General features: G+C 70.8%; 45 protein-coding genes. 19 read left to right on the forward strand and 26 right to left on the reverse strand.

The window, feature by feature from the left end:
- Positions 1 to 312 precede the first annotated feature (312 nt).
- Positions 313 to 1,971 (forward strand): phospho-sugar mutase, encoded by a 1,659-nt coding sequence (locus ACWEKM_RS02750; protein WP_451619339.1) that lies wholly within the window; start codon positions 313 to 315, stop codon positions 1,969 to 1,971.
- A 145-nt stretch (positions 1,972 to 2,116) separates the two neighbouring features.
- Positions 2,117 to 3,310: a hypothetical protein gene (locus tag ACWEKM_RS02755; protein ID WP_451619340.1), complete on the forward strand. Its 1,194-nt coding sequence runs from the start codon at positions 2,117 to 2,119 to the stop codon at positions 3,308 to 3,310.
- 211 nt (positions 3,311 to 3,521) lie between these two features.
- Here ACWEKM_RS02755 and ACWEKM_RS02760 read toward each other — a convergent pair whose 3' ends face one another.
- From ACWEKM_RS02760 to pstC, 9 genes are all read right to left on the reverse strand, one after another.
- On the reverse strand, positions 3,522 to 4,304 hold the full coding sequence (locus ACWEKM_RS02760; RefSeq protein WP_451619341.1) for a hypothetical protein: 783 nt from the start codon (positions 4,302 to 4,304) through the stop codon (positions 3,522 to 3,524).
- Positions 4,301 to 5,194 (reverse strand): phosphate ABC transporter ATP-binding protein, encoded by an 894-nt coding sequence (locus tag ACWEKM_RS02765; protein ID WP_451619342.1) that lies wholly within the window; start codon positions 5,192 to 5,194, stop codon positions 4,301 to 4,303. Before ACWEKM_RS02765 ends, ACWEKM_RS02760 begins: the two co-directional genes overlap by 4 nt.
- Positions 5,195 to 5,230: 36 nt before the next feature.
- A complete protein-coding gene (locus ACWEKM_RS02770) occupies positions 5,231 to 6,193 on the reverse strand; it encodes a sortase (protein ID WP_451619343.1) in 963 nt (320 codons plus the stop codon).
- Between the two features lie 132 nt (positions 6,194 to 6,325).
- Complete coding sequence (locus tag ACWEKM_RS02775; protein WP_451619344.1) at positions 6,326 to 8,035, reverse strand: Ig-like domain-containing protein; 1,710 nt, start codon at positions 8,033 to 8,035, stop codon at positions 6,326 to 6,328.
- Between the two features lie 106 nt (positions 8,036 to 8,141).
- On the reverse strand, positions 8,142 to 9,065 hold the full coding sequence (locus ACWEKM_RS02780; RefSeq protein ID WP_451619345.1) for a substrate-binding domain-containing protein: 924 nt from the start codon (positions 9,063 to 9,065) through the stop codon (positions 8,142 to 8,144).
- 247 nt (positions 9,066 to 9,312) lie between these two features.
- Positions 9,313 to 11,790 carry a hypothetical protein gene (locus ACWEKM_RS02785; protein ID WP_451619346.1) on the reverse strand — a complete coding sequence of 826 codons (2,478 nt, stop codon included), beginning with the start codon at positions 11,788 to 11,790 and terminating at the stop codon, positions 9,313 to 9,315.
- Complete coding sequence (pstS, locus tag ACWEKM_RS02790; RefSeq protein ID WP_451619347.1) at positions 11,790 to 13,511, reverse strand: phosphate ABC transporter substrate-binding protein PstS; 1,722 nt, start codon at positions 13,509 to 13,511, stop codon at positions 11,790 to 11,792. The genes ACWEKM_RS02785 and pstS overlap by 1 nt, the downstream gene beginning before the upstream one ends.
- Positions 13,508 to 14,770, reverse strand: a complete 1,263-nt coding sequence (gene pstA, locus ACWEKM_RS02795; protein WP_451619348.1) for a phosphate ABC transporter permease PstA — start codon at positions 14,768 to 14,770, stop codon at positions 13,508 to 13,510. The genes pstS and pstA overlap by 4 nt, the downstream gene beginning before the upstream one ends.
- Before the next feature lie 77 nt (positions 14,771 to 14,847).
- Positions 14,848 to 15,870, reverse strand: coding sequence for a phosphate ABC transporter permease subunit PstC (gene pstC, locus ACWEKM_RS02800; protein ID WP_451619349.1), 1,023 nt, complete (start codon positions 15,868 to 15,870; stop codon positions 14,848 to 14,850).
- A 364-nt stretch (positions 15,871 to 16,234) separates the two neighbouring features.
- Here pstC and ACWEKM_RS02805 point away from each other — a divergent pair, with 364 nt between their 5' ends.
- Together ACWEKM_RS02805 and ACWEKM_RS02810 are read left to right on the forward strand one after the other, a co-directional pair.
- Positions 16,235 to 16,366 (forward strand): hypothetical protein, encoded by a 132-nt coding sequence (locus ACWEKM_RS02805; RefSeq protein WP_451619350.1) that lies wholly within the window; start codon positions 16,235 to 16,237, stop codon positions 16,364 to 16,366.
- A complete protein-coding gene (locus tag ACWEKM_RS02810) occupies positions 16,363 to 16,539 on the forward strand; it encodes a hypothetical protein (protein WP_451619351.1) in 177 nt (58 codons plus the stop codon). The genes ACWEKM_RS02805 and ACWEKM_RS02810 overlap by 4 nt, the downstream gene beginning before the upstream one ends.
- Positions 16,540 to 16,546: 7 nt before the next feature.
- Here the strand turns inward: ACWEKM_RS02810 and ACWEKM_RS02815 are convergent, their stop codons facing one another.
- On the reverse strand, positions 16,547 to 17,260 hold the full coding sequence (locus tag ACWEKM_RS02815) for an SDR family oxidoreductase (protein ID WP_451619352.1): 714 nt from the start codon (positions 17,258 to 17,260) through the stop codon (positions 16,547 to 16,549).
- Positions 17,261 to 17,332: 72 nt separating this feature from the next.
- On the opposite strand from ACWEKM_RS02815, the gene ACWEKM_RS02820 reads away from it, so the two are divergent.
- Positions 17,333 to 18,145, forward strand: coding sequence for a helix-turn-helix transcriptional regulator (locus ACWEKM_RS02820; RefSeq protein ID WP_451619353.1), 813 nt, complete (start codon positions 17,333 to 17,335; stop codon positions 18,143 to 18,145).
- 346 nt (positions 18,146 to 18,491) lie between these two features.
- Here ACWEKM_RS02820 and ACWEKM_RS02825 read toward each other — a convergent pair whose 3' ends face one another.
- Positions 18,492 to 19,079, reverse strand: coding sequence for a TetR/AcrR family transcriptional regulator (locus tag ACWEKM_RS02825; protein ID WP_451619354.1), 588 nt, complete (start codon positions 19,077 to 19,079; stop codon positions 18,492 to 18,494).
- Positions 19,080 to 19,208: 129 nt separating this feature from the next.
- On the opposite strand from ACWEKM_RS02825, the gene ACWEKM_RS02830 reads away from it, so the two are divergent.
- Positions 19,209 to 20,348, forward strand: coding sequence for an FAD-dependent oxidoreductase (locus ACWEKM_RS02830; RefSeq protein ID WP_451619355.1), 1,140 nt, complete (start codon positions 19,209 to 19,211; stop codon positions 20,346 to 20,348).
- Positions 20,349 to 20,802: 454 nt separating this feature from the next.
- Here the strand turns inward: ACWEKM_RS02830 and ACWEKM_RS02835 are convergent, their stop codons facing one another.
- Together ACWEKM_RS02835 and ACWEKM_RS02840 are read right to left on the reverse strand one after the other, a co-directional pair.
- Positions 20,803 to 21,195, reverse strand: coding sequence for a hypothetical protein (locus tag ACWEKM_RS02835; protein ID WP_451619356.1), 393 nt, complete (start codon positions 21,193 to 21,195; stop codon positions 20,803 to 20,805).
- 332 nt (positions 21,196 to 21,527) lie between these two features.
- On the reverse strand, positions 21,528 to 22,229 hold the full coding sequence (locus ACWEKM_RS02840) for a PH domain-containing protein (RefSeq protein ID WP_451619357.1): 702 nt from the start codon (positions 22,227 to 22,229) through the stop codon (positions 21,528 to 21,530).
- A 169-nt stretch (positions 22,230 to 22,398) separates the two neighbouring features.
- Between ACWEKM_RS02840 and deoC the strand changes: the two genes are divergently transcribed.
- From deoC to ACWEKM_RS02855, 3 genes are read left to right on the forward strand one after another with little or no spacing between them, the layout of a single operon-like run.
- Positions 22,399 to 23,358 carry a deoxyribose-phosphate aldolase gene (gene deoC / locus ACWEKM_RS02845; RefSeq protein WP_451619464.1) on the forward strand — a complete coding sequence of 320 codons (960 nt, stop codon included), beginning with the start codon at positions 22,399 to 22,401 and terminating at the stop codon, positions 23,356 to 23,358.
- A gap of 3 nt (positions 23,359 to 23,361) precedes the next feature.
- The gene (locus ACWEKM_RS02850; protein ID WP_451619358.1) at positions 23,362 to 24,792 is read left to right on the forward strand and encodes an aldehyde dehydrogenase family protein; all 1,431 of its coding nucleotides are present in this window, start codon (positions 23,362 to 23,364) and stop codon (positions 24,790 to 24,792) included.
- Positions 24,785 to 25,702: an aldehyde dehydrogenase family protein gene (locus ACWEKM_RS02855; protein ID WP_451619359.1), complete on the forward strand. Its 918-nt coding sequence runs from the start codon at positions 24,785 to 24,787 to the stop codon at positions 25,700 to 25,702. Before ACWEKM_RS02850 ends, ACWEKM_RS02855 begins: the two co-directional genes overlap by 8 nt.
- A gap of 212 nt (positions 25,703 to 25,914) precedes the next feature.
- On the opposite strand, the gene ACWEKM_RS02860 is transcribed toward ACWEKM_RS02855, so the two are convergent.
- Complete coding sequence (locus ACWEKM_RS02860; protein ID WP_451619360.1) at positions 25,915 to 26,253, reverse strand: hypothetical protein; 339 nt, start codon at positions 26,251 to 26,253, stop codon at positions 25,915 to 25,917.
- Between the two features lie 217 nt (positions 26,254 to 26,470).
- On the opposite strand from ACWEKM_RS02860, the gene ACWEKM_RS02865 reads away from it, so the two are divergent.
- Positions 26,471 to 27,319: a helix-turn-helix domain-containing protein gene (locus ACWEKM_RS02865; protein WP_451619361.1), complete on the forward strand. Its 849-nt coding sequence runs from the start codon at positions 26,471 to 26,473 to the stop codon at positions 27,317 to 27,319.
- Entirely contained in the window at positions 27,298 to 27,507 is a 210-nt protein-coding gene (locus tag ACWEKM_RS02870) for a DUF397 domain-containing protein (RefSeq protein WP_451619362.1), read from the forward strand. The genes ACWEKM_RS02865 and ACWEKM_RS02870 overlap by 22 nt, the downstream gene beginning before the upstream one ends.
- A gap of 180 nt (positions 27,508 to 27,687) precedes the next feature.
- Here the strand turns inward: ACWEKM_RS02870 and ACWEKM_RS02875 are convergent, their stop codons facing one another.
- From ACWEKM_RS02875 to ACWEKM_RS02910, 8 genes are all read right to left on the reverse strand, one after another.
- Positions 27,688 to 28,215 (reverse strand): GNAT family N-acetyltransferase, encoded by a 528-nt coding sequence (locus ACWEKM_RS02875; RefSeq protein WP_451619363.1) that lies wholly within the window; start codon positions 28,213 to 28,215, stop codon positions 27,688 to 27,690.
- On the reverse strand, positions 28,212 to 29,099 hold the full coding sequence (locus ACWEKM_RS02880) for a protein kinase domain-containing protein (protein ID WP_451619364.1): 888 nt from the start codon (positions 29,097 to 29,099) through the stop codon (positions 28,212 to 28,214). The genes ACWEKM_RS02875 and ACWEKM_RS02880 overlap by 4 nt, the downstream gene beginning before the upstream one ends.
- Positions 29,069 to 29,686 (reverse strand): hypothetical protein, encoded by a 618-nt coding sequence (locus tag ACWEKM_RS02885; RefSeq protein ID WP_451619365.1) that lies wholly within the window; start codon positions 29,684 to 29,686, stop codon positions 29,069 to 29,071. Before ACWEKM_RS02885 ends, ACWEKM_RS02880 begins: the two co-directional genes overlap by 31 nt.
- A gap of 5 nt (positions 29,687 to 29,691) precedes the next feature.
- A complete protein-coding gene (locus ACWEKM_RS02890; RefSeq protein WP_451619366.1) occupies positions 29,692 to 30,111 on the reverse strand; it encodes a hypothetical protein in 420 nt (139 codons plus the stop codon).
- 507 nt (positions 30,112 to 30,618) lie between these two features.
- Positions 30,619 to 31,836, reverse strand: coding sequence for a helix-turn-helix domain-containing protein (locus ACWEKM_RS02895; protein WP_451619367.1), 1,218 nt, complete (start codon positions 31,834 to 31,836; stop codon positions 30,619 to 30,621).
- 475 nt (positions 31,837 to 32,311) lie between these two features.
- On the reverse strand, positions 32,312 to 32,452 hold the full coding sequence (locus ACWEKM_RS02900; RefSeq protein ID WP_451619368.1) for a hypothetical protein: 141 nt from the start codon (positions 32,450 to 32,452) through the stop codon (positions 32,312 to 32,314).
- Between the two features lie 146 nt (positions 32,453 to 32,598).
- Positions 32,599 to 34,074 carry an ATP-binding protein gene (locus tag ACWEKM_RS02905; RefSeq protein WP_451619369.1) on the reverse strand — a complete coding sequence of 492 codons (1,476 nt, stop codon included), beginning with the start codon at positions 34,072 to 34,074 and terminating at the stop codon, positions 32,599 to 32,601.
- On the reverse strand, positions 34,061 to 34,741 hold the full coding sequence (locus ACWEKM_RS02910; RefSeq protein WP_451619370.1) for a response regulator transcription factor: 681 nt from the start codon (positions 34,739 to 34,741) through the stop codon (positions 34,061 to 34,063). The genes ACWEKM_RS02905 and ACWEKM_RS02910 overlap by 14 nt, the downstream gene beginning before the upstream one ends.
- A 128-nt stretch (positions 34,742 to 34,869) precedes the next feature.
- Between ACWEKM_RS02910 and ACWEKM_RS02915 the strand changes: the two genes are divergently transcribed.
- Positions 34,870 to 36,399: a glycosyltransferase family 39 protein gene (locus ACWEKM_RS02915; RefSeq protein WP_451619371.1), complete on the forward strand. Its 1,530-nt coding sequence runs from the start codon at positions 34,870 to 34,872 to the stop codon at positions 36,397 to 36,399.
- Positions 36,400 to 36,797: 398 nt separating this feature from the next.
- Here ACWEKM_RS02915 and ACWEKM_RS02920 read toward each other — a convergent pair whose 3' ends face one another.
- Positions 36,798 to 37,199, reverse strand: coding sequence for a hypothetical protein (locus tag ACWEKM_RS02920; RefSeq protein ID WP_451619372.1), 402 nt, complete (start codon positions 37,197 to 37,199; stop codon positions 36,798 to 36,800).
- 128 nt (positions 37,200 to 37,327) lie between these two features.
- Here ACWEKM_RS02920 and ACWEKM_RS02925 point away from each other — a divergent pair, with 128 nt between their 5' ends.
- Entirely contained in the window at positions 37,328 to 38,029 is a 702-nt protein-coding gene (locus ACWEKM_RS02925; RefSeq protein ID WP_451619373.1) for a uridine kinase family protein, read from the forward strand.
- Positions 38,030 to 38,238: 209 nt separating this feature from the next.
- Here the strand turns inward: ACWEKM_RS02925 and ACWEKM_RS02930 are convergent, their stop codons facing one another.
- A complete protein-coding gene (locus ACWEKM_RS02930) occupies positions 38,239 to 38,997 on the reverse strand; it encodes a SigE family RNA polymerase sigma factor (protein ID WP_451619374.1) in 759 nt (252 codons plus the stop codon).
- 226 nt (positions 38,998 to 39,223) lie between these two features.
- On the opposite strand from ACWEKM_RS02930, the gene afsQ1 reads away from it, so the two are divergent.
- The 5 genes from afsQ1 (at position 39,224) to ACWEKM_RS02955 (ending at position 43,538) form a co-directional block, all read left to right on the forward strand.
- Entirely contained in the window at positions 39,224 to 39,901 is a 678-nt protein-coding gene (gene afsQ1, locus ACWEKM_RS02935; protein WP_451619375.1) for a two-component system response regulator AfsQ1, read from the forward strand.
- On the forward strand, positions 39,898 to 41,541 hold the full coding sequence (locus tag ACWEKM_RS02940) for an ATP-binding protein (RefSeq protein WP_451619376.1): 1,644 nt from the start codon (positions 39,898 to 39,900) through the stop codon (positions 41,539 to 41,541). The genes afsQ1 and ACWEKM_RS02940 overlap by 4 nt, the downstream gene beginning before the upstream one ends.
- Positions 41,541 to 42,152 carry a hypothetical protein gene (locus ACWEKM_RS02945; protein WP_451619377.1) on the forward strand — a complete coding sequence of 204 codons (612 nt, stop codon included), beginning with the start codon at positions 41,541 to 41,543 and terminating at the stop codon, positions 42,150 to 42,152. The genes ACWEKM_RS02940 and ACWEKM_RS02945 overlap by 1 nt, the downstream gene beginning before the upstream one ends.
- 471 nt (positions 42,153 to 42,623) lie before the next feature.
- Entirely contained in the window at positions 42,624 to 43,175 is a 552-nt protein-coding gene (locus tag ACWEKM_RS02950) for a VanZ family protein (RefSeq protein ID WP_451619378.1), read from the forward strand.
- 159 nt (positions 43,176 to 43,334) lie between these two features.
- A complete protein-coding gene (locus tag ACWEKM_RS02955; RefSeq protein ID WP_451619379.1) occupies positions 43,335 to 43,538 on the forward strand; it encodes a PspC domain-containing protein in 204 nt (67 codons plus the stop codon).
- Positions 43,539 to 43,669: 131 nt separating this feature from the next.
- On the opposite strand, the gene ACWEKM_RS02960 is transcribed toward ACWEKM_RS02955, so the two are convergent.
- Positions 43,670 to 44,023: an ATP-binding protein gene (locus tag ACWEKM_RS02960; RefSeq protein ID WP_451619380.1), complete on the reverse strand. Its 354-nt coding sequence runs from the start codon at positions 44,021 to 44,023 to the stop codon at positions 43,670 to 43,672.
- A gap of 136 nt (positions 44,024 to 44,159) precedes the next feature.
- Positions 44,160 to 45,356 carry an adenosine deaminase gene (locus tag ACWEKM_RS02965; RefSeq protein WP_451619381.1) on the reverse strand — a complete coding sequence of 399 codons (1,197 nt, stop codon included), beginning with the start codon at positions 45,354 to 45,356 and terminating at the stop codon, positions 44,160 to 44,162.
- Between the two features lie 113 nt (positions 45,357 to 45,469).
- Between ACWEKM_RS02965 and ACWEKM_RS02970 the strand changes: the two genes are divergently transcribed.
- Complete coding sequence (locus tag ACWEKM_RS02970; RefSeq protein WP_451619382.1) at positions 45,470 to 46,234, forward strand: alpha/beta hydrolase family protein; 765 nt, start codon at positions 45,470 to 45,472, stop codon at positions 46,232 to 46,234.
- The last annotated feature ends 192 nt before the right edge of the window (positions 46,235 to 46,426 follow it).

A 46,426-nucleotide genomic window follows, 5' to 3' on the forward strand; every position in this document is an offset into this window, starting at 1 on the left:
AGCCACAGTGGGCTGGCGCCCGCGGGGGCGCTCCGCTGGGAGGGGCGTGACGTGCCGTCGGTTGGCTGCGGCTTCGTCGTGGCTGGTCGCGCAGTTCCCCGCGCCCCTTTGGGTGCTGCGGAGCCACAGTGGGCTGGCGCCCGTCGGACCGCTCCGCGGAGAGGGCCGTGATGTGCCGTCGTTCGGCTGCTGCGGCGTCGTGGCTGGTCGCGCAGTTCCCCGCGCCCCTTTGGGGCGCTGCCGAGCCAGGGCGGGCTTCACTCGACCCGCCAGAGCACCAAAAGCACCGAAGACGACGGAGGTTGACCGATCGTGCACGATGAACTTCTCGCGCGGGCCCGGGCGTGGCTGGCTGAGGACCCCGATCCGGATACCCGTGGGGAACTCGCCGATCTCATCGACGCCGGGGACCGTGCGGAACTCGCCGCTCGTTTCAGCGGCACCCTCCAGTTCGGCACCGCGGGACTGCGCGGTGAACTGGGCGCCGGCCCGCAGCGGATGAACCGCGCGGTCGTCATCCGCGCCGCCGCCGGTCTCGCCGCGTTCCTCAAGAAGCACGGGCGGGCCGACGGGCTCGTCGTCATCGGCTACGACGCCCGGCACAAGTCCGCCGATTTCGCCCGGGACACCGCGGCCGTGATGACCGGCGCCGGGCTGCGCGCGGCCGTGCTGCCGCGCCCCCTGCCCACCCCGGTCCTCGCCTTCGCGGTCCGGCATCTGGGGGCCGTGGCCGGGGTCGAGGTCACCGCCAGTCACAACCCGCCCCGCGACAACGGCTACAAGGTCTATCTGGGCTGGGGGTATCCCGGGACGGAGTCCGGGGCAGGCGCGCAGATCGTGCCGCCCGCCGACGAAGAGATCGCCGCCGAGATCGACGCGATCGTCTCCCTGGACGACGTGCCGCGTCCGGACGGGGGCTGGGAGATCCTCGACGACTCCGTGCTGGACGCCTATCTCGCCCGTACCGACGCCGTGCTCGCCGACGGCTCGCCGCGCACCGCGCGCACCGTCTACACGGCCCTGCACGGTGTCGGCAAGGACGTCCTGCTCGCCGCCTTCGCCCGCGCCGGGTTCCCGGCCCCCGTCCTCGTCGCCGAACAGGCGGAGCCCGACCCGGACTTCCCGACCGTCGCCTTCCCCAACCCGGAGGAGCCCGGCGCGATGGACCTGGCCTTCGCGCGGGCCCGCGCGAGCGAGCCGGACCTGGTCATCGCCAACGACCCGGACGCCGACCGGCTCGCCGTCGCGGTCCGGGACGGCGGGGCATGGCGCATGCTGCGCGGCGACGAGGTCGGCGCGCTGCTCGCCGCGCACCTGGTCCGGCGCGGCGCCACCGGCACCTTCGCCGAGTCCGTCGTGTCCTCCGCGCTGCTCGGCCGGATCGCCGACCGGGCCGGGCTGCCGTACGCGCAGACGCTCACCGGGTTCAAGTGGATCGCCCGCGTGGACGGTCTGCGCTACGGCTACGAGGAGGCCCTCGGCTACTGCGTCGACCCGCAGGGCGTGCGGGACAAGGACGGCATCACCGCCGCCCTGCTCGTCACGGAGCTGGCCTCCGAACTGAAGGAGCGGGGCCGGACCCTGCCGGACCTCCTGGACGACCTGGCCGTGGAGCACGGGCTGCACGCCACCGACCAGCTCTCGGTGCGGGTGCGGGACCTGTCGGTCATCGCGGACGCCATGCGACGGCTGCGCGAACACCCGCCCGCCGAACTGGCCGGCCTCGCCGTCACCCGGGCCGAGGACCTGGCCCACGGCTCGGACCGGCTGCCGCCCACCGACGGGCTGCGCTACACCCTGGACGGCGCCCGGGTCGTGGTCCGGCCCAGCGGCACGGAGCCCAAGCTGAAGTGCTACCTGGAGGCCGTCGTCCCGGTCGCCGGGCACGCCGGGCTGCCGGCCGCCCGGGAGCGCGCGGCCGGTCTGCTGGCCGCCCTCAAGCGGGACCTGGCCGCGGCCGCCGGTATCTGAGCCGGTCGCCTTCGAGGTGCGCCCGGGACGAACGGGTGCACCCCAAAGGGTGATTTCGCGGCCACGGCTGACGCACCGGCCGCACTCCGCCGCACTCTGCGGGAACGGTGAACCGGTACCGCCCGCCGAGTACTGGAGCCGCCGCGTGTCCTCGACCGCCCCCGACACCGCCCCCAGCGGACACATCCCGGGCACCCGGCGGCCCCCCGTCCCGGCCGGTGTCCCGTCCCGCGCGCTGCTGCGCGGGCTGCGGCACGCGGCGCCCGCGCTGGCCGCCTTCCTCGCCGTGCACATCGCGGGGCTGCTGTTCCTGGCCGTGTGGGCGCACCGGCGCGGGCACGGGGTCTGGGCGATGCTGGCGACGGAGTGGGACTCCCGCTGGTACCTGGGGATCGCCGACCACGGGTACGCGCATGAGCTGGGCGTCTCCTTCGACCACAACAACCTGGCGTTCTTCCCGCTCTACCCGCTGCTCGTGCGGGCCGTCGCCGTCATCACCCCGGGCAGCCGGGCCAGCACCGGTCTGGGGATCGCCGTGCTGGCCTCGCTGGTCGCGGCCTGGGGGGTGTTCGCCGTCGGTGAGCGGCTGGCCGGGCGGCAGGTGGGAATCCTGCTCACCACGCTGTGGGCGGCGCTGCCGGTCGGTCTCGTGCAGTGGATGGGGTACACCGAGTCGCTGTTCACGGTCTTCGCCGCCTGGACCCTGTACGCGGTGCTGGACGAGCGCTGGCTGTGGGCCGGTGCGGGGGCGTGTCTGGCCGGGCTGACCCGGCCCACCGGAGTCGCGGTGGCGGCGGCCGTCTCCGTCACCGCCCTGCTGTCGCTGCGCCACCGCTTCTCGGGCCGGGCCCTGGCCGCCGCGCTGCTCGCCCCGGTCGGCTGGTGTGCGTACCTCGGCTGGGTGGGGCTGCGGCTGGGCCGCTGGGACGGCTACTTCGCCGTGCAGCGGATGTGGCACAACGAGCTGGACGGCGGCCATGAGACCCTGCGCCGACTGCGCGAGCTGTTCGGGCAGGAGTCGCGGCCCGAGTTGTTCCTGGTCGTGGTCAGCCTGACGATGCTGGTCTCGGTGGCGCTGTTCGCGCTGTCGGTGGGGGACCGGCAGCCGCTGCCGCTGCTGGTGTTCACCGGAGTGCTGCTGGTGATCGTCCTGTGCAGCGGCGGCGTCTACTTCCCGCGCGCCCGTTTCCTGCTGCCCGGCTTCCCGCTGCTGCTGCCGCTGGCGGTGCAGCTGTCCCGGGCCTCCCGCCGGTACCGGACACTGGTGCTGGCGGCGGCGGTGGCGGGCTCGGCGTACTGCGGCGCGTACATGCTCCTGGTGTGGCCGAGCGCGCCCTGACGTGCCGTCGTCTGTGCCATCTGCATAGTCTGCCGTGGTTCACCGGGAGTTGGGCTCTCGCATCCCTCCCGGCCGTCCGGCCCGCCGCGCCGGGCCGCACCATGGAGGCGGTGCCCGGACGCCACTTCCGTCCCCCCGGAGGCGCTCGGCACCGTGATGTGCCCCGCCCACCCCCCGGTCGCGGGCACGGCCGGGGCCGGGCACCGGGATCTCAGAGGCGTACGAGGTAGCTGAAACCGGTGTCCGGCCCCACGCACGACTGAAGGGTCAGGTCGCCCCAGTACAGGCCCGCGGCGGGCGCGCCCCGGCCGGGGGTGAGGTAGGAGGCGTACACCTCGTAGGTCCGGGTCCCGTGGACGGTGCCGAGCGTGACCCGGGTGCCCTTCGGCAGGGTGGCGAAGCGGTCGAAGCCGTTGCAGTAGTCGTGGCCGACGATCACCACGGTGCTCATCTCGTACCCGTTCTCCCGCCCGATCTCCGGGCCGGACCACTGCACGGCGTTCCGGCACGCGTCCACCTCGGCCTGGCCGCCGCGCATGACGTACGAGGTCCAGTCGCCGATCCGCAGGACGGCGCGGCCCGGTGCCGGGGTGGGACCGGCGGCGGCGCGCTTCGGGGCGACGGACGGCGACGGCGTCCGGGAGGGCGGCCGGGAGAGGTCGGGCCCCTTGGTCCGGCCGGTGGCGGACGGGACCGGCGCCGCGGGCGCACTGGAGCGGGACGGGTGCGGCGCGCGCGGGCGCGTGGTGCCGGTGGGGCGCACGGAGGCGGCGGACGGCGCGGGAGGGGTGCTCGGCGCGGTCGCCGGGCGCGCGCTCCGCCCGCCGTCGGCGACGGACGGCGAGGGGCTCGGGGCCTGCGCCCGCGCGACCGGCACCCCGGACGGGGCGCCGCCCTGGGCACAGGCCGCGAGCGGGACCGCGGCGAGCAGCCCGGCCAGCACCGACAGGACGGGCCGCCTGGTACGGGACGGACGGCGGCGCGGGCCCGTCACCCGAACCGCCCGTTCACATAGTCGGCGGTGCGCTCGTCGCGCGGGGCGTTGAACATCGCGTCGGTGTCCCCGTGCTCGACGATCACGCCGGGCGTGCCGTGCGAGGCGAGGAAGAAGGCACAGGTGTCCGAGACGCGGGCGGCCTGCTGCATGTTGTGGGTGACGATGACGATGGTGACCTCGGACTTGAGTTCCCCGATGGTCTCCTCGATCCGCCGCGTCGAGGTCGGGTCGAGGGCCGAGCACGGCTCGTCCATCAGCAGCACCCGCGGGCGGACCGCCAGTGACCGGGCGATGCACAGGCGCTGCTGCTGGCCGCCGGAGAGCGCGCCGCCGGGCTGGCGCAGCCGGTCCTTGACCTCCGCCCACAGGCCCGCCTTGGTGAGGCACTCCGCCACCAGGTCGTCCTTGCCGCCGCGGGTGGCCTTGATGGCGTTGAGCTTCAGGCCGGCCAGGACATTGTCGTAGATCGACATGGCCGGGAAGGGGTTGGGCTTCTGGAAGACCATGCCGATCTGCCGGCGGGCGTGGGTGATGCGCCGGCCGCGGTCGTAGACGTCCTCCTCGTCGAGCAGCACGCGGCCGGCCAGCGTGGCCGTGCCGATCAGCTCGTGCATGCGGTTGAGGATGCGCAGGAAGGTCGACTTGCCGCAGCCGGAGGGGCCGATGAGCGCGGTGACCTCGCGGGCGGGCATGGTGAGCGAGACCCGGTCGAGGACCTTGTGGTCGCCGAACCAGGCGGAGACGGAGTCGGCGCGCAGGGTGGCGGGGCCGCCGGTGGAGAGGGCGACGGCGGAAGGGGCGGCGGTGGCACGGCCGCCTGCTTCGGACGGTGCGACGGGCGGTTGGACGATGGTGTCGACGAGGTCGGAGTTCTCGGTGGTGGACATGTCCCTTGTGTCAACTTCCGTGCGAGGACCGGTGGTTCAGAGCAGGTTCGGCAGGAGTGCCGTGATGGCCCGGGAGTCCGCGAGACCCAGGGCGAGCAGCAGCGGGCTCGCGCAGATCCAGGTCTGCCAGCGGCCCCAGACCCGGAAGGAGACCACCGCGAGCAGCGAGGCGAGCAGCAGTCCCTGCGACCACAGGAAGACGGCGAGCCAGGCGCCGGAGTCGGTGCCGAGCGCCTGCTCGGACCCGGCGATCCAGCCCGACCGCAGGTCGCGCGGCGGGCTGGGCTGCACCGGCGTGATCAGCTTGGCGTCGACCCGGATCACACCGCTCGGCGTGTACGGCGCGCCGGTCGCGGTGATGAGGGTGAGCCGGCCCTGCCCCCCGGTGATCGGGGCGGGCAGTTCGTCGCCGGCCCGGCGGACGCCCGTGACCTCGTAGACCGCCTTGCCCTGGCCGGTGGTGAGGTCGACGCGGCTGCCGACGGGCAGCCGGTGCAGATCGACGAAGGGGCTGCCGTACGCCCACTGGCGGGCCATGACGACCGCCGTGCCGGCCTGTCCTGGCAGCGGGGTGTCCCGGCGGTGGCCCGGTCCTGACATCAGCACCTCGGAGGTGGTGCCCTCGGCGACGACCTCCTTGATGTCGAGGGCGGGGATCCGTAGCAGTGCCACCGGCGCACCCGGCTTCAGCAGCTTGCCCTCGTAGTCGCGCTGGCCCACGGGGGCGATGCCCAGGGCGAGTTCGCGGCGCAGTTCGTCGTAGGCGGTCTGCTGGTCGCGGGCGTGCTGGAGGTGGCCGACGATCGTCAGATTCGCGGCGAAGCCGAGGAGCACGGCGGCGAGAACGCACAGGGCCGCCCCGGCGAGTGCGAGCCCGGGGCGGGCGGGGGGCCGCGGGGTCTGCTGCCGCGGCTGTGTGGTCGGCGGGGGTGGTGGTGGGACGGGCGGGCCGTCGGTGGGCGCCGACGCGTCGGCCGGGGGCGGGGCGAGCGTGGTCACGGGGTGCGCTCCTCGAAGCGGGACGGTTTCTCTCGTACGGCGCGTCTCTTACGAGAGAACTCGTACGGCGGGTACGGCGGTCGGGCGGGCCCGGGGGCGCGTCGGTGTTCGCCCCCGGACCGCCCGGCCGGATCAGCGGTGCTGCGGGGTGTCGCCACCGAAGGTCAGCAGACCCTTGCGGCGCATGTGCAGCACCAGCGCCGAACCGGCGGAGAGCAGCGCGAGGGAGGCCAGGCCGATCGCGCCGACCTGGGCGCCGGTGGACGCCATGGAGCCGCCACCGCCACCGGAGCCGCCGGCGCCACCGCCGGACGAGCCGCCCGTGTCCGAACCGCCGCTGCCGGCGCCGCCGGTGTCCGTACCGCCGCTGTCCGTACCGCCGCTTTCCGAGGCGGACGCGCTGGGCTCGGGGGACTCACCGGAGTCGGCACCGGTCGTGAACGCGAAGTCGACGCTGTGCCCGTCGGTCTTGCTCTCGACGAGCGTCAGCGTGTGGTCGCCGTCCGCGATGTCCTTCGGCACGGTGAACTCGTACTTGTCGACGGTCCCGGCGGCGTTCGCCTTGGTGTCCTCGAAGGTCTCCTCGCTGTCGGCGAGGGTCACCTCGACCGTGGCGTCCGCGGTGTACCCACGAGCGGTGATCTTCACGGTCTGACCGGGTTCGAGGCGGGGGTCGGCGTCGAGGGCCTTGCCGTCCTCGTCGGTCACGTCGAGGTCGGGGTCCTGGGCGGGCGGGCTGGAGGTGTCCTCGTCGGTGCTGACAAAGGTGAAGGTCGCCCGCTTGTTGTTCGAACCGTCCTCGGCGAAGTACAGGTCCGTGTCACCGGGGATCGTGCGGTCGGGAACCGTGAACGCGTAGTCGACGACCGCGCCGTCGGCGTTCGCGGTCGCGTCCGGGAACGCCGCCTGGGACGACTGCTGGGTCACCTTGACTGTGGAGCCCGGTGTGAAGCCCTGCACCGTGATCTTCGCGCGCGAACCGATGGCGAGGGTGGGCTTGTCCTTGAGGGCGGTGCCGTCGGCGTCCTTGGCGGCGACGAGATAGTCGAGGTTCACGGAACCGCTGCCCGTCCCGTCGCTGTAGGCGTCCGGGTCGGCGGAGGTGAACACGGCCTGGATGGTGTGCGGGCCGCCGACGGCCGGCGCCTTGACGGTGAGTTCGGCCTTGCCGTCGGTCACCTGCGCCGTACCGAGCGAGGTGTCACCCTCCTTGAACTCCACCGAGCCCGTTGCGCCTTGCGGTGTCACCGTGGCGGTGAGCTTGAGGTCCCCCTTGACGGGGATGCCGCTCACCGCGGGCACGTCGACGGACGTGGTCTGCTGCTGGAGCAGGCTCCAGGTGTCGCCCGCGACCCGGACCTTGGCGACGAAGCGGGCCGAGCTGGAGATTCCGGACCTGCACAGCAGGGCCAGCGTGTACGTGCCGTCCAGTGGCCCCGAGGTGACGTACTTGCGCAGCGCCGTCTCCAGGCTCACCGGTGTGGCGGGCGACTTGAGGGGGACGGTGAAGGAGCCCGCGCCGTTCGGGATCGGCTCGGTCGCCGTGGCGACGCTGGTCCCGGCGCTGGCGTTCGCCGGGTTGAGAACGAAGAGGAACGGCGAGTTCGGGCTCTGCCCCTCGGCCGGATCCGGGCAGCCCGTGCTCGATGTCGCGGATGTCGCCAGGAGGCCGTCCGACGTCTTCCCGGTGGCGGGGCTGAGCGTGAACGTGCCGATGGGGGTGGGCGGCGCGGCGCTGGCCCGGCTCGCGAAGGCGACGATCCCGGCGAAGGCCGCGCACAGCAGCGCGAAGCAGGTGAGCAGCGCCACCGGCGATCTGAGGTGCGCAAGTCGATGGTTCATATGGTCGTCCCCCCACGGGGTTTCGGTTGCGAATGGATCCGGGGATACGCCGCCGGGCCGGGCACCCACTGGGTGCCCGGCCGTTGTGCGGGTTACTGCGGGGCGGTCAGTTCTCGCCCTTGGTGGAGGTGTCACCGCAGTTCGACACGGTGCCGAAGCCGTAGTCGGTGATGGTGGTGGTGTCCTGGCAGACCTTGGAGCCGGCACCCACGAAGGTGGCGGCGATGGTGGCGTTGGTCAGCTTCGCGGTCGGAACCACGTTGTAGACGGTGCGGCTGTACTGGCCGCCGTCGATCGTGCCCAGGACGGTGTTGCCGTGGATGTCGTCGATCAGACCGCCGGTCTGGGAGACGTACTTGGCGACGGAGTACGGGGCGATGTGCTCGGTGGAGGTGAGCGCCTCACCGTTGTTCTCCTGCATCTGGCCGACGCAGGAACCCAGGGTCGGGTTGCCGATCTGGGCCAGGAAGAAGCTGCGGGTGCCCGAACCGCTCTGCGGGATCAGCGGCTTGACCGGGTTGCCGTTGAGCGTGGTCTGGGTGCACTCGTAGATGGCCTTCAGCTGGGCCGTGGTGACGTTCAGACCGGTGGTGCCGTTCAGCGGGCTGTCCGCGCGGACCGCCACCGTCAGCTTGTCCGACGCGAACGGGATCCAGGTCAGGTCCGTGCCGGCGGTCTGCACACCACGAGAGGAGCGGGCGAAGTCCAGGCAGCCGGTCTTGTTGTCGATGTCGTTGTTCAGCGCGGTGATACCGGCCGACGAGCCGTTCGGACGGTTGATCACACAGCCGTTCGCGCGGGTCTTGATGGTCGTCGAGCCGGTCGCGTTGTACGACGCGATCGTCGCGCCGCCGTCGACCGAGTCACCCAGGCCGTTGACGACGTCCTCGGTGGTGTCGGAACCGACACCGGCGAGGACACGGTAGTCACCCGCGGCCGGGTCGGCCGAGGCGGCGGGGGCCATGACGCTCAGACCCAGAGCGGCGGCACCGACGACGGCACCGAGGAAGGCACGGGACTTGACGTTCACTTCTGTTCTCCTCCGTGGAAACGGATTGCGAGCATTGGGCGGTCAAGCAGAATCCGGATTTTCTTGCCACCGGCCCGTCGGCCGGCGAACAAAAACTTTCCATGGATCCGCACCGGTAACCACCAATTCCAGTCGCTCATAAGGTTACGAGACCATTTCCTAGGTGAATCCAAGGGAATTCACCGAACGGTGTGCGAATTCCCCGGGGCCGATTGCGCCCCGGGGAATCCCGGCTGCCGCCGGATCGTCAGCCGCTGCCGGCCGCCTTTCGGATCGAGAGCCGCAGCATCACCGGGCCCGCGAGGGCCGCCACCCCGCCCGCGACCAGGACGCCGAGCAGCACCCAGCGGATCAGCCCGAGCACCTCCGAGGGCGTGAGTCCGCCGGAGGTGGCCACGTTCTGCTTGGCCGGGTCGGTCTCGGTCGGGGCGACGGAGGGCCGGGCGGAGTCGGACCCGCCGGAGTCGGCGGCCCCTCCCGCCGTCCCTGCACCGGTGCCGCCGTCCGCGCCGCCACCCGAGGTGCCACCGCCGCCCGACGTGCCCGCGCCACCCGAGGTGCCGCCGCCGGCGTCGCTATGGCCGTCCCCTCCCGTGGAGCTGCCGCCGGAGGTCCCGTCCGCATCCGGCAGGCCCTGCTCCAGCCGGTCGGCGGCCTGCTCCGCCTGCCGCCGCAGCGCGGTGGGCATCGGGGCGTAGCCGCCCGGCAGCCGGCCCCGCTCCGTGCCCTGGACCTGGCCCTTGCCGGCCGCGTACCGGATCAGCTCCGCGTAGTCCTGCCGCGCGTCCTTGGCCTGGTCCAGCGGGGCCGCCGCGTACACCACGGCGGTCAGCGGATAGGCACCGTCCTTCATCCTGCTCGGATCGGACGCCTTGACGCCCCGCACGTCCGAGTCGGGCATCTCGGTGACCGCCTTGAGCAGGGACGTGGCGGTCGGTTCGACGTAGTCCCCGTCGGCGTTCGGCAGGGCGGCGGTGTTCAGCTGGTAACGCGTGGCGGACGCGTTGTCCACGACGCCGAACTGACGCTGGTTGACCGGGGTCGGACGCTCGACGGTCGCCCATTTCGGGATGTTCACGTTGGCCGTGCACTCATAGGCGCTGCCGACGTCACCGCGGCGGATCCGCACCGCCGAGTCGTGCATGTCGTTCGCGTAGGGAAGCACTTCCAGGCCGGTGCGGCTCATCGTGAGCCCGGCGGCGCCACCGGAGCACGCGACGGTCGTGGGGGTGAGGTCCGCCTTGGGGAAGTAGTCCAGGGTGTCCGAGATCACCCCGTCCTTGCGGTATTCGGGGTTGACCGTCATCCCCCAGGGGTCCTTTTCCCCTTCGATGAACTTCTTCGCGTCCGGGTCCGCCAGGATGTACTGCCACAGCAGGCGAGAGGAGTCGGTGTTGTCCGAGGTGACGATCAGGCCGATCGGGGAGTTGAAGTCGTTCCCCGCGAAATCGGGGTTGAGTTTCCGGAATTCCGGGTCACCGCCGATGTATCTCGGATTTCCGGACAGATATTCGGGGATGGGTTCCTGCGAGGAGACCAGGGTGCTGGCGTAGGACTGGGTGAGCGCCTTCGCCAGCAGTCTCTGGTTGAGCTTGAGGTCGTTGAGCGGCGTGTAGTTGAAGGCGCCCTTCTCGTACATCCAGGCGAAGCCGATCGTCACGCCGCTGACCGCGACGGGGGCGTGCACCACCTCGGTGCCCCCCTCGACCGGCCTGACGGGATCCAGCGTCATGGCGAGGCCCGCCGAGGCGTCCCCGCCCGTGACGATCTGCCGGGCGACCGGCTCACCGGACTGGGTGTAGGTGAACCGGTGGTTCCCGGTCCTGCACAGCTGGCTCTGCCAGGAGGCGACCGCGTCGGTGGCCAGCTCGGACCCCATGATCAGGTGCTCCGGCTTGTCCGGGTCACAGGTGTCGGTGACCGGCTGGAAGTCGAGGCGGAAGACGATCCGCTGGTCCCAGTTCGACTGGCTGAGCGCCGAGGTGAGGATCGCCGTGTCGGGGTCCGAGGTGCCGTCCGGCTCGTGCTCGCCCCGGGGGATCACGACCAGCCAGCAGGGCCGGATGTCGCCCGACGGCGCCTTGCGCGCCCCGCAGCCCAGATACTCCGACTCGAGCGCGGACTTCGCCTCGAAGACCGCCTCTCCCTCGCCCTTGCCGTCATCGGGCAGCCAGGACAGGGAGTTGGTGTCGCCGGAGCTGAAGTAGGTGTTGTCGATCGCCGCGGTGGTCGCGGGTCCCGTCGCGGGCCGGAAGGGGACGAAGGTCTGGCCGTACGGGTCCGTCTCGAAGCCGTCCGTCTCCCGCGGGTCGGTTTTGGGCGAGACCACGCGGCCGGTCCCCGGCGGGATCCTGGCCTCGTTCCCGAACTCGCACTGCGTCCGGTCCGGCCCCTTCTGGGCATCGTCGCCCCAGCACTGCATGATCTGCAGGAAGTTGAACAGACCCCGTGCCGGGGCGGGCTTCCCGCCCGTCCAGGACACCTTGACGCCCTGCCAGGTCAGGCCCTTCGTCTGATGCACCGTGACCTTGAGACCGGAGAAGTCGTCGTGCTTCCCCTTCGTCCCGCTCTTGGTCACCGCCGAACTCTCGGCCGTGGCCGCCTGCGCCTGCTCCGCGCCCCTGGGCAGCGGCAGCACCGCCAGGACCAGGGCGGTCAGCAGGCAGCCCACGCCCGCGGTCACCCGGCGCCGGCCGGGAGACATCCGTAGCGTCAACCGTCTCATCACAGCTCTCCCTTACGGCGCGAACGTGCCGCCAGCACACGCGCGGTGAGCGGCGGTCCGACGACCACCGCGACGAGCAGTACGGCCGACAGGGCCATCAGGGCTCCGCGCATCCCGAGGGCGTTGTCGGAGGCGAGGCTCACGGGGTTGGCGGCGACGGACGTGTCGCCGGTGCCGGTCCCGTCGCCGCTGACCACCTGACCGGTGTCGGGGTCGATGGCGCCGCCCCCCGAGGAGCCGCCGGACGCCGAGCCCCCGGTGCCGTCGGACTTGCCGTCCCCGCCCTTGCCCGTGCCACCGCCGCTGCCACCACCGCCGCTGCCGCTGCCGCCCGAGGCGGAGGAACCGCCCGAGGACGAGCCGCCGGACGACCCGGAGCCGCCCGAGCCGTTACCGCCCTGTGCGCCCGGCTTCACCGGCGTGTCGGTGTGCGCGGCGCCGGCAGTGCCGTCGGTGCACTGCGTCTGCCCCTTCTTGTCGCAGGACTTGGGATAGGGGGCGTTCTTGAGCAGGGTGTTGACGCCGCCCGAGAAGGTGGGGTTGCGGCAGTCGTTGATGTCGATGGAGCCGGTGGGCGCGCCGGGGACCTTGCGGAGCTGGTCGAAGCCCGCCTGGACGAGGTTCTTCGGCAGCGGCGAATAGCCCAGGTCGTCCGCCTGCTGCTGGCCGTCGCACAGGAAGTAACGGCCGAACGTGCCGAGCGAGTTGCCCTTGGCCTTGGTGAAGCCCCCCTCCTCCCCGGTCGGGAGGACCATGTAGCTGTAGCTGGAGAGCGGGTAGGTGCGCGGGTCGTTGTGGTTGTAGACGCCGTCGAGGATCTGCGTCAGGTAGTTGACGGAATGCTTGTTCTCGTTGATCTGCGCCTTGGTCAGGGCCACCGCCACGCTCGCGGCGGTCGGCTCGACGTAGTAGCCGGCCCTGTTGAGCACCTTGGCCACGGGGAATCCGGTGTTCTTGGCGTAGGAGTACTCGACATAGGTGATCGCGCCCTCGCCGGAGGGCTGGCGGACATGCCCGGAGACGCCGAGCGAACCGGACTTGGAGATCATCGCGGAGCCGCTGAGCAGCGGGTAGTTGGAGGTCATGCCGCAGTTGCCGCCGCCGCGGCCGGTGCGGGAGCAGTAGTCGTTCCAGAGGGACCCGTACTGCTGCGACATCCACATGGTGAACTGGGCGCTGGTACCGGAGCCGTCGGAGCGGACGACGGGGACGATGGCGCGGGCCGGCAGGGTCAGGCCCGGGTTGTCCGCGGCGATCGCGGCGTCGTTCCAGCGGGTGATTTTGCCCGTGAAGATCTTCGTGAGGACCTCGCCGGACAGCCGCAGGTTCGTGACCATCTTGCCGTTGATCTTGAGGTTGTACATGAACGCCGTACCGCCGGCCACGATCGGCATATAGGCGTAGCCGCGGCTCGGCGGCTGGTCGGTGATGCCCTGCTCCTTGAGGCCGTAGGGGATCTCGGAGACCGCGAAGTCGACGGTGTTGTTCTTGAACTGCTCACGCCCCTGCGAGGAGCCGTTGGCCGTGAAGTTGACCGTCATGCCGTAGTTGGCCTTGACGTTGCGGATCCACTGCTGGACGGCGTTGGAGCTCCAGGTCGAACCGGAGCCGGTGATCTTCGCGTAGGAGGCCGCGGCGGCGGGTGGTGTCTGGACGGCCAGCAGGGCGCACAGCAATGACAGCACGGTGGCCGCCAGACGGAAACGAGTGGCGGGTTTCACGACGAACTCCCGGATTCGGTACGGACGATGGGGTGCGGGGTGAACACGGGGGCCGCCGGCCGCTCGGCGAAACGACGCGCGTCACGCCGCGACGCGAGCACCCGACGGTGTTCTTGACGCTTCGTCAGCTGTCCGGGACCCCGGCCGCCGATGATCCGGGCGACGATGAACAGCAGCAGCACCAGCGCCATGAGCAGAGCCGCCGTACCGAAGCCGCGCGAGACCATCGTCGGCTCGGGCGACTTGACGAACTCGAAGGTGGCCAGCGGCAGGGAGACCATCGGGCCGTGCAGCGGATCGAGGTTGAGTTCGCTGGTGAAGCCCGCGGTCAGCAGCACCGGGGAGGTCTCGCCGATGCCGCGCGCGGTGCCGAGGATCACGGAGGTGGTCAGCCCGGAGCGGCAGGTCGGCAGGACCACGTGCCAGACCGTGCGCCAGCGGCTGGTCCCCATCGCGTAGCTGGCCTCGCGCAGGGTGCCGGGCACCAGCCGGATGACGACGTCGGCGGCCCGGATGATGATCGGCAGCATCATCACCGAGAGGGCGAGGGCGGCGGCGAGACCGGACTGGTTCATGCCCAGGCCGAGGATCGCGGTCGCGTAGATGAACAGGCCGGCGACGATCGACGGCAGCGCCGTCATCGCCTCGACGATGGTGCGCACGAACCGGGCGAAGGGACCGGGCACCTCGTTGAGGAACACCGCGCAGACCAGTCCGGCCGGCACGGTGATCACCAGCGAGATCAGGATCATGATCAGGGTGCCGGCCGCGGCGTGCAGCGCCCCGCCCACGCTGAGCGGCTCCAGCGGTCCGGCCAGCTTCATGTCCTCGGTGAAGAAGTTCAGGTGCACCAGCGCCTTGCGGCCCTCCACGAGCGCGTAGCACACGACGAACGCGAGGATCACCACGAGCAGCAGGCCCATCGACCGCACCACGGCCGCCGCGATCCGGTCCACGACGGCGGGGCCGTCCTCGTCGAAGGAGACCAGCAGGGCGTAGATCAGGAGGAAGAGTCCGTACGCCACGACGACGAAGCCGACGGCGCCGTTGAACGGCAGCAGCCAGCCGAACAGCAGCCAGGTCAGCGACAGCGCGGCGGCTGCGGCGCCGACCATCGCATAGGTGTCGGTGGCGCGCAGCTGCGTCAGAGCGCGACGGCGCTCCCCGCCGGGTTCGGCGCTGCGGGGCGGACCCGGCAGCGCGGTGCGGGGGCGGCCGGTCACCTGACGCGCGCCGGGCGCTTCAGGGGCAACGGTCATGGTCGCTCATTCCTGTGTGGCGTAAGGGACTGCGGGCGCGCCGTGGGGGGTTGGCGGTGCGGGAGCGGAGGCGTTCGTCAGGCGTCGCTCGCCGCGCCCGAGCGGGAGCGGGCGACGATGGACGAGGCGGCGAAGTTGACGATCAGGGTCATGATGAACAGAGCGAAACCGGCCGCCATCAGCGCGGACATACCGAACTCGCTCGCCTCGCCGTAGCGCAGGGCGATCAGCGAGGAGACCGAGCTGGTGCCGGACTGGAGGATGTGCCACTGGATGTCGAACGTCAGCGAGATGATCATGAAGATGGCGATGGTCTCGCCGAGCGCGCGGCCGAGCCCGAGCATCGTGCCGCCGATCATGCCGCCGCGCCCGAAGGGCAGCACCACGCTGCGGATCATGCCCCAGCGGGTCGCGCCGAGCGCGTAGGCGCCCTCACGTTCACCGGCGGGCGCCTGGGAGAAGACCTCGCGCATGATCGAGCAGATGATCGGCGCGATCATCATGCCGACGACCAGCCCCGCGATGAACGTCGAGGACGTGTAGATGCTCGCGGGCGCCAGTGGATCGTCCGGATCGGCCCCCCGCACATCGAAGACGGGGATCCAGCCGAAGTACGCGGAGATCCAGCGGGCCGTCGGCAGGACCTTGTCCTGGAGGAAGAACACCCCCCACAGGCCGTAGACGACGGACGGCACGGCGGCCATCAGGTCGACGACGCTGATCAGCGTCTGACGCAGCCGCGGTCGGGCGTACTCGGAGATGTACAGCGCCGCGCCGGTGGCCAGCGGTACGGCCACCACAACGGCGATGGTCGCGATCAGTACGGTGCCGACGAGCACGGCCGCGATGCCGAACCGCCCGGCGTCGGGCGCCCATTCCGCGGTGGTCAGGAACGACCAGCCGGCCTTGTCCAGCGCCAGCCACGCACGGTAGAGCAGAAAGCCGCCCACGAGCAGCATGACGGCCAGCACGAAGCCACCGCCGGAGCGCAGCACCACGCGGAAGATCCGGTCGGGCAGGCCGGGGTCGGCGTACAGGCGTCTCGGTACGTCATCCGCCCCGCCGGACGCGGGCAGGGGCTGTCTCTTCAACAGGGGCACGTCCCCGACGCTGCGGTCGCACCGTTGACATGCGCATCCCGAGAGGTTAACTACGGGGACCGTACGGGCAACATCCATCACCACCGACCACGCACACCACCCCCTCAACGGGCGCCCGAACAGGTCGGGTTGAGAGCCCGAGAGCAGGGCGCCTGCGCAGCACGGGCCCCGGGACCGCACCGCAACACACGGGAGACGCGAGCCCCGTCATGCTCTTCGCGGTCCTCCAAGAGGACCGCTGGCCTCCGGGCCCACCATGACCTTCCCGCCCGTCGAGGGGATGACCTGGGGGTGGTGTCACCGGGCCCGGAAGGTGCCGTCGGAGACGCTGACGAGAGGTCTGGCCGCCCGAGGATTGCGCTGAGTGACCGCTGCGGGGCGCAGTGCGGCGCTCACCCAGCATTCCAGGCCGTCGAACGCCTTCGGGCTCGACCGCGCCTCCAGGTCCCAGGGCATCGAAGTAGCCCTCCTGTTGCACCAGGAGAACGTCAGGTGAACCTCGTGCGAGGAGACCACCTCGGTTACTGCCTGCCTGGAGCATGCGGCATCTCGGACAACGGCGACGACCAACCCGTCGCCGAGATCGGGAAAGCACACGTGGACAGGCGCCAGTTCACCCGCAGTGCCGCCTATTCCCTCGCAGCCCTCTCCGACGCCGCCCGTGACTGATGACCAATCACCAGGGCACGGGGGTTCCGTCCCAGGAGAAGAAGCCACCGGTGGGGCCGTCGTCCGGCAGCAGGGCCAGGCGGAGGGCACCCTGCGCTGCCTCGGCCGGGTCGCCACCGGCAGCGGCGGCCCGGGGGTTGAGGTCGGTGGCCCGAATGCCGGGGGCGAGAGCGTTGACCTTGAAGCCGTCCTCGGCCAGCCTCTGGGCGTAGAAGACGGTGAGGGCGTTGAGGGCGGCCTTGGACGACCGGTAGGCGGCGCCACCGCTTCCCGGGGTGAATTGGGGGTTGGGGTTTGTGCTCCAGGTCAGCGACGCGGTGCCACTGGAGATGTTGACGATGCGCGGGTGCGGGGACCGGCCCAGGGCGGGCAGGAAGGCATTGGTCACCGCCACCACCCCGAACACGTTGGTCTCGTACGTGCGCCGGTATTCCTCGACGAGGGTGTCGGCCGGCGAGGCGAGTGACGGTGAGATGCCGGCGTTGTTGACCAGCACGTCCAGGCGTTTCACCTGAGCCGCGGCTTGTGCGATGCCGTCGGGATCCGTCACGTCGAGGACCAGCAGCCGGGCGTCGGCACCGATCTCCTCGACGGCCCGCTGTCCGCGCCCGAGGTCGCGGGCGCCCACGTACACGGTGAGGCCCTCGGCCGCGAGCAGCCGGGCGATGTGCTTGCCGATGCCCTTGTTGGCACCGGTGACCAGAGCTGTGCGATCGTTCATGGAAACCAAGGTCCCCTGGCGCTGCGCGCCCTGCCAGGGACAGTCTGTACCAGGCAAGCGGCAGGAGGTGGCATGGCGCGGCACGAGCTGGCCCGCTTCCTGCGGGAGCGTCGGGCGGGCCTCCGTCCACACGAGGCCGGGCTGACGACGGGCACCGCCCGCCGTACGCCGGGCCTGCGCCGCGAGGAGGTGGCGGAGCTCGCCCACATGTCGGTCGACTACTACACGCGACTGGAGCAGGCCCGGGGACCGCGGCCATCAGCCCGGATCCTGGACGCGCTGGCCCAGGCGCTGCGGCTCACGTCGGCCGAGCGCAGCCACCTGTTCCGCCTGGCGGGATCGAACGCGCCGCCCGGCCGCAACGCCGTGCGGCGGGTACGTCCGCACGTGGTTCGGATGCTGGAGCGGCTGCCGGAGACCGCTGCCATCGTCACTGACGCGGCGTACGGCGTCGTTGCCTGGAACCCCCTGGCCCAGGCACTGCTCGGCGGCGACCTCGCACGCGGGACGACGAACCTGGCCCGGCGCCGCTTCCTGGGCCAGGGAAGGATGTACGAGAGCTCAAGCGCTGAGGAGTTCGGGCACATCGTGGTGGCGCGGCTTCGCCGGGCCGCCGACCGCTACCCTCACGACCCGCAGGTGACCGCCCTGCTGGCCGAACTACACGCCAGCAGCGAGGAGTTCAGGCAGATCTGGCAGACGCGTCCGGTCCACGCTCCCGGACACCGCACCAAGACCCTGCACCACCCGGAAGCCGGCACGCTGCGATTGAACTGCGACGTCCTGCTCGTGCCTGAGGATGACCAGGAAGTCGTCCTGATCACGGCCGACCCCGGATCACCTGCCGTGCGGGCCCTGCACAGGCTGGCCAGGCAGGCAACCTGAACAAGGGAGTGCCTCGTCCGACGGTCTCTTCGGACGGAGCCGGCCCACCGGGTTGCTGTCAGTGAGGCTGCTGTGCATCCGGTCGCAGACACGCCACTGGTTCGGGTCCCGCGCCGGGGTCTCTCGTACGGTGGCAACATGCCTGCTGCCGATCCGCCCCCCGTCGCCGGCATCGGATGCCGACGGTCGCGCCGCACGCGAGGCAGCGGCGTTTCTGGTGATGCGTCAGAGGCTGGGTCTGATGCCTGCGGCCGCCCCAGCAGGCTGACTCCAGTCCTTCGCCGGGGGAAAGCCCTCCCCAACAGGGCCGTGACACTACCTACTTGGCACCCGTGATCCAGCCGAGTCAGCAACCGGACGTCGGCGGCTGCCAGCCGTTGGTGAGGATGTCGAAGACTTCCTCGACGGCTGCTCTGCGGTCCTTCTGCCGTTGGGCCAGGCCAGGGATCTCCAGGACGAAGCGGGCCAGGGTCGTGCAGGCGAGGTTGTCGTGATCCACGCCGTACTCTTCGGCAATGGCCGCGCCGAGAGTGTCGGCATGTCGGGTCCACATGCGTTCGGCGTAGGCGCGTAGCGCCGGGGTGGTGTTGACCAGGCGGGTGAACTCCGCTCCCTGAGGGTGTGCGGCGATCGGCAGCCAGGTGGCGAGTACGTGCTCGCGCAGGGCAGCGAGAACGCTCCGACCTGCGGGCCGTTCTCGCACTGCCGCAGTCAGGCGCGCGTCTGTGCTCTCTTCCCGGTCGAACACGAGGGCTTCTTTGCCGGTGAAGTGCTTGAAGACCGTGGCGGTCGACACATCCGCGGTTTCGGCGATCTCTTTGATGCTCACGTGGTCGTAGCCGCGCTCCAGGAAGAGTCGGAGTGCGGCGTCGGCGATCGCCTGCCGGGTGGCGGCCTTCTTGCGCTCGCGGCGGCTGACAACGGGCTCGGTCATGCCGTGAGCCTATCCGAAAGTGCCACCCGGAGAAGAGTTGTCACATTCTACTTTTCTATCTACTCTACTTTTTGAGACCGCAGAGCAGGCGCATTCCTGCAGCCCCATCCCACAGCAAAGGACGAACCCATGACTTCTCCGAACCCCGCTCACGCCCGGATCAGCATCATCGGAGCCGGACCCGGCGGGCTGACCTGCGCCCGCATCCTTCAGCAGCACGGCATCGCGGTCACCGTCTACGACCGCGACGCCAGCCCCGACGCACGCAACCAGGGCGGCACCCTGGACCTGCACGCCGACAACGGTCAGATCGCCCTGCGTGAAGCCGGCCTGCTCGACGAGTTCTTCAAGCTGGCCCGCCCCGAAGGGCAGGAGATGCGCCAGATGGACCCGACAGGCGTGATCACCTCCCACCAGATCCCCGAGCCCGACGAGCTGTTCAAGCCGGAGATCGACCGCGGCCTGCTGCGCGACCTCCTGCTCGGCTCTCTCCAACCCGGCACGGTCCGCTGGGGCCACGGCCTCGACCGCGTCGGCGGACCCGCCCAGGGGCCGCGCCTGCTGCACTTCGCCGACGGCACCACCGCCGAGACCGACCTGGTCATCGGGGCCGACGGCGCCTTCTCCCGCGTGCGCGCGGCCGTCTCGCCGGCCGTCCCCGAATACAGCGGGATCAGCTTCCTGGAGGCGTGGTTCTCCGACGTCGAAGCCCGTCACCCCGACATCGCCGAACTGGTCGGCCAGGGCGGCGCGCACGCCGCCGACGGCGAGCGCGGAATGTTCGCCCAGCGCAACGGCAACGACCACATCCGCGTCTACCTGATCCAGCGCGTCCCGGCCGACTGGATCACCGCGAGCGGCCTGACGCCCAAGGACACCGACGCCATCCGCGCCCGGCTCCTGGAGCGCTACGTTCACTGGGCACCCCGCATGAAACAGCTGATCACCGACAACGACGGCCCCTACGTGGACCGCCCGATCTTCGCCCTGCCCGTGCCGCACACCTGGGAGCACGAGCCGACCGTGACCCTGCTCGGCGACGCCGCCCACCTCATGCCGCCGCTGGGCGTCGGCGTCAACCTCGCCATGCTCGACGCGAGCGACCTCGCTCTGGCCCTGGCGAACGCGGCGACTGTCGACGACGCCCTCCACGCCTACGAGAAGACCATGCTCCCCCGCTCGGTCGAGAACGCCCAGGCCCTCGAAGGCGGCGCCGAGCACCTGTTGGCAACCGAGTTCCCCGACTTCGGCGACGACCCCCAGCACTGAGCACCCGCCACAAGCTACTCGCGGACGCCCCGACCAACATGTTCGGGCTCCCGCCGGTCCCACGCCCAGGCAAGGCCGGTTGAGCGCAGGAGCAACACGCCGACACGACACCGCACCCCGGAACCGCACCGCAACGCACGGGAGACACGAGCCCCACCGGCGGCCCGACACTCCACCCGACGGCGCGGCGCCTGGCCGGCGGCCCGACAGTTCAGCGGACGGCCAGCCGAACCGTGCCCCGGCGGCCACGCCCTCAACTGGCCCCCGCACAGGGCGGGTTGAGCCCAGGAGCAACGCGCCGACGCGATATCGCACCCCGGGACCGCACCGCATCGCAACGCAACGCACAGGAAGCGCAAGCCTCGTCGGCGGCCCGGCGCCCCACCCGGCGGCGTGACAGTTCAGCGGGGCGGACGCCCGGACCAAGTCCCGGCGTCCTGACCCCGCAGAGGCGCTACTCGCCCCACAACTCCGGCCCCGCGGAGGCCAGTTCGGCCAGCAGTGCGCGGAAACGGTCGTAGGAGGCGCGGCAGGTGGCGTGCCGTTCATAGGTGCGCGCCGAACCGGCGAGATGGCGACCCGACTGGTCCCACACCGCCCACACCCAGCCACCGCCGTCGGAGCTGTGCTGCACCCCACCGCCCATGTCGGCGTGGCGCGTACACAGCCGGTGTAACGCCGCGCGACATCGGGCGTGGCTGTCGTGCCAGGTGAGCGAGACCGCTACCGACCGCCCGTTGGGCGCCACCAGGCGCCAACCGAACCGTCCCTGGCCGTCGATGTCGACCTGGCATCTGATTCCCGCCACCGCGACGGCGGGTCTCGCCGTCTCGCCGGACCGCTCCATGTCCCCACCCCCGTCGCCCTTAGAAAAGTAAAACCCGCAGGTACGACGTAATGGGCGACGGTTGCAATCTACTGAGGCGAGCGCGCGGGCGCCCGGACAAAACTGACTGCCAGGGCCACGCTTCATCCGGATGTATCCCCTTGGCAACCTCTAGGAAAGACACATGGAAAGCGCTCACCCCGATGTGACAACGTTGCCGCGCGAACACTCGCAAAGGGCGTGAAAGGCGCGTACACGGCACGTACGGTGCGTACGACACGTCCCGCTCGTACGGCTCGTACGGCTCGTACGGCGCAAGGGATCGCGGCCGAGGACGCGGCGACCGGCTCCGGTCAGCCCACCGCGAGCAGGATCGCCAGCAGCACCGCCCCGGCCACCGCCGGCGCCGCGATCTCGTACGCCCAGCGAACCGTGATCTCGCCCTGGGCGCTCGGCTCCTGCCCCCTTCGCTCCAGCGTCGCACGCAGGTCGTCCATGAACTGGTCGGCCTCCGCCCGCGCCGGACCGGACGGCTCGCCGCCGCCGCGCAGACCGCCCCCGCGCAGACCGCCGCCGCCCCTCGTACTCGCCCCGCCGGACCGGCCGCCGCCGTCGCGCGCCGCCGCCTCGTCCCGCGCCTGCCGCCGGGCGGCCCTCTTGCGCTCGCGCAGCGAGACCGGGACGGCCCACAGCTGGTACTTGGCGCCGGAGTTGGCGACCACCTCGTTCGAGTAACCGGAGCGCAGGGCGGCGATCTCGCCCCAGGGCAGGGTGATCACCCGGAACGGGTTGCGCACCCGCAGCCGGTCCTCGCCCACATACACGGCCGGGCGCAGGGTGAAGGCGACCACCAGCGGCACGACGAGGATCAGCGCGGCAAGGGCCACCCACGGGGTCCGGCCGTCCCCGCTGAACAGCGCGTCGAAGCCGAGCCACAGGATGATGGCGAGCATCACCACCCCGCCGGCGATCGCCGCGGGCGACCGGTGGACCCGGTCCTTCACGGTGGGCTCCGGAGGCTGCGGCTCGGAAGACTGGTGGTCCGGGGTCGTCATGGTCCCGATTCTGCCCGACACCGTCGGCGCCGCTCCCCCTCGGCCCCGGCACGGGGAACAGGGCACGGGGGGCGGGGGACGGGGCCGAGCGTCGGCAGCCGCCCGGCGATCGGGGCGGTTTCGGGGGGTGTACAGCCGCTACGCGCGTAGATATGCTCGTCTGGTGACCATGCCCACCTCTGCTCCCCCAGCGCAGGCCCTCGCCGACGTGACCGCGTCCGACAGCGCGCTGCGCCGCTTCCTGCACGGGCTGCCCGGCGTCGACGCGGTCGGCCTGGAGGCGCGCGCCGCCTCGCTCGGCACCCGTTCCATCAAGACCACCGCGAAGGCGTACGCCATCGACCTCGCCATCTCGATGGTCGACCTGACGACGCTGGAAGGCGCGGACACGCCGGGCAAGGTCCGGGCGCTCAGCGCCAAGGCGGTCCACCCGGACCCGACGGACCGCACCACCCCGACGACCGCGGCCGTCTGCGTCTACCCCGACATGGTGGCCGTCGCCAAGGAGGCCGTCGCCGGGTCCGATGTCAAGGTCGCCTCGGTCGCCACCGCCTTCCCGGCCGGCCGTGCCGCGCTCGACGTCAAGCTGGCCGACGTGCGCGAGGCCGTCGCCGCGGGCGCCGACGAGATCGACATGGTCATCGACCGCGGCGCCTTCCTCGCCGGGAAGTATCTGAAGGTGTACGACGAGATCGTCGCGGTGAAGGAAGCCTGTAGCGCGAGCGCCCGCCTGAAGGTCATCTTCGAGACGGGCGAGCTGTCGACGTACGACAACATCCGGCGGGCGAGCTGGCTCGGCATGCTGGCCGGGGCCGACTTCATCAAGACGTCGACGGGCAAGGTGGCGGTGAACGCGACCCCGGCCAACACCCTGCTGATGCTGGAGGCGGTGCGCGACTTCCGCGCCCTGACCGGCGTCCAGGTCGGGGTGAAGCCCGCCGGCGGCATCCGCACGAGCAAGGACGCGGTCAAGTTCCTCGTCCTGGTCAACGAGACCGCCGGTGCGGACTGGTTGGACAACCACTGGTTCCGCTTCGGCGCGTCCTCGCTCCTGAACGATCTGCTGATGCAGCGTCAGAAGCTGGCCACCGGCCGTTACTCCGGCCCCGACTACGTAACGGTGGACTGACCCATGGCATTCGACTACGCACCCGCGCCCGAGTCGCGCGCGATCGTCGACATCGCCCCGTCGTACGGCCTCTTCATCGACGGGGAGTTCGTCGAGAGCGCGGGCGGGGATCTCGTCAAGACGGTCTCTCCGGCCACCGAGGAAGTGCTCTCCGAGTACACCCAGGCCACCGCCGAGGACGTCGACCGGGCGGTGCAGGCCGCCCGCACGGCGTTCGAGAAGTGGTCGGCGCTGCCCGGTGCGGAGCGCGCCAAGTACCTCTTCCGTATCGCCCGCATCATCCAGGAGCGCAGCCGCGAGCTGGCGGTCCTGGAGACGCTGGACAACGGCAAGCCGATCAAGGAGACCCGCGACGCGGACCTCCCCCTGGTCGCCGCGCACTTCTTCTACTACGCGGGCTGGGCGGACAAGCTGGACCACGCCGGTCTCGGCCCGTCGCCGAAGCCGCTGGGCGTGGCCGGCCAGGTCATCCCCTGGAACTTCCCGCTGCTCATGCTGGCGTGGAAGATCGCCCCGGCGCTCGCCACCGGCAACACGGTGGTCCTCAAGCCCGCCGAGACGACCCCGCTGTCCGCGCTGTTCTTCGCGGACATCTGCCGGCAGGCGGGCCTGCCCCGGGGTGTCGTGAACATCGTGACCGGCGACGGCCGGACCGGCGCCGCCCTCGTCGCGCACCCCGACGTCGACAAGGTGGCCTTCACCGGCTCCACGTCCGTGGGCAAGGAGATCGCCCGCACGGTCGCGGGCACCCGTAAGAAGCTCACCCTCGAACTCGGCGGCAAGGGCGCGAACATCGTCTTCGACGACGCCCCCCTCGACCAGGCGGTCGAGGGCATCGTGACCGGCATCTTCTTCAACCAGGGCCAGGTCTGCTGCGCGGGCTCCCGGCTGCTGGTGCAGGAGTCGATCCACGACGAGTTGCTGGAGTCCCTCAAGCGCCGACTGTCGACGCTGCGCCTCGGCGACCCGCTCGACAAGAACACCGACATCGGGGCGATCAACTCCGCCGAGCAGCTGGCCCGGATCACCGCGCTGGCCGAGCGGGGCACGGCGGAGGGCGCCGAACGCTGGTCCCCGGCCTGCGAACTCCCGTCCTCGGGCTACTGGTTCGCCCCGACGCTCTTCACGAACGTCACCCAGGCGCACACCGTCGCCCGCGAGGAGATCTTCGGCCCGGTGCTGTCGGTCCTCACCTTCCGCACTCCAGAGGAAGCCGTCGCCAAGGCCAACAACACGCCGTACGGCCTGTCGGCGGGCATCTGGTCGGAGAAGGGTTCACGCATCCTGGCGGTCGCGAACCGGCTCCGGGCCGGTGTCGTGTGGTCCAACACGTTCAACAAGTTCGACCCGACCTCGCCGTTCGGCGGCTACAAGGAGTCGGGCTACGGCCGCGAGGGCGGCCGCCACGGCCTGGAGGCGTACCTCGATGTCTGACCACGTGTCCGTCAACGACTCCGCCGCGCGGCGGCTCAGCGTCTTCAAGACCTACAAGCTGTACGTGGGCGGCAAGTTCCCGCGTTCCGAGAGCGGCCGGGTGTACGAGGTGACCGACTCGAAGGGCAAGTGGCTGGCGAACGCTCCCCTCTCCTCCCGCAAGGACGCGCGGGACGCGGTGGTCGCCGCCCGCAAGGCGTTCGGCGGCTGGTCGGGCGCGACGGCATACAACCGGGGCCAGGTCCTCTACCGCGTCGCGGAGATGCTGGAGGGCCGCCGGGAGCAGTTCGTGCGCGAGGTCGCCGACGCCGAGGGCCTGTCGAAGGCCAAGGCGGCCGCCGTGGTGGACGCGACCGTCGACCGCTGGGTCTGGTACGCGGGCTGGACCGACAAGATCGCCCAGGTGGTGGGCGGCGGCAACCCGGTCGCGGGCCCGTTCTTCAACCTCTCCTCTCCCGAGCCGACCGGCGTGGTCGCCGTGCTGGCCCCGCAGGAGTCGTCCTTCCTGGGCCTGGTGTCGGTGCTCGCCCCGGTGATCACGACCGGTAACACGGCGGTGGTGGTGGCTTCCGGGAGGTCCCCCCTCCCGGCCCTCTCCCTGGCCGAGGTACTGGCCACCTCGGACGTGCCCGGCGGTGTCGTCAACGTGCTCTCCGGCCGTACGGCGGAGATCGCGGCGCCGCTGGCCGCGCACCAGGACGTCAACGCGATCGACCTCGCGGGTGCCGACGAGGCGCTGGCGAAGGAGCTGGAGATCGCGGCGGCGGACAATCTGAAGCGGGTCCTTCGCCCACAGCCTGTGGACGACTGGTCGGCGACGCCGGGCACCGAGCGCATGACGGCGTTCCTGGAGACGAAGACGGTGTGGCACCCGACGGGGGCACTGGGCACGTCGGGTTCTGCGTACTGAGCCACCGAGCACAAGCCGCGCCTCTTCCCTGCCCGGAGGAGACGCGGCTCTCCACCCTTACGGCGGCTCGAAGTTGGCCACGACGACCAGTCGTCCGGCGCCTGCTCCCGCAGATGGCGCGGCACCATGCGCTCGGCCTCGTCGGCCGACTCCCCGATCAGGATGATCCGCGCCAGGGGTGATGTGACGGTGACGTGACGGTCACTCGATGCTCAAAGGACCTCCCCCCTGCTGCGGGAGTTCGCCCTGGCCACCCGCGCCCACAGCAGGGCCTCCGCCTGCTCGCGGACGTTCAGCGGTTGCACATCGCCGGGGGCCGCTGTCCACTCCGTGCCACCGCGCTCCGGGCGCAGCCACACGAACCCGTCCTGGTGGTCCATGACGATGCCGCGCCTCTCCTGGCGCCTGTCGTAGGCGGGTTGACCGACCGGGAGCCGGGTCTCCGCAAGCCCGGCCGCCCACCCGGCGCTGCCCGCGGCGCGCGCCGCCGCGCCCGTCGTCGTACGTCCTCCGGAGGTCAAGGGTGCCTCCGGTCCGTTCTCGCTGTTCACACCCTCAGCGTCATGGCCGGACAACACCGTTGAACAGGATGACGGTGTTCCGAGCCGAGTTATGGAACGGCTTCCACCTGCCCTCTTTCACCGTTCGCACTCACACTGTCACCGACCGCGACTAGCGTGGACGAGGTGACGGCATCCCCTCGGGGACACGGAGCGGCATGGCCGCACGGCACATCACTTCACGTCCACACGGCAAGGGAGCCCCACGATGACCCAGCCCGCCCGCGAACTCGACCCCGCCAGCTCCGCCCGCGACCTGTACGGGGTGGAGCTTCGCCGCCAACGCCAGCTCGCCGGGCTCTCGTTCGACCGGCTGTCGGACATCGTCAACTACAGCAAGACACACCTACACGGGGTGGAGACGGGGGAACGGCTTCCGCTGCCGCCGATCTCCGAGAAGCTGGATGTGGCCTTTGGGACCGGGGAGTTGTTCCAGGGATTGTGGGGCGCGGTGAAGCGGGAGTACACGCCTCGGCGGTTCGATCACTGCCTGGAGCTGGAGGCGAGGGCGGCGCGGATTCAGGAGTTCAGCGCGAGTTTTATCCCTGGGCTGCTCCAGAGCCCTGCGTACATGCGTGCGTTGTTCGTCAAGGGTGATCCTGGGTTGAGTCCCAAGGAAATTGACGGCTTGGTGGCAGCCCGTCTGGGGCGCCAAGAAGTCCTGCGAGGCGATTGTCCACCTGACGTCTGGTGGATTCTCGGCGAAGCGACCCTGCGGCAAGCCGTGGGCGGCTCTGGAGTAATGCGCGAGCAACTCGCGGCGTTGGTACCGCTGGTGGAAACCCGCCACACGACGATCCAGGTCGTCCCGTTCGAGGCGGGCGCGTGCACCCTGATGAACGGCACACTCATCCTGCTCACGCTCCCGGACAACTCAACCACCGTGTACCAGGAAGGCCCCAGGAACGGCGAGATCTTCGACGACCGAGAGACCGTCGCGCAACGCGTGCGAGAGTACGATTTGATGAAGGCCAGCGCTCTCCCACCCACGGAGTCCGCGGCGCTGATCGAAGCGACGATGGAGACGTACGAGCCATGCGAGTCACCCCGGATCTGAGCACCGCCCGCTGGCGCAAGTCCTCCTACAGCGGGAACCAGCAGGGGGACGCTTGCGTCGAGATCTGCGACGACTTCGCCTGCACGATCCCCGTCCGCGACAGCAAGGACACGACCAGCCCCGTCCTGATGCTGGACGCAGCCGCCTGGCAACCGTTCGTCAGCAGCATCAAGGAAGGTTCCCTGTAAGACGGTTACACGGAACGGGCCCTGGCGCTGTTCCAGGACCCGTTCCGGAACAGGGAATCTGGCGGGCCGCTCAGCCTGTCACGGCTTGTCGAGGATGTCGGCGCCGGTGCCCGCAAGCGGGTTGGGCTTTGAGTCCGGCGATCGATCCGGTGACGTAGCGGACCGAGTCGGTATGGGCCGTCAGTCGCCGTCGGCGGGGTCACCGCCCACGAGTCCTGGCGCGGAGGAGCGCTGGATCTCATAGACCGGGTAGGCCACTGGCGCGCCGTCCGCCCGGCCCTGGAAGTCGGTGGTGCGGGTGAACCCGGCCTTGGCCAGCACGCGGCCAGAGGCGGGATTGTCGGGGTGATACTTGGCGCTCAGCCGGTCCAGATGGGTGGCAGTGAACGCGTACGCGATGACCTGTTGGACGGCGGCGGTGCCGTACCCGTGCCCCCAACTGTCTTCCCGCAAGATGTAGCTCAAGGTGGCGTGCCCAGCGCCACGATCGCGGAACTTGATCATCCCGACCAGGTCATCACCGGCGGTGACGCCGAAGCACCACCGTTCACGGGGGCTCAGCCGGGCTTGGGCGATGGCGGTGGTGACGTAGGTGGTGGCCTCGCCGATGGTCATGGGGTGCCCGCAGGTGAAGGTGACGGAAGCACCGCTGTAGATCCTCTGCACGGCCGAGACATCGCCGGGGGCCAGGTCCCGCAGCGTGATCACTGGGTCTCCTCAATGATGGCGACCAGGTCGGCGGCGGTCGGTCGGTCGTCAGCGACCGGCGCCATGCACGCGGTGATGATCTCCTCGAAGAAGGGGAAGGACCACGGCCGGGCGTCATCGAACAGGAGGCGTTTTCCGTCGGCGATGGCGCGGAGTTTGTCCGTCCGCGGGCTGTCGTCGGCGTAGGGGACGGGGCGTTGTCCGGTCCAGCACCAGAACAGGGATGCGCCCAGCCCCCAGATGTCGGCCGGTGGTCTGGCCTGAATGTGGGTGTCGGCGGGGGTGGTCAGGATGGCGTCGGCGATCTCGGGGGCAGTGGCGTGAGTCAAGGCGCCCCGGTACGGCAGGCGACGCGTCATCTCGGGCCCGCACGATAGGGCGAAGTCGAAGATGGCGGTGCGGCCGTCGGGGGTCACGAGGGTGTTGGTGGGCTGCACGTCGGCGTGGGCCCAACCGGCGGCGTGCAGTCGTTCAAGTTGCTCCGCCCAGGTTCGGGCGATGCCCAGGAGCCACGGCCGTGCCGAGGGCCGGTCGCCCTCGGGGCCGCGGGCCAAGGCCATGGCGTTCCACAGGGGGGTTCCGTCGATCCAGCGGACCGCCAGCCACCGGCCGCCCTCCCATGTGCCGGCATCGACCCGGTACCCGGGGCTGAGCGCGCCCGCGTCGGTGAGGGCGAGTAGATGTCGGTCCTCTTGAGCCATCTCCGCGGCCTTGTCGCGTCCGGGGCCGGCCTCGGGGTTGTTGGCCTTCAATGCCGCAGAACCCCGGGTGCCGATGACCTTCCATGCGCGGGAGCCTCGCCGGTCACTGAGCAGATCGCAGGTGACCGGACCCAAAAGGTGCTCCAGAGCTGCTACTGCCTCGACGGGAGGTGCTGCGCCCATAGTCTGATGTCCTTCCAGTCGTGCCCGATATGGCTGAACACGTCACGGCCGTCGTCCCTCGCGCACGCCACGGCATCCGCCAGGTTCGGGGTGCGTTGCAGGAACCGCCTGTCGCGGGCCCGGACAGCGGCCCGTACCGGGAGGTACGAAACCGGTGGTGGCGGGATACTGCGGCCCCTGTGATCGGTGCGCTCCTCCCCCGCAGCGAACTTGCCGATCATCAGACCCACCGGTCCATAGAGGTGTTTTAGGGCCCAGTGCGGCCATTGCAACGCTTCCCGTCCGGCGCCCAGGATGGCGACGTTTTCGCATACGAACGTGCCCTGGGCACGCGGCGCCAACGGCCGGACCCATTCGGCGGCTTGCACGGCGGCGTGGAATACCTCGGCCTCCACGTCCAGGGGGCCGCCGACGGCTTCGTAGAGAGTCCAGCCGGTCAGGCCACGATCGAGGGACGGGGCGAGGTAGGAACAGTGGGCGGTCACGGCCAGCACGTAGGCGGCGATGTCCGGCCTGGGGGTGGTGGTGCGGGGGGCGACGAGGCGGAGCGCCCCGGCACTGGGCCGGAACGCTCCGCCAACCGGCATGGCGGTCAAAGGGTTGCTGCCGCTGTGTGCCGCGCGGGGGCGGCCTCGTCACCGCCGTCGCCGGGGACCGGCGAGCAGTCCCATTCGGCGACCACGGTCCCAGTCTCGCGGTAGTGGGCCAACCTCTCGTGGTCCAGGCGCCCGTGCTGGTCGGTGAACCAGACTTCGGGCAGCGGCCCGAAGAACTCCTCATACACACGGACCCAGGAGATTTCACCGGCTCCCGCGTTCGGCGCGTGCCCGATCTGACGCCCGGCGTGCTCGGCGCAGAACGCCTGGTAGTCCGGCGAGTTGAGAAGACGGTGCCATTCGCCGTCGATGGCCGGAGAGAACATCTCCGGGACACTACGTCCGGCGTCGAACTGCCGGGCGGTGACTGTCAGGAACCGGCCGAGTTCGACCTGTTCCACGGTTTTGGTGCTCATCATGCGCTCCTCTTGTTGACTCAAGTGGCACCCGGCGACCGGGCGGCGCTGTCCTCTTCCCCACCGGGCCTTCGGGGTTCAGGGGCGGCCGTGTGAGCCGCGGGGGCAGATCGCGTCGAGCAGCACCTCAACGGCCTCGGCTTCCACCTGTCCCGGCTCCAACTTGAGGACGCTGGGCTCAGTGTGACCGTCCCGGTGATGCACCGTTACCGCAAACGTCGCGCGGTCCTCGCAGTGGTCGTACGAGACGCCTCTCCGATCCAACGTGGCGTGACCGTTCACGGCTGTCTCCGTCCGGTGGCCAATCGGAGTACAAGCCCGTCCTCACGCGGATCGGTGAAGGATGGGCCAGCCAGCCGCCGCCGGCATCCAGCAAGGAGGTGCTGTCGCGAGCCGGGAGTGCTGCGGCAACTGACAGTCACAGGATGCTCACTGCAAAAGAAGGAAGTACCCCATGCCGGGGTACTTCCTGACTGCCAATCAGCTTGACAACGGCTCGCCACCACGTCAGGCCACGGCTTGGCCCATCCAGGTGGCGAGCGTTCGTACGTCCTGGCCAACACGGCGGTACTGCAGGGCGAGGAGTCGTACCGCCTCGCGGGCCATGGGGTGATATTGGGTCTGTTGAGGCGCCACTTGACGGGCATCCTGCAACGCTGTCAGTGCCTTGTCCCGATCACCGACGGCAAGGAAGGCGCGGGCGGCGTCGATGTGGTGATGTCCGCGCCGGGTGCGCGGTAGCGACGGGGGCAGGCGCAGAGCGACTGCTCTCTTTGCAGCCTCATCGACGTTCTTGAGTTCCACCTGCGCAGCGATGTCGTGTACGGCGACGTTCGCCGGGCCAAAGGTGAGGTGGTAGTGCACCCGGTCTGTTTGGTCGGGGATCTGCTCGGCGAGCCGGGAAGCCTCGGTGAGGTGGTGTTCGGTTGCCTGCTCGTCTCGGGCGCGCGAAGCGAGCGTGGCCTCACGCAGGCGCAAGCTGCCCAGCAGCGTCACCACCGACGACGAGGATGCACCCGCCACTTCGGTGAGTTGGTCGCGAGCGTGGGCCAGCAGCCGGAGCCCGGCGCCGTACTCACGGGCAGCTTGGAAGCCTCCGGCACGCGACCACTGAGCAAGCGCAACCGTCAACGGGTCGCCAGCGAGGTCCGCTGCCCAGCGCTGCCGGTCATCCAGCTGACCCGCAAGGTCTGCATATCCGAGCCGGTAGGCGAGGCAGTGCGCCATGTAGTAAACGGAAGCCAACATCTTCGCAGCCTGACGCTTCCTAGCGCCTTCCAGCAGATGCACCGCGGCCGTCAGTTCTTCAAGCAGTTCGGGCAGTGCCAGGCCGAGACGGGTGTACCGGGCCGCAGCACGATGCCGGGTCGCCTCATCAAGGTCACCGGCAATCTCTCCCAGAGGGCGCGGTGTGGTTCGCCACTCCGGAGGAAGATCGAATGCACGCACCACGGTCCGTATGGCGGCGATGGGGGCGTGTACCTTCTCGTCCGATCGTTGCTGCCCGCGGTAGGGCTGGCCTGTCAGCTCTTCGACGCTCACAGCGAGTGTTCGGGCTGCGGTAGCGAGAAAACCGTGAGTGGGTAGGCGCTCGCCCCGCTCGACTTTGCGGATGTTCCCTAGAGAGAGGTGGGAGTGCTCGGCGAACTCACGCTGGGTGTAGCCGGCGAGGTTCCTGTAAGAGGCGATCCTCGCCCCGATGCTCTCTTCGGCATGATTGGGCACATTGGACTCCGTTTCGGCTTCACCACTCGAAACGGTACTCCGCAGGCTTGGGCCTGGGGTACGGGTGCGGCCCGCTTCCGCGGTATTCGGAGGCGGGCCGTCTGGCTTACGGGCTGCCCATGTTCCTCGCCGATCCGGCGCGGAGCATGGACGGTCACCCCTGTAATGCCGCGCTCTCCGTCGGGCACGCTCCCTACGAGGCGGCGCTCACGCTCGGCATCCGCCCGACGGACCCCGTACCCCTTCGGGCCTCAGCGGCCCAGCGGTCCGAGGAGTTGCCCGGCCACGGGCAGGCTGCCCAGGGACTGCGCCTGCGCCACCGGCCCCGTCAGCGCCTTCGAGGTCAGCGGCTTGAAGTCGGCGATCTGGGTGCCGATGCCGTTGTCGAGGGGGTCGGCGCCGGTGCCCGCGAGCGGGCTGGGCTTGAGTCCGGCGATCGGTCCGGTGGCGTAGCGGACCGAGTCGGTGAGGGCCGTCAGTCACCGTCGGCGGGATCACCGCCGACGAGTCCGGGCGCGGGGGCGCGCTGGATCTCAGGGACCGGGTAGGCCACTGGATCGGCATCCGCCCGGCCCTGGAAGTCGGTGGTGCGGGTGAACCCGGCCTTGGCCAGCACGCGGCCAGAGGCGGGATGTCAGGGTGATGCTTGGCGCTCAGCCGGTCCAGATGGGTGGCAGTAAACGCGTACGCGATGACCTGTCGGACGGCAGCGGTGTCATCTGGTGGTCTTCCGGTTCCGAAGGGCTGCCGCGGTGAAGCGCGTCATTTCTCGGCCGGGGTGGGGGCTTGAGGAAGACGTAGCCGGAAGCATGCTCCGAGGGTCCGGGGGGTGAGGGTGAGGGTGCCTCGGTGGCGGTGGGCCAGGTCGCGGGCGATGGCGAGGCCCAGGCCGGTGCCGCCGTGGTCACGGGAGCGGGCGTCGTCGAGCCGGACGAAGCGTTCGAAGATGCGCTCGGCGTCCTCGGTGGGCACGCCCGGTCCGTCGTCGTGCACCGTGAGGACGACCCAGTCGTCCTGGTTCCGGACGGTGATCTGGATGCGGTGTGCGGCGTGGCGGGCGGCGTTGTCGACGAGGTTGCGCAGCAGCCGTTCGTACTCGTCGGGGTTTCCGTGTACGTGTGCGGGGGCGGTGCTGTCGCAGGTGAGGGTCAACGGCCGTTCGGTGAGGGGGTATTGCTCGGTCAGCCGGGAGGCGAGGGCTGTCAGGTCGACAATTTCGGGGCCGGCTGTGGGGGTGCGGGTGTCGAGGCGGGCTAGGAGCAGCAGGTCTTCGGCGAGGGCCTGGAGGCGGCGGGTCTGTCGTGCGGCGGTGGTGGCCGCGGCGGGCCAGTCGGTGCGTTCCGGGTAGGCGAGTGCGACTTCCAGGCTGGCCAGCAGTGTGGTGAGGGGGCTGCGCAGTTCGTGGGCGGCGTCCGCGACGAAGCGGCGCTGCTGGGCGGCGGCGTTGTCGAGGCGTTGGAGGGTGGTGTTGATGGTGGTGGCCAGGGCAGTGATCTCGTGTCCCGTGGCGGGGACGGTGACGCGTTCGCGGGGGTCGTTCGCGGTGACCGAGGCGGTGAGGACGCGGATGGCTTCGACCGGCCGCAGCGCGATGCGGACGGCGAAGTAGGCGACGGCGGCGATCAGTACGAGGCTGACGAGCCCCGCCCGCAGCAGCAGACGGTCGGTGGTCTTGGTGATTGCCTCGGCCGTGTGCGGGAGCACCACCACATAGACCCGCAGCTTGGCGTCGGCGGCGACGCCCAGAGCGGCGACTTTGTCGCTGCTCAGTTCATCGGCGCTGATATCGGCGGACATGACCATGTAGGTCCCGCCGGCCATATCGAATCTGTCCCCGGGGTTGTCGTCGCGGCGCACCGGTATGCGGAGGGGAAGGGTCGTCAAGAGCGCGGACTCCTTGGCCTCCGATGGGGCGGGCAGCACATGGCGGGTGCCGGGATCAAAGTCCTCCATGCCTCCGCCGTAGGCGACAGCGGAGCGCCGGCCGCTCGCGACGACCTCGTACGGCACGGCGCTTCTGCGAACGGGAACCACACCCTCGTTCAGCTGATCGACGAGAGCCCAGAGCTGTTCCTGGGCTTGTTCTGCGGCGATCTGCGTGCTCTGGCGGTAGACGTCGCGGTGTACCCACCAGCCGATACCGACCAGGATGACGGCGGCGGCCGAGGCGGCGGCCAGGGCCGCGCGGGCTCGTACCGAACGCGGCCACCAGCGGCGTCGCGGCTCAGTCGCGTTCACGGTCGTCCACCAGCCGGTAGCCGGTACCCCGTACGGTCTGCAGGGACTGCCGGTCAAACGCGGCGTCCACCTTCTTGCGGAGGGCGCTGACGCGCGCCTCCACCAGGTTGGGGTCCCATGCCTCGTCGGGCCACGCGTGATACAGCAGATCCGCTTTGGAGACCGCCTGGCCCGCCCGGCGGGCCAGCAGCTCCAGCACGGCGAACTCCCGGGGCGTGAGTTCCACCCGGGCCCCGGCCCGGCGGCAGACCCGGCCGGCGACATCCAACGAGAGGTCGCCCACCGCAAGGACGGGCGGGGCGACCGCGGCGGCTCGTCTGGCCAGGGCCCTCAGCCGTGCGACGAGCACCATGTAGGAGAAGGGTTTGGCCAGGTAGTCGTCGGCCCCCGTGTCCAGGGCCTCTGCCTGATCCCAGTCCCCGTCCTTGGCGGTGAGTACCAGGATGGGGGTCGCGTTGCCCTCCCGGCGCAGCTGGGCGCAGATCTTGTAGCCGTTGAGTCCGGGCAGCATCAAGTCCAGTACGACAAGGGCGTATTCGCCGGTCCGGGCCATCCACAGTCCCTGCCGGCCGTCATGGGCGAGGTCGACGCTGTAGCCCTCGGCGGTCAGACCGGTGTGCAGGGTGTGAGCAAGGTCCACCTCGTCTTCGACCACCAGGATGCGCATGCGGTGCAGCCTCGCACAGCACCGGCCCGCCTTCCTGATCGGCCGGTCAGGTCGGGTCAGCATCCGGTCAACGAGGTCCCGGCACGCTGACGGAGTTTCTTCGCCACTGCTGAAAGGCCCTGTCGCCGATGTCCGTTGCTGAACGTGCCCCCGCCGTGGCCAGGACGGTTTCCCCTCCCGTACCCGCCCGTCGACCATCACCGGGCCCGGCCAGAGCCGTTGTCGTCATCGCACCCTTGTCGCTGACCATCGCTCTGGGGCTCTGGGGTATCCGCAGGCAGAACACCATGTGGGGGGACGAGTCCGTCACCTATCAGCTCGCGCACCGCGATCTTTCGCAGATATGGCACACCGCCCAGCATGTTGATCTGGTCCATGCCCTCTACTACGCCGTGATGCATGAGATCTTCGGTCTCTTCGGCGGAGGGCTGCTGACGTTGCGGCTGCCGTCTGTGCTGGCGATGTCCGTGGCGGCGAGCGGAGTCGGGCTTCTGGGGCTATGCCTGGCGGGGCCCCGTGTCGGGCTGCTGGCCGGGCTGGTGTTTCCGCTCCTTCCCCAGGTGCAGAAGTACGCACAGGAAGGCCGCTCGTATGCCATGGTCTGTGCCCTGGTCACCTGGGCCACCTATGTGCTCGTGGTCAGCGTCCCGCATCGCACCCGGTGGCGGTGGGCGGTCTACGCCTCCGCCATGCTGTTGGCCTGTCTGCTGCATGAGTTCGCGGTCCTCGCCCTGGTTGCACACGGCGTCACGCTGGTCGTCTCCCGTGTTCCACGACCGGTGTTGAAGGCGTGGAGTGTGGCTGCCGCGGGCGTGACGGGCGGGCTGTTGCCGCTGGCGATGTGCAGTGCGGGGCAGTCGGAGCAGGTGTCCTGGATCGGCGGACCGGTGCGGCTTCGTTATTTCCTGGTTGTGGCGGTCGTGGGCGTGGCGTGTGCCCGAGCGCCCCTGGCAGTGCGGGGGCCCGTGCGGCTTTCCGCGCTGGCTGTGCCGATCCTTGTGCTTCCGGGCCTTCTGCTGCTGATCACCTCACTGGTCAAACCCCTTTTCGTCGACCGGTATGTGCTCTTCAGCAATATCGGAATCGCCTTGCTGCTGGGCGCCTGGATGGACTACTTCCACCGGGGGCAGCGGTCTTCCCGCAACGCGTGGATCGCGGCGGTCGCCGTACTGGCCGCGCTCGTCCAGCCGAGCCTTTCGCTGAGGACGCCCCAGAGCCGGAGCAATGACGCCACCGCCATCGGCGCCGCCGTACGCAAGGAAGGCCGTCCGGGCGACGGGCTGCTCTATCTCGCGGGCCAGCACCGGATCTTGACCGCGGCCAACCCCGAGGACACCCGTTCTCTGACAGATCTCGCCCTGGCACAGGATCCCGTTTCATCGAACACACTTGCAGGTGTCGAGCTTCCCGCCCGGGACATAGCGGCACGCATGCTGGAATTCCACCGGATCGTCGCGGTCCGCGCGGTGGGTGTGAACTCGCCGACCAACCCGCAGGAGGAAGCGAAAACAAGCACCCTGCGACGCTACTTCCGTGAGTACGGAACAACCCATGTCAACGGGGCGCGAGTCACCGTCTATGTCCGGGACCACACCCCGTCTCCGAAGGCCGGTCCTGGATCCGACGGCCCGGGAGCGAGCGGCGGGGTGACGAGGTGACCACGACTGGTGCCGGCCTGGCCGGCACCAGTCGTGGTCACGCTGTCTCGACCCGGAAGCCACGGACCTTGACTTGCCGGTCGCTGCTGCCGTGGGAGGCTGCGGCTGTGCTCCGCCGCGCAGGATGGGCCAGCCGGCCGCCGCCGGCATCCAGCGAGGAGGTTGCGTCTCGAGCCGGGGATGCCGCGGCAACTGACAGTCACAGGATGCTCATTGCAGAGCCGCGGTATTCGGGGGCGGGCCGTCTGGCTTACGGGCTGCCCATGTTCCTCGCCGATCCGGCGTGGAACATGGACGGTCACGCTGTGATGCCGCGCTCTCCGTCGGGCACCTTCCCTACCCGAGAGGCGGCGCTCACGCTCGGCATCCGCCCGACGGACCCCGCGCCCCTTCGGGCCTCAGCGGCCCAGCGCTCCGAGGAGTTGCCCCACCACCGGCAGCGACCCGATCGACTGCGCCTGCGCCACCGGCCCCGTCAGCGCCTTCGAGGTCAGCGGCTTGAAGTCGGCGATCTGGGTGCCGATGCCGTTGTCGAGGGGGTCGGCGCCCGTGCCCGCGAGCGGGTTGGGCTTGAGTCCGGCGATCGGTCCGGTGGCGTAGCGGACCGAGTCGGTGAGGGCCGTCAGTCCCGCCTGCGGGGCGAGGCTGCCGAGCGAGGACGGCCGGAGCGGCACGTCCAGGGCCGGCTGGGTGGCCGCGGACGCCGTCGCCGCGCCCGCGCCCAGGGCCGCCGAGGCGGTCGCGAGGGCGATCAGCGCGCGCTGTGCGGTGGGGTGCTGCCGGGAGCTGTGTCGGGCCATCGTGAGTGCCACCTTCTGGTGCGCAGGGTAATCATGTCGGCACGAAGGGTAGTTGAGAGGTGGCGTGCGCTCCAAAGCCGACCCGCGGGGCTCGGCAATGGCCGCGTCATGCGTCAAACTGGTGTTCCGTGAGCATTCATCCCCCGTCCCCCGCCCAGGTGGTGCTGCTGTGCGGCCCCTCGGGCTCGGGCAAGTCACTCGTCGCCGCCCGTTCCGGGCTGCCCGTGCTGCGTCTCGACGACTTCTACAAGGAGGGCGACGACCCGACGCTGCCGCTGGTGGCGGGGGGTGTGGCGGGGGGTGCGGACATCGACTGGGACCATCCGCGGTCCTGGGACGCGGAGGTCGCCGTCGCCGCCATCGCCCGGCTGTGCGCCACGGGGTCGACCACCGTGCCGGTGTACGACATCGCGCAGAGCGCCCGCACCGGCGAGGAGGCGCTGCACCTCGGGCGCGCCCCGCTGTTCGTGGCAGAGGGCGTCTTCGCGGCGGAGATCGTGGCGCGCTGCCGTGAACTCGGGCTGCTGGCCGACGCGTTGTGCCTGAGCCGCGGTCCGCTCACCACCTTCCGGCGCCGCTTTCTGCGGGATCTCCGGGAGGGCCGCAAGGCGGTGCCGTTCCTGCTGCGCCGCGGGGTCCGGCTGATGCGCGCGGAGCGGTCGATCGTCGCCCGCCAGGTGTCACTGGGCGCGTACGCCTGCGACCGGGACGAGGCGCTGGGCAGGATGGCCGCCGCGGCGGCAACGCGGCGCCGGGCCCGGCCCGGCACACCGACACAGGATCACGCACCCCAGGCGCCGACACAGGCGCCGACCCAGGCACCGGCGTAGTCGCCGCGCACGGGAGAAAGCCGCACACCAGAGAAACGAGAAAAGCGGGAGAAACAGGAGAAGCAGGACTGGACGGACCCCCCGGCCCTCCAGTCCCGCCGTTCCCCCCTCCCCTGGTATCCCCCGTATCCCCATATCCCCCTGTGTTCCCCGTGCTCCCGTGAGTCCCCCCGGTCTCACGCCCCCGTGTTTCCCGTTCCCCCCGGCCTTCAGGCGACCAGTTCGCCGAAGGCGCTCTCCTCGTCACGGCCGAGGCCGAGGACCTCGTCCTCACGCAACCGGCGCAGCGACCGCCAGATGCTGGACTTGACCGTGCCGACACTGATACCGAGGATGTCCGCGATCTCCGGGTCCGTGCGGCCCTCGTAGTAGCGCAGGACCAGCATGGTGCGCTGGAGTTCGGGCAGCCGGGCCAGCGCCTGCCACAGGACCGCGCGCAGCTCGGTGCCGCGCATCGCGTCCGTGTCGCCGGGCGTCTCCGGCAGTTCCTCGGTCGGGTACTCGTTGAGCTTGCGGCGCCGCCAGGCGCTGATGTGCAGATTGGTCATGGTGCGGCGGAGGTATCCGCCGACCGCCGCCTTGTCGCTGATCCGGTCCCACGCCCGGTACGTCGAGAACAGCGCGCTCTGCAGCAGGTCCTCGGCCTCGAAGCGGTCACCGGTCAGGTGATAGGCGGTTGCGTACAGGGAGGCGCGGCGCTCCTGGACGTAGGCGGTGAACTCCGCTTCCGTCAGCGAACGGCGCTCCCCCGAGTCCTCCCTGTACGCGGCTCCCCCGTGGGCCCCCGTGACCCCCGTCGTGCTTCCCCCCGTACGAGCGTCAACCACCGACATGTACGCGGTGTGCTGACGCCCGGTGCCGCGAGCGCACCCCCGCCCGCTCACGGCACCGGACTTCTCGGAACCCCGGCCCACATCGTGCAGGCGCGTGAGGACTGCGCTGGTGCTCATGCCGTGCAGCGTGTTCATCTCGCGCCCCCTGTCGTGGACTTCGGTGTTCGGTCTGCTTCCCCCGTGCCGAAAATCTTGCCGAGGGGACTTCATGGCCGTGTCCGCCGACTGTCACAGAGCTGTCACAGGGGCCCGGCACGGTTGCATCACGGAGCGTGCACAGGGGGTGGTGGTACCCCGGTTTCGGGCGCCCGCGGGCCCCACAGGTCGTACGAGACCCCCTCCATGGGCCAGAATGAGCCTCGTGCCTTCCCTGTTGCTGATCGAGGACGACGACGCCATCCGTACGGCCCTGGAGCTCTCACTGACGCGCCAGGGGCATCGGGTGGCCACCGCTGCCACCGGCGAGGACGGTCTGAAACTGCTGCGTGAGCAGCGGCCGGACCTGATCGTGCTGGACGTGATGCTGCCCGGCATCGACGGGTTCGAGGTGTGCCGACGCATCCGGCGCACGGACCAGTTGCCGATCATCCTGCTGACCGCACGCAGCGACGACATCGACGTGGTGGTCGGGCTGGAGTCGGGCGCCGACGACTATGTCGTCAAACCGGTGCAGGGGCGGGTGCTGGACGCCCGGATCCGGGCCGTGCTGCGGCGCGGGGAGCGGGAGTCCAGTGACTCGGCGATGTTCGGGAGCCTCGTCATCGACCGCTCGGCGATGACCGTGACCAAGAACGGCGAGGACCTCCAGCTCACCCCGACCGAGCTGCGGCTGCTGCTGGAGCTGAGCCGGCGGCCCGGCCAGGCGCTGTCCCGGCAGCAGCTGCTGCGGCTGGTGTGGGAGCACGACTACCTCGGTGACTCGCGGCTGGTGGACGCGTGCGTCCAGCGGCTGCGCGCCAAGGTCGAGGACGTGCCGTCCTCCCCGACGCTGATCCGTACCGTCCGTGGTGTCGGCTACCGCCTGGACGCTCCTCAGTGACCCAGACGCAAGGGGGGTTCCGCGGCTGGACCGCGGGCCGCAAGGGAGTCCTGTCACGGTTGCGCCTGACCAGTCTGCGGCTGCGGCTGGTGGTGGTCTTCGGGCTGGTCGCGCTGACGGCCGCGGTGTCCGTCTCGGGCATCGCCTACTGGCTCAACCGGGAGGCCGTGCTCACCCGGGCCCAGGACGCGGCGCTGCGGGACTTCAAGCAGGAGATGCAGAACCGCGCGAGCGCGCTGCCCGTGCACCCCACCCAGGACGAACTCCAGCGCACGGCGGGCCAGATGGCGGGTGGCAGCCAGCGCTTCAGCGTGCTGCTGGTCGGCCAGGACGCGAACGGCCGGACGGTGTACGGCAACTCGGGCGGGCTGAGCGGGTTCGCGCTGGAGGATGTGCCCCCGTCGCTGCGGGCCGCCGTGGACAAGCAGCAGCCGCTGAGCGGCGGCAACAAGTCCCCGTACCACCTGTACTGGCAGCGGGTCACCGAGCACGGCACCCCGTATCTGGTGGCCGGTACGAAGGTGATCGGCGGCGGCCCGACCGGTTACATGCTCAAGTCGCTGGAGCCCGAGGCGAAGGACCTCAACTCCCTGGCCTGGTCGCTGGGTATCGCCACGGGCCTCGCGCTGATCGGCTCGGCGCTGCTCGCGCAGGCCGCCGCGACGACCGTGCTGAAGCCGGTGCACCGGCTGGGCGTGGCCGCCCGGCGGCTCGGCGAGGGCAGGCTGGACACCCGGCTGCGGGTGTCCGGCACCGATGAACTCGCCGATCTCTCCCGGACGTTCAACAAGGCGGCCGAGGCACTGGAGAAACGGGTCGCCGACATGGCCGCCCGGGACGAGGCGTCCCGGCGCTTCGTCGCGGACATGAGCCACGAGCTGCGTACGCCGCTGACCGCCATCACCGCCGTGACGGAGGTGCTGGAGGAGGAGCTGGACTCGGCGGCCGGGAGCATGGACCCGATGATCGAGCCCGCGGTGCGGCTGGTGGTCAGCGAGACACGGCGGCTGAACGACCTGGTCGAGAACCTGATGGAGGTCACCCGCTTCGACGCGGGCACGGCCCGGCTGGTCCTGGACGACGTGGACCTCGCCGACCAGATCACCGCCTGTATCGACGCCCGCGCCTGGCTGGACGCGGTGGAGCTGGACGCCGAGCGCGGCATCCACGCCCGTCTGGACCCGCGCCGCCTCGACGTCATCCTCGCCAATCTGATCGGCAACGCGCTCAAGCACGGCGGCTCGCCGGTGCGGGTCTCGGTGCGGGTGGCCGGTGACGAGGGCTCCGAGATCGTCATCGCCGTCCGTGACCACGGGCCCGGCATCCCCGAGGATGTCCTGCCGCATGTCTTCGACCGCTTCTACAAGGCCAGTGCCTCCCGTCCGCGCTCCGAGGGCAGCGGCCTCGGCCTCTCCATCGCCATGGAGAACGCCCATATCCACGGCGGTGAGATCACCGCCGCCAACTCGCCCGAGGGCGGCGCGGTGTTCACGCTGCGGCTGCCCCGGGACGCGGCCAAGCTGACGGAACCGACCGACGAGACCGGCCCGGCCGCCGACGACGATGGCGACCACAGCGACGGCAGCGGCGGCGACCACAGCGGCAGCGGCGGCCGGGGCGACGGCAAGGGGGAGGCGTGATGACCGTACGGCGACTGCTGGCCGTCCCCGTGCTCGCCGTGCTGCTCGCCGGCTGCGGCATCCGGACCACTCAGGTGCCGACGGACTTCGGCGCGGCGCCGTCGCGGGTGCCGTGTTCGCTGTCGTCGGCGGCCGGGCCGGACCTGTCGACGCAGACGGCGCAGGGCGTACCCGTGCAGGTGTTCCTGCTGTGTGGTGCGTCGCTGGTGACCGTGGACCGGACGGTGCGCGTCCCGGACGGCACGGCGGACGCGCGGCGGCGGGTGCTCGTGGCGCAGGGGCTGCTGGACCAGCTCGCCCGGACGCCGTCCGACAGCGAGCGGAACGCGGGTTATACGACCTACGTCCGCGGCGGTATGAGCGTGAGCGGGCCGCGGCCCAAGGACCCGGAGGACACGCTGCGGCTGAGCACGGCCCCGGAGCAGCTCACCTCGTACGCGCTCGCCCAGATCGTCTGCACGTTCTCCGACTCGACGGCGGCCGAGGGCGACGGCTCGGTGGTGCTGGGCGGGCCGGACGGCGAGCCGCCGCGCCGGTACGAGTGCAGCGACGACGTCCGTTCCCGGCCGGGCACCACCCGGCCCCCGTCCAGCGCGGTGACGGACGGCTGACGGACCGCCGTGACGGACGGCCGTGACGGACGGCCGTGACGGACGGCCGTGACGGACGGCCGTGACGGACGGCCGTGACGGACGGCCGTGACGGACGGCCGTGACGGACGGCTGACCGGGCCGCGGCGGCGGGCGGGTGGTACGCCCGGCCCCGGGCGGGCCGCGGGCCGCGCACTACGGACCGCGGGCCCGGAGGCCGCAGATCGCAGATCGCAGATCGCAGATCGCAAGCCGAAGGTAGCGGGCCAGAAGTCGCGGCTCGCAGGCCGGAGGTCGCAGGCCGAGGGCCAGAGGCGGTCGTGGGGAGCGGGTCGCGGACCGAAGGTCACGAGTCGCAGGTCACGGACCACAGGCCAGAGATCGCAGCTCGCAGGTCGCAGGTCGCAGGTCGCGGAAATGTGTCGCACGCCTCACCCGCCCGCGCGGGGCCGATCCGGAACCGATTGTGCGCGAGGGCGCGTCTAGGGGGGCGTGCAGCGTCAAGGCTCCATCGGCGGCAGCGCCGCAATCCGCATCCGGGTGACCGGGAGTGTCCTCCTCATCGCGCATCTCGCGCTCGTCGCCTGGCTGATGCTGCGCCCCTTGAACGTCCCCTGGGTGATGCCCGCCAACCTGCGTCCGCTCGCCGGTATCCGGGCCGATCTGGCGCTGGGCTGGCCGGAGGCGGCCCGGCGGATCGGCGAGGGGCTCGCCCTGCTCGCGCCGCTGGGCGTACTGCTGCCGATGGCGCACGGCCGGCTCGCCGTCTCCCCGCTCGCCTCCCTGATCCGTACGACGGCGGCGGGCACCCTGCTCTCGCTGGGCATCGCCCTGGTGCAGACCGGGGTGCCGGGCCGGGTCGTGGACGTGGACTCGCTGCTGCTGAACACCGTGGGCGTGGCGCTGGCGCATCTCGCCGTGGTCCCGGCGGGCCGTTCCTGGCTCCGCCGCAGGGGCGAGCGCGTACGGCGTACGCCCCTGCGCCAGGACGAGACGGCTCAGGGCCGGACCCCGACGATTCCCAGGGTCGGCGTCGCACCGTAGAGCGACGCCCCGCCGCCCACCGCTCCGTAACGTTGCGGACAGATGGGCAGCCGAGCCCACACCGGCGGGCGGCGGGGGCCGTGCGAGAGCGCCCTTCCCCACGCGCCGGCCGAGCGACCGAGCAATCAAGCAACCGAGCATTCAAGAAGGAGTGGCGACATGACCGCCCTCGCCCGCCCCACCCACGGCCGCATGATCGGCGGAGTGTGCGCAGCGCTGGCACGGCGCTTCGACACCTCCGCGACGACGATGCGGGTGATCTTCCTGGTCTCCTGCCTGCTGCCGGGCCCGCAGTTCCTGCTCTACCTCGCCCTGTGGTTCCTGCTGCCCGCGGAGGGGAAGTCCCGGTCGGCGGCCTGGTAGCCGCCCGGGCTGGTCCGTAGGCGGGGCCGTAGACGGGTCCGTACAGGAGAACGCCGTCGGGGCGCCCCCGGGAGGAGGGGGGTGCGCCCCGACGGCGCGTCGAGGAGTCCGGCTCAGTCGAGGAGTCCGAGTCAGCCGAGCGGGAGCCCGTTCACCGGCAGGCCGTGCGTGGGCAGGCCCTGCACCGGCAGTCCGCCGAGCAGGCCGGCGACCGGCGCGGTCGGGCCCTGGGCGAGCACCTTCTGGGCGGCGGGCTGGGCGGCGGCCAGCCCGGCACCGACGGCGGCCTGCCCCTGGGTGAGCGCCGCACCCGCACCCGGCAGCGCCGTGGCGACGTTCTCGGCCGGCAGCGTCCGGGTGATGCCGTCGAGCGCCTGGGTGGCGTCCGGGACGGCCGGGGCCGCGGAGGCGGCGCCCGCGCCGGCCGCGGCGAAGGCGGCACCGAGGGCGGCGACACCGAGGGTCTTGGCAGCAGACTGCTTCATGGGGAATGCGTCCTTGCATGCGATGACGGGGATAATCGGTCCAGACCGTAAACACCGCGACCCACCCACCGCAAACATCGAAATGCGGACGGATTGTGAAGCCCGTCCGCATGACATGCGCCGCACCCGGGTGTATTCAGCCCTCCCGAGCGACAGAACCGCTGGTGGGAGCGGTCTGCCGGAACAGCCATTCGGATTTCAACTCCGCATATCCGGGCTTGATGACGTCATTGATCATGGCCAGTCGTTCATCGAAAGGAATGAACGCCGATTTCATTGCGTTGACGGAGAACCATTGCATGTCGTCGAGCGTGTAATCGAATGCCTCGACGAGGTGCTCGAATTCCCGGCTCATGCTGGTGTGCGACATCAGCCGGTTGTCCGTGTTCACCGTGACCCGGAAGTACAGCCGGCGCAGCAGTCCGATCGGGTGCTCGGCGTAGGAGGCGGCGGCCCCGGTCTGGAGGTTGGAGCTGGGGCACAGTTCGAGCGGGATGCGCTTGTCCCGCACATACGAGGCGAGCCGTCCGAGCTTCACCGAACCGTCCTCGTGGACCTGGATGTCGTCGATGATCCGCACCCCGTGCCCGAGCCGGTCGGCGCCGCACCACTGGAGCGCCTGCCAGATGGAGGGCAGCCCGAACGCCTCGCCGGCGTGGATGGTGAAGTGGTTGTTCTCCCGCTTGAGGTACTCGAACGCGTCGAGGTGCCGGGTGGGCGGGTAGCCGGCCTCGGCGCCGGCGATGTCGAAGCCGACGACGCCCAGGTCCCGGTAGCGGTTGGCGAGTTCGGCGATCTCCAGGGCGCGGGCGGCATGCCGCATCGCGGTGAGCAGGGCCCCGACCCGGATGCGCCGGCCGCTCTCCCGGGCGAGCGCCTCGCCCTGCCGGAAGCCCTCGTTGACGGCCTCGACGACCTCCTCCAGGCTCAGTCCGCCCTCCAGGTGCTGCTCGGGGGCGTAGCGCACCTCGGCGTAGACGACGCCGTCGGCGGCGAGGTCCTCGGCGCACTCGCGGGCGACCCGGATCAACGCGTCGCGGGTCTGCATCACGCCCACGGTGTGCGAGAAGGTCTCCAGATACCGCTCCAGGGAGCCGGAGTCGGCGGCCTCACGGAACCAGATGCCGAGTTTGTCGGGATCGGTCTCGGGGAGCCGGGAGACGAGGGCACCCGCCACGCCTTCACTGCTGTGGGGGACGGCCTGCCGGGCGAGTTCGACGATGGTGCCGGGGCGGAGGCCGCCGTCGAGGTGGTCGTGCAGCAGAACCTTGGGGGCCCGGCGAATCTGGTCCGACGTGGGGAGGTTCCCGGTTGGCGCAATCTGGCTCGTCATTTCCGCACTCTAACTCCTACGCGCGTAGATCACTCATTGCGGGATTCCGTCGATACGTAACGGTGACCGCACGGAAGGGTCGCGTACACCGGTGCTTCTGACACTGTTCTGCCATGGCACAGCAAGTGACACCGGTGCGAACGGCCAGACTGGGAAGGGCAGTCGGCCAGGAGCCGACGGCGGTGAGCGGGGCGGTGCTGATCCTGCCCGACGGGGAGCAGGTCTCCGCCCGCAGGCCGCCGCCCGCGTGGGCGACGGGGTTCGTCCGCGCGCTCGGCCGGACGCTCGCCCGGGCCGGGCGCGGCGAGGGGCTGGCGACACACGCCGTCCACTACCGCTACCGCGGCTGGAACGGCAGCGAGGCGGATCTCGCGCGGGACGCGTCCTGGGCGGTCGACGAGGTCGTACGCCGCTACGGCGATGTGCCGGTGTGCCTGGTGGGGGTCGGCATGGGCGGCCGGGCGGCGCTCCGCGCGGGCGGCCACGAGGCGGTCAACTCCCTGGTGGCCATCGCCCCTTGGCTGCCTGAGGAGGACATGGGGGCGCCGTCGGAGCCGGTACGGCAGCTGGTGGGGCGGCGGGTGCTGATCGTGCACGGCACGAACGACGAGCGGTCCGCCCCGGAGCTGTCGTTCCGGCTGGCCGGCCGGGCGAAGAAGGCGAACCGGGACGTGTGCCGCTTCGAGGTGCACTCCGACGGGCACGGGCTGCACCAGCACCGGGCCGAAGTGCTGGCGCTCACCGCGGACTTCGCAATGGGGGCGCTGTTCGGACACGTGCTCTCCCGCCCCGTGGAGGACGCACTGGCCGCACCACCGCCCATCGGCCTGCGCATGCCACTCGCCACGGGCTTCGGCCGCTCCCTGCGCCGCCGCTGACACCCCACGTCGCGGCAAGGTCGACGCCGAGCCGCGGACACCGACCCCCGACCGGCCCGGTCGAGCACCGCGCGGGGGCCGACACCCGGGGCGATCGTCGCCCGGACGCTGCCCCAGGGCCCGGCCCGCAGGTTTCCCCACGTGGCTCACCCGCTGCCAGATCCGCCCGGGGCAACAGAGCCGGTGGCCGGG

It is taken from the genome of Streptomyces sp. NPDC004752 (genome assembly GCF_053601275.1).

Bases quoted from the DNA above. Each gene is read 5' to 3' on its own strand.
- ACWEKM_RS02765 (WP_451619342.1), bottom strand. From the start codon at position 5,194: ATGTCCACCACCGAGAACTCCGACCTCGTCGACACCATCGTCCAACCG.
- ACWEKM_RS02775 (WP_451619344.1), bottom strand. From the start codon at position 8,035: ATGAACCATCGACTTGCGCACCTCAGATCGCCGGTGGCGCTGCTCACC.
- ACWEKM_RS02785 (WP_451619346.1), bottom strand. From the start codon at position 11,790: ATGAGACGGTTGACGCTACGGATGTCTCCCGGCCGGCGCCGGGTGACC.
- pstA (WP_451619348.1), bottom strand. From the start codon at position 14,770: ATGACCGTTGCCCCTGAAGCGCCCGGCGCGCGTCAGGTGACCGGCCGC.
- ACWEKM_RS02815 (WP_451619352.1), bottom strand. From the start codon at position 17,260: ATGAACGATCGCACAGCTCTGGTCACCGGTGCCAACAAGGGCATCGGC.
- ACWEKM_RS02820 (WP_451619353.1), top strand. From the start codon at position 17,333: ATGGCGCGGCACGAGCTGGCCCGCTTCCTGCGGGAGCGTCGGGCGGGC.
- ACWEKM_RS02825 (WP_451619354.1), bottom strand. From the start codon at position 19,079: ATGACCGAGCCCGTTGTCAGCCGCCGCGAGCGCAAGAAGGCCGCCACC.
- ACWEKM_RS02830 (WP_451619355.1), top strand. From the start codon at position 19,209: ATGACTTCTCCGAACCCCGCTCACGCCCGGATCAGCATCATCGGAGCC.
- ACWEKM_RS02835 (WP_451619356.1), bottom strand. From the start codon at position 21,195: ATGGAGCGGTCCGGCGAGACGGCGAGACCCGCCGTCGCGGTGGCGGGA.
- ACWEKM_RS02840 (WP_451619357.1), bottom strand. From the start codon at position 22,229: ATGACGACCCCGGACCACCAGTCTTCCGAGCCGCAGCCTCCGGAGCCC.
- deoC (WP_451619464.1), top strand. From the start codon at position 22,399: ATGCCCACCTCTGCTCCCCCAGCGCAGGCCCTCGCCGACGTGACCGCG.
- ACWEKM_RS02850 (WP_451619358.1), top strand. From the start codon at position 23,362: ATGGCATTCGACTACGCACCCGCGCCCGAGTCGCGCGCGATCGTCGAC.
- ACWEKM_RS02855 (WP_451619359.1), top strand. From the start codon at position 24,785: ATGTCTGACCACGTGTCCGTCAACGACTCCGCCGCGCGGCGGCTCAGC.
- ACWEKM_RS02865 (WP_451619361.1), top strand. From the start codon at position 26,471: ATGACCCAGCCCGCCCGCGAACTCGACCCCGCCAGCTCCGCCCGCGAC.
- ACWEKM_RS02870 (WP_451619362.1), top strand. From the start codon at position 27,298: ATGCGAGTCACCCCGGATCTGAGCACCGCCCGCTGGCGCAAGTCCTCC.
- ACWEKM_RS02880 (WP_451619364.1), bottom strand. From the start codon at position 29,099: ATGGGCGCAGCACCTCCCGTCGAGGCAGTAGCAGCTCTGGAGCACCTT.
- ACWEKM_RS02885 (WP_451619365.1), bottom strand. From the start codon at position 29,686: ATGCCGGTTGGCGGAGCGTTCCGGCCCAGTGCCGGGGCGCTCCGCCTC.
- ACWEKM_RS02890 (WP_451619366.1), bottom strand. From the start codon at position 30,111: ATGAGCACCAAAACCGTGGAACAGGTCGAACTCGGCCGGTTCCTGACA.
- ACWEKM_RS02910 (WP_451619370.1), bottom strand. From the start codon at position 34,741: ATGCGCATCCTGGTGGTCGAAGACGAGGTGGACCTTGCTCACACCCTG.
- ACWEKM_RS02915 (WP_451619371.1), top strand. From the start codon at position 34,870: ATGTCCGTTGCTGAACGTGCCCCCGCCGTGGCCAGGACGGTTTCCCCT.
- ACWEKM_RS02920 (WP_451619372.1), bottom strand. From the start codon at position 37,199: ATGGCCCGACACAGCTCCCGGCAGCACCCCACCGCACAGCGCGCGCTG.
- ACWEKM_RS02930 (WP_451619374.1), bottom strand. From the start codon at position 38,997: ATGAACACGCTGCACGGCATGAGCACCAGCGCAGTCCTCACGCGCCTG.
- ACWEKM_RS02945 (WP_451619377.1), top strand. From the start codon at position 41,541: ATGACCGTACGGCGACTGCTGGCCGTCCCCGTGCTCGCCGTGCTGCTC.
- ACWEKM_RS02955 (WP_451619379.1), top strand. From the start codon at position 43,335: ATGACCGCCCTCGCCCGCCCCACCCACGGCCGCATGATCGGCGGAGTG.
- ACWEKM_RS02960 (WP_451619380.1), bottom strand. From the start codon at position 44,023: ATGAAGCAGTCTGCTGCCAAGACCCTCGGTGTCGCCGCCCTCGGTGCC.
- ACWEKM_RS02965 (WP_451619381.1), bottom strand. From the start codon at position 45,356: ATGACGAGCCAGATTGCGCCAACCGGGAACCTCCCCACGTCGGACCAG.
- ACWEKM_RS02970 (WP_451619382.1), top strand. From the start codon at position 45,470: ATGGCACAGCAAGTGACACCGGTGCGAACGGCCAGACTGGGAAGGGCA.